A 57,671-nucleotide genomic window follows, 5' to 3' on the forward strand; every position below is an offset into this window, starting at 1 on the left:
GTCCGCCGGTGATGAGGTAGATGGACGGCGCGCCGAGCACGGCGGCCATGTCGATCACGCGGAGCAGGCCCTGCGCGGCAGTGCCGCTGTCGCGCTCAAGGTCGGGATGGAGAGCAAAGGGGTGGTTGATGCAGCCGATCCGGACAGCTCCATGCTGCACCGCCTCGCGTGCAGCATGGAACGCGTTTTCCTGCAGCAGGAGCGGGGACACGAGAGTGGCATGCCGAACCCCCAGCGCGCCGCAGAATTCGAGAAAGGCCCCGGTCTCCCGCTCCATCATGGCCACCTGGTGAAGGCTGACGCGCGGGTGCATCAGCGCTGTTCGATCTCGACGCCGTAACGCGCGCGAAACGGCGCGAATTCCGCGTTGAGCGCATCGATGTCGTAGCCGGCATCGACCAGCACCTGGGCCGAGTAATGGAACGTGCCGTGGCGGTCGCCCTTGTTCTCGGCGAGGTAACGCCGCATCGCCGCCTCGGCCGCGGGCGTGAAGGGGCGCCCGGCGAAAGCGTAGTAATCGCGAATCACGCCGATCGGATCGGCCACGAAGTCGCGGTAGCGAACGTGGTGGATGCGCGGGTCGTTCGCCAGCGGATGGGCCATGGTCTGGCCGATCGACCAGCGCACGCGTTCGAGATGGGCGCGGGCTTCCTTCACCAGATCGATCCTGCCGACAATGCCGTCCATGATGTCCGCCATCATCATCGTCGAACTGGCCGCAACCATCACCGGATCGCGGTGCAGCCACACCAGCGAGGCATCGGGATAGGTATCGAAGAAGGCTCCCAGCCGCGTGGTGTGGAAGCCCTTCAGCACCCAGTGGCGGGTGGGGCGCCGGTATTGCAACGCCTGCAGCATGGCCTTGTGGATGCGGTACTGCGCGGGCGGATCGGTGGGCAGGCCGAAGGAGAGGGTCTGCATCGGCACGCGCCACCATGCCGTGGGTGTCATCACCCGGAAGTCGAAAGCCCAGGTGCGTTCGTCCTCCGGCAGACCGTTGCCGAGCATGTCGTTGTAGGGGTGGCAATGCAGCCAGCGCGGCATTTTCGCGTTGATCTCGCGCCATTCGGCATCGGCGGCGGCGATGCGGGGATCAGGGGTTTCCACCGTCCCCGGCGGCGGCGAGGGATGCATGACCTCCCAGAACCGCAGCGCCCGCGCTCCGGGATCGGCCGCGAGCAGCGCATGCATCAGCGTCGTGCCCGAGCGGGGTTCGCCGCTGACAAACATCGGGCGCTCGATCGCTTCATCGGCCAGCGCGAAGCGCTTGCGATCCTCGAAGAAGCGCAGGCGATCGGTCAGCAGCCAGAGCACGTTCTCCGCCGCCGCCGCGCGGCCTGCCGCGTCCATGGCGACGGTGTTGATGTGCGCCGCCGCGAGGGCGAAGCGGTCCGGGAAACCGTCATCCGCCCAGTCGGAAAGGCCGGTGATTTGCTGCGCTTGTGCCAGCAATTGCTGCGCGTCGAGACCGGCCATGTCAGCCCTCCACCAGACGGGCGATTTCGTCCTCGGTCGCGCGGACCTTGGCGGCGCTGCTGGCGGAGAACTTCATGCCGCCCATCGCCCCGTATTCCATCAGCTTGTAGACACGCATCCCGGCGTCGGCGAAGCCCTTGAGCTTGCGCGCGACCTCCTTCGGCGTGCCCACGGGCAGCACGTCGCGGATCGCCTGCGGGTCCATCTCGTCGCAGAATTTCAGCATCCTCTCGCGGCTGAGGCGCACCGGATCGAAGTCCATGATGCCGCGCCAGTCCGGGCCCATCGGATGCTCGTAACCGAACTGGGCGAGGTCCCTGGCGGTCATCATCAGGATGATCGACTTCACCATCGGCGCGCGCAGCATTTCGTCGATCTCGTCGGGCTCGCCGATCAGGCACATCTGGGTAAGTGCGGGAGTGAAGTGGCTCATGTCGCGCCCGGCGGCGTCGCCCGCATCGAGGATGACCTTGAGTTTTGCCGCATAGTCTTCCGCGGTCCACGAACCCGCCGGCCACCAGCCATCCGCCTCGCGCCCGGTGATGGCGAGCATGCGCGGGCCCGCCGCGCCCAGCCAGATCGGCGGCGGCTTGCCCTCGTGGAACTCGGTGTCCATGCGCGCGTGATGCAGGTGGAAGAACTGTCCTTCGAAATCGACCGGGCCTTCCGCATGCCACAGCAGCTTGATGACCTTGATGGCCTCTTCCAGCCGCCCCACCGGCTTGTCGAAATCGAAGCCGTAAGGAACCGTGTTTTCCAGTTCCCCCGAGCCGAGACCGAGAATGAAGCGGCCTTTCGACAGGTGGCTGATGGTCAGCGCCGTCTGCGCCAGCAGCGAGGGATGGCGGCGCACGGTATCGACCACGGTGGTCGCCAGCGGGGTGTTTTTCGTCAGCACCGCCGTCGCCGCCGCCACCGCCAGTCCGTCGAGATGGCGGTGCGGGCTGGGCGATGCCTTGGCGAGATCGGTGAACTCCGGCGTCCAGATCGAATCGGGCCAGAAGCTGATCATGTGATCGGGCAGCCAGATCGAGTGATAGCGCCCCGAATCGTAGTCCTGCGCCATGTCGATGCCGAGCGGCAGGGTGGTGCGCAGGAAGGCGGCGGGCTGCACTGTGCCGGCCTTGGGTCGTAAACTCATAGACGGCACCATCGAGGTTTGCGGCCTGGTCATCGCGTGTTCCTCTCCGTGCGGCATCCGGGCGCCGCTGGCCCGTACCGCCGGGGTGATGGTTCGCTGCGGTGCATTTTTCCCGCCGTGCTTGTGGGCTAGCCCTCGGCTCCGGAAAATTCCCATTTGGGGATCACGACGATGCTGCAGGACAAGGATGCCGCGCAACTGTTGCCGCCGCTGATCGCGGGGCTGGTCGAGCAGCCGCCCTGGCAGGGGTTCCTCGAGGCGCTGCGCGCGCGGTTGGGGGCCGATTATGCCAGCCTGGTGTTCCGGCCCCTGCCGCTCGGAACGCCCGAGGCGCGGGTGATCCACCTCTATGCCGGAGCCCCCTCGCCGCCGGAGGTATCGCGCCACTACCGCGAGAACTTCTACTTGCGCGACCCGGTTCCCTACCACGCGATGGCCGAAGGACGCAGCCATGCGCTTGCCGACCTGCTGGCCGCCCCCGTGACCGCGCCGCACGGAGCCAGCTACTTTCGCGAACTGCTGGCGCCTTCGGGCATGAACCACTTGCGGATGATCCGCTGCGCCGAACCGGGCGGGGTCAGCGGCTGGATCACCGTGACCCGGCGCGAGGCGGACTTTGCCGCCGGAGCCGATCGCCTGCTGGAGGATCTCGCCCCGCACTTGCGCGCCGCGCTGGCCGCGCTGGTTGCGCTCGAGCGCGAGCGACTGACCGCCGACATCACGCGCGAAGCAGTGCGGCGCATGAACTTCGGCTGGCTGACGCTCGATGCGGCAGGCCGTGTCTGCGACGGCGATGCGATCGGCGCCGACCTGCTGGCGGCGGCAGGGCTATCCGTACAAGGCCGCGATGGCCGCCTCACCGCGCGCGACCCGCAATTGCGCCGTCAGCTCCACGCGGCGATCCGCGAACTGGCCGAGCAGCCGCAGGCCCGCCCGCGCGCGCTGGTCATCCACCGCGACCCCTGGCTCGACCTGCTGCTGGTGCCTTCGGGCGGGCGGATGGGCGCGACGCGGGCGACCCCGGCGGTGCTCTGTTACCTTCATGCCGATCACTGGTCGTCGGCGGACCGCTGCGAACAACTGGCCCAGCTCTTCGATCTCACCCGCAGCGAGGCCCGTCTCGCCCTCGCCCTCAGCCGCGGCGCGACGATCGCCGAGGCGGCCCCGGACATCGGCCTCACCGTCGAATCGGCGCGGACCTATTCGAAACGGATCTATGCAAAGACCGGCGCGCGCGGCGCGGCCGATCTCGTGCGGTTCATCCACCGCAGCGTGCTGGCGATGGCCTGATCGGGCCGATTGCGCATGACCAGGCGGCGTGAGGCCGCGAGACGGGAAGAGGGGATGGGCAGCCGCCCTCCCCTCAGGATGGACGCGGCGGTGGGAGAACAGGCCGCTGCCTGCTCAGGCCGCGCGCTGCAAGCCCGATTGATGGTCCAGCGCCAGGGCGCGAACGGCCGCCGGGCGGCTGCGGCAGCGCTCGATATAGGCATCCAGCGCATCATCCGCCGGGAAGGCACGGCGGCCGAAGCCCAGGGCGCTGCTGATCAGCAGGTCCGCCGCCGTGAAATCGTGCCCCATCACGTAAGGCCCCTGCGCCAGCACGCCGCGCAGCCTTGCCACCACCGCGTCATGATCGCGCTGCTGCCGGGGCGATCCTGCCAGGGTGCCGGACAGTCCCGCGAACAGCGCCTGCTCCAGTTCGGTCGCATACCAGCCGATCCAGCCGAGATAGGCCCCGCGGCGCGCATCGCCCGGTGCCGGGGCCAATCCCGCCAGCGGGAAGGCATCGGCCAGATAGAGAACGATCGCGACCGATTCCGGGATCAGCGCCTCGCCATGAAGGAGGACGGGCACGCGTTTGTCGGGATGCGGGTTCGCCGGATCGGGCTGGCCCTCGCCGGTCATCGGACGGAAGATCGAGACCGGCCGGATCTCGTAGGAAACCCCCAGTTCCTCCAGCAGCCAGATGATACGGGACGAGCGTGATTGCGGGGCGTGGAACAGGGTGATCATGGGACATCTCCTCGGTGGACATTTGCCCCGCAGGCCTTCGCCGCGAAGCATCGCCCTTGTACCGAGCCCCTGCTGACAGCATTCTGTCAGCAGGAGACCAGACCATGCGCCGGGCAGACAGATTGTTCCAGTTGATCCAGATCTTGCGCCGCTCGTCCCGCCCGGTGACGGCGGCCGAAATGGCACGGGAACTGGAAGTGTCCCCGCGCACCGTCTATCGCGACGTGGCCGACCTGATCGCGCAGCGGGTGCCCGTGCAGGGCGAGGCGGGCCTGGGCTACATCCTCGACGATTCCTTCGACATGCCGCCCCTGATGCTGACGCCGGACGAGATCGAGGCCGCGGTGCTCGGCGCGCAATGGGTCGCGGGACGCGGCGATCCGGTGCTGGCCAACGCGGCGCGCGACCTGATCGCCAAGATCACGCGTGTCGTGCCCGAACGGCTCCGGCCGATCATCGCCCATCCCGCCACCGGGACCCGGCCCGCCGCCGCACCGGCAGCCGCCCCCGCCGCCGATCGCATCGACCTGGCCCGCACGCGGGTCTGGATCAGGGATGGCCGCAAGATCGAGATCGCCTATCTCGACCAGCACGGGGACCGCACGGTGCGGACGGTCTGGCCGATCATCCTCGGTTTTCTCGAGGATACCCGCATGCTCGCGGCATGGTGCGAGCTGCGGCAGGACTTCCGCCATTTCCGCACCGACCGGATCCTGGCGGCCACGTTCGTCGAGGAGCGCTACGACCTGCGCCCCGCCGCGCTCCGCCAGCGCTGGCGGCGGGACATGGAAAAACGCCGTGCCCGCGAGAGTGCCGCGTGACCGCCCCCGCCAGAGCGACCCGCTATTGCCCGACCGCCGGCAGCGGCCCGGTACCGTTGAACTTGCCCGCCTGGTAATCGCGGATGGCCTCGCCGATTTCCTCGCGGGTGTTCATCACGAAGGGCCCGTGGGCAACCACCGGCTCGCCGATCGGATCGGCATGGCCGAACAGCAGCACCGCATCCTCCCCGGCGTCCTGCGGGACCGCCAGCGCGACATGGTCGCCGTCCGCCGCCATGGTGGCCAGATGCCACGCCGCCACGTCCGCGCCGCCGACTGTGGGGTGTCCGGACACGACATAGAGAAACACGCTGCGTCCTTGCGGGGCAGGCAGGTCGATCCGCGCGCCGGCCGAGAGCCGCAGGGTCGACATGAACACCCCGGTCAGCGACGGGATCGGCCCGGTCACACCCGCAAACGTGCCGGCGATGAGGTTCAGCGTGCCCTGTCCGTCCGCCACCGGGATCGCGGGAATGGCATCGGCCTGGACACCGGTGTAGCGCGGCGCCGTCATCTTGAGAGCAGCGGGCAGATTGACCCAGAGCTGGAGGATTTCCAGCCCCCCGCCCGCCTGCTTGAACGCGGGCGGCGAGACTTCGGCATGGATCAGGCCGGAGCCTGCGGTCATCCACTGCACGCCGCCCGCCTCGATCACGCTCTCGTGGCCGCCGCTGTCGTAATGGGCAAGGTTTCCCTCGAGAATGAACGTCACCGTCTCGAAACCGCGATGGGGATGCGGGCCGAACGGCAGGCCGTTGTTGCCCGGCGGATAGGTCTGCGGGCCGTGGTGGTTGAGGAACAGGAAGGGATCGACCTGATCGAGTCCCGGCCCCGGCACCGGCCTGCGGGTAACGAGGTCGGCGATATCGTCGCGCAAAGCGGGGTGGATCCCGGCGAGGGAGCGGCTGGTCATCGAGGTTCCTTGTTGGCGGCACGGGCCGTCACCCCGCGATGTCGCCTCGCAAGGCCGGGATGGCAAGTGCGTTTTTCCGGGACCTCGGTTCAGAACAGTCCGTCGTCGAAAAGGCCGTCGTCGAAAAGCCCGTCGTCGAAGAGGCCATCATCGCAAGATCCGCCGTTGCCGGATCCAGCCCCTGGGAGGGCCGTAGCACCTGCCGGCGCGGCGAGCGGCGTCATCCCCGGAAGCAGGAAACCGTCGTGGACAAGACGTTCGTCGGCCATCGTGTAGCTGCGACCGATGGCGATGAGCAGCTCGCGGAGCGCCGCCTCCTCACCCGGCGCCGCCCCGCCATCCCCGTCACCCCAAGGCGACACGCCATCCCCGTCACCGCAAGGGGCCAGTTGCATGGCCGCATCGCCGATCGTCTCGCCGATCGCGATCGCCTCGTCGAGCAGTGCCGAAGCGCGCTCGAGCATGCCGGTCACCCCGTGCGAGCGGCGGCCGATGTCGGTCATCGCCGTCTCGGTGCGGTCGGCGCAGTCGTGGATCGCCGCCAGCGAGCGGGTCAGCCCGAGGCCGCCACCGACCTCTCCCTCGGCCTGCATGCGCATGCGCACCGAGACTTCGCCCAGCATGCCTTCGGCCCGGTCGATCTCGCGGATCACCGCATCGAACTGGTCCGACTGGCTGCGGATCTCGGCAGCTATGACATTGACCGGGCGGCCGATGACTTCGACCTTGCGGCATCGCAGGCCGATGTTGATCGCCATCTGCCGCACGTCGAGGCTGAGTTCGCGGATCGTCTTCACCCGCGCGGTGACGTCGCTGACGGTAAGCGCGATGACCTCCAGCGTGGCTTCGGCCTGCGCGTCGGCGCGCTGCAGCTGGTCGACCATGCCCGCCGCATCGGCAATGCCCTGTTCCAGCCGGTGAAGGAACACCGCGCCGTCGCCGCCCTCGCCCGCGCTTGACGCCCGCAGCGCGATCAGGCCCTCGGCATCCTTGCGCAGCGCGTGGAGCGCCAGTGCCAGCGCCGCCGCATCGCGCCGGTATTCATCCGAGGCTTCCAGCGCCAGCGCCGCGAGCAGCCGCCGGACATGCTGCCGCGCGCCCGCGCCGGGCAGCGTGCCCGCGGCCTGCGCCGCCTCCAGCAACCGGGCCCCCGTCACCACGTGTTCGAGCCGCTGGCGCGCCCGGTCGCCGACCTGGATCGCGCCCAGCGCGGCGCCGAGTTCCCCCTGGATCGAGCGCGCCAGCGTGCCGGTCGCCTGCGCCAGTCGCACCAGCCCGGCCTGATGGCCGCGCAGCGCCTCGGCATCGCCGATCAGCCGGTCGGGCACTTGCGGCAGGACCTTGCGGCACTCCGCCTCGAGCAGCGCGTCGTTGTGCAGCATGCAATCCATGCTGCTGGCAAGATCCGCCAGCCTTGCCGCAAACCCCTTGGCCTCCTCCTCGCCGATCTTGAGCTTCTCGCCCATGCGGTTGGCAAAGTCGACAAAGGCCTCGGCGCCGGAAGCGGCGATCTTGACGTTCATGCCGTAGATCTGGAGCACCCTGAGCGCGCGCTGCACTTCGCTGACGCTGCGCGCCAGGTGGCGCGAGGCCTGGCGGATCGCATCGGCCTCGCCGCCGCGCCGGGCGGCCTGGGCGGAAACGCCCGAAAGCCGCTGCGCCGCCTCGGTCAGATCGTTCACCGCGCCGGCCGCCTCGCCCTGCTCGAACATGCCGGCAACGGCCTGCAGCGCGGCAACGATCCGCTCGATGGCATCGACCGCGGCGCAAAGGCACTCGCTCGTCTCGTTGAATCGCGCATCGAGATCGCGGGCGATGCCCGCCAGCCGTCCGCCCGCCTCGACCAGCTGCGGATCCCCGGCCAGTTCACGGGCGGTCTCATCGGCCGGATCATCGGGCCGATGATCTGCCCGATCATCTGCCCGATGATCTGATGGCGCGTCCTGCGGCGCTGCCGCCAGTTCGTCGTGGGGATCGTCGGCCCAATGGTCGGCCCAATGGTCGCTCCGGTCGCCGGTTCCAGCTGCCGCTGCCTCGCCGGTGCCGCCCACGGCCGAATCACCGGGCGGATCGCAGCCTGAATCCGGGGCCGAATCCGGGTGCGAATCCGGCTCCAGCTCCGGGCCTGCCCGTTCGAACGCGGCGGCGGGCATGGCCTCCATCCCTCAGCGTTCCGCCGCGTGCAGCATCTCGCGGGCGATCCCGCCCAGCGTCACCACCCGGTCCGCAGCGCCCCGCGCGATCGCCTCCTTGGGCATGCCGAAGACGATCGAGCTGGCCTCGTCCTGGGCGATCGTGCGGGCGCCTGCCTCCTTCATTTCCAGCAGGCCGCGCGCGCCGTCGTCGCCCATGCCGGTCATGATGACGCCCACCGCATTGGCGCCCGCCGAACGCGCCGCTGAGCGGAACAGCACGTCGACCGAGGGCCGATGGCGGGAGACCAGCGGCCCGTCGCGCACCGAGACGAGATAGCGCGCGCCCTGCCGCTCCAGCATGGTGTGCTTGCCCCCCGGCGCGATCAGCACATGGCCGCGCATGACGGTATCGCCATCCTCGGCCTCCTTCACGCTCACTTCGCACAGGCTGTCGAGCCTGCGGGCAAAGGCGCGGGTGAAATGCTCGGGCATGTGCTGGACGATGACGATGCCCGGGGCATTGGCGGGCAGCACCTCGAGCACTTCGCGCAGTGCCTCGGTGCCGCCGGTCGAGGCGCCGATGCAGACCACCATCTCGGTCGTGCGGCTCATCGCCCGGCCGCTGGGCGGCGGCAGCACCGCGTCGGCGGTCAGCTTGGCCTGCGGTTCGAGCGGGCGGACCGCCGGGCGGCGCCCCTGCACCCGCGCACGGGCGGCGCCCTTCACCACCTCGCGGATCATGTCGCGCGCCTCGTTGAGATGATCAGCCACCCCCATGCGCGGCTTGAGGATGACGTCGACCGCCCCCGCCTCCAGCGCCTGCATGAGCGCCTCGGAACCTTCCTCGGTGAGCGAGGAACACATCACCACCGGCACCGGGCACTGGCTCATCAGCTTGCGCAGGAAGGTGATGCCGTCCATCCGCGGCATCTCGACGTCGAGGGTGATGACGTCGGGCACCTCGCTCTGGATGCAGCGGGCGGCGGCAAAGGGATCGGCGGCGGTGGCGATCACCTCGATCCCGGGGTCCTCCTCGAGGATCGCCTTCATGGTCTGGCGCACGGTGGCGCTGTCATCGACAATCAGCACGCGGGTCTTGTGGGCGCCCATGGGTCTATTTCCTCTGGAAGACAGTGCCGCCGACCGGCTCCAGGCAATGGCGGAAACCGCTGATCGATTCCGAATGACCAAGGAACAGGTAGCCGCCCGGCTGGAGCTGGTCGCAGAGCCGGGTGACGACAGCCTCCTGGGTGGGCTTGTCGAAATAGATCAGCACGTTGCGGCAGAATATCACGTCGAACGGCTCGCCCAGCGGATAGAGCCGGTCGATCAGGTTGAGGCGGCCGAAGCCGATCTTGCGGCGCAGCTCGGCCGCGATGCGCACTTCGCCGCGCTCCGGGTCCCTGGGCTCCAGCACATAACGGCGGCGCAAATGGAGCGGCACCGGCTCCACCATCTCGCGCGGATAGACGCCCCGGATCGCGGCCGCCAGCACGTCGGTATCGAGGTCGGTCGCCACGATCCGGTAGTCCGGCCCGCCGCGCCGCTCGGAAAATTCGTCGAGCAGCATCGCCAGGGTATAAGGCTCGGCACCGATCGAGCAGGCCGCGCTCCAGCAGCGGATCGTCCGGCGCCCTTCCTCCAGATAGGCGGGCAGCACGCTGTCGACGAGGAAATCGAAATGGCGCGGCTCCCGGAAGAAGTCGGTCTTGTTGGTGGTCACCGCATTGATGAGGTGCTCCAGTTCATGCGGGCCGACGGCGGGGTCGAGGATAAAGGCGCAGTAATCCCTGAGGCTGGCATGGCCGGTGCTGCGCGCGCGGCGGCGCAGCCGGCCTTCCAGCATCGTCTGCTTGGAGGACTGCAGGTTGATCCCCGCCTCGGCATGGATGAGCGCGGCAAGCGCCTCGAACTGGGCGGGATCGATCCGGTCGGGACAGTCCGGCGGTTCGAAAAAGACGGACGCCAGCTCGCTCATGCCGCGCGGCCGAAGTCACCATCCTCGTCATCCGCCCCCCCGGACGTGAGATCGAGCGCAAAGCCGCGCACCCGCTCCTGCTGGTGGGCGACCGATCCGGGGCGGGGCTTGCGGGGGGCGGCAGTCACGCGCTTGCCGCCGTCCTTGGTGGGCACCTTGGCCGCCCCGCCGCCATGGGCCGCGCGGCGCGCCGGGGCGGCCGGCGCGGGGCTGCGCGGGGCTGCGATGCGGGCGCCGTCCTCGTCGGCAAGGCGGAAAAAGGTGATCGACTGCTGCAGTTCCTCGGCCTGCGAGGCAAGCGCCTCGGACGTCGAGGAAATCAGTTCGGAGGCGCTGGCGTTCTGCTGGGTCACCTTGTCGAGCTGCTGGATCGCCTCGTTGATCTGGGCCGCGCCGATGTCCTGCTCGCGGCAGGCGGCGCTGATCTCGCTGACCAGTTCGGCGGTGCGGCGGATGTCGGGCACCAGCTTGCCCAGCATCTCGCCCGCCTCGGCCGCCGCCTTGACGGTGTCGGAGGAGACCGCGACGATCTCCGCCGCCGCGCTCTGGCTGCGTTCGGCGAGCTTGCGCACTTCCGAGGCGACCACCGCGAAGCCCTTGCCGTGCTCGCCCGCACGCGCCGCCTCGACCGCCGCGTTGAGCGCCAGCAGGTCGGTCTGGCGGGCGATTTCCTGGACGATGGAGATCTTCTCGGCGATCGTGCGCATGGCATCGACCGCCTTGTCCACCGCCACGCCCGACAGCTCGGCATCCTTCGAGGACTGCCGCGCGATCTTCTCGGTCTGAGCGGCATTGTCGGCGTTCTGCTTGATGTTGGCGGCCATCTCTTCCATCGAGGCGGAGGCTTCCTCGGCCGAGGCGGCCTGCTCGGTGGCGCCTTCGGACAGCTGCTGCGAACTGGTCGCCATCTGGTTGCTGCCCTGCGCCACCTGCCCCGCCGCCACCCCGACATTGCCCGCAAACGTGCGCAAGTTGGCGACCAGCGCATTGATCGAGTTCTTCATGTTCTGGTGATCGCCCTGGCAGGCGATCTCGACCTGTTCGACCAGGCTGCCGGTGCTGACTTCGCCCAGCACCCGGTTGCCTTCCTCGATCGGCAGCAGGATCGCATCGAGCATGCCGTTGATGCCCGCGACCAGCGCGCCGAAATCGCCGACAAAGCGCCGGTCGTCACCGCGCTCGTCAAGCTGGCCGGCGGTCGCGGCGGCGATCAGGCGGCGGATCTCCTCGGTGATCGCCCGCAGGTTGCCGCGCAGCGTCTCGATGGTCTCGTTGATGAAGGCCTTCTTGCCGGGGAACGCCTCCAGATCGGCGTCGAAATCCCCTTCGCCGAACGCCTTCACGCAGGCCATCGCCTTTTTCTTCACCTCGATGTGGCCGGCCACCATCTTGTTGATGCCGTCCGCCACCACCCCGAAATCGCCCTTGAACCGCTCGACCGGGACAATCACGTCGATGTCGCCGCGATAGTGCTCGGCCGACATGTGGTTCATCTCGAAGATCAGCCCGGTGAGATTGTCGCGCAGCGTCTCGATCGTATCGTTGATGAACGCCTTCTTGCCCGGGAATACCTCCAGCGGGGCGGAAAAATCCCCCTCGCTGAAGGACTTCACGCAGGCCATCGCCTTCTTCTTGACGCTGATATGCCCCGCCACCATCGCGTTGATCGCCTCGGCCATGGCCGCATAGTGGCCGCCGAAGTCCTGCACCGCGATGACCACGTCGATGTCGCCGCGATCATGCTCGGCCGACATCGTGGCGATGGCCGCCGAAAGCCCCGAGACCGGCCGCGCGGCGCTGTCCAGCAGGCGATTGACGGCGGCAAGAACCTCGCGCGTGCCGCCCGCATAGGCATCGCAGTCGGCGCGCTCGGCAATCTCGCCGCGCGCCAGCGCCGCTTCGAGCCGGGCGATCTCGGCCTGGACGATCCGGGAAGAGGGAGGAGAAAACCAGCTCAGCGACATGGGGCGACCTTTCGGCTTGGGTAACGGGAAACGGGAAACGGCGACGGCTATCCGGCCGCCCTGCGCAGGGGCGGGGGAACGGCGGCAACATCCTCGGCCGTGAAGATCCGGCCGACGTCGACCATGACCACAAAACCGTCCTCGCGGCGCACCACGCCGGTGATGTAGTCGCAGTTCCAGCGCACGCCGATGTCGGGCGCCGCCTCGATGCGGGCGCGCTCGTAGCTGCTGACGTCGAGCACCCGGTCGATCACCACGCCCAGCGTCAGCAGGCGCTGCTCCAGCGGCACGTCGAGGATGAGGATGCGCGTCGCCAATGTCGGCTCCGCCTGCGCCATGCCCAGCCGCAGCCGCAAGTCGACCGTCGGCACCCCCTGCCCGCGCACGTCGGTGAGGCCGAGGAAATGGTGCGGGCCATTGGGCACGTGGCAGGGCGGGCGGTAGTCGAGGATCTCGCGCACCAGCGCCACCGGCACCGCAAAGACTTCCTTGCCGAGCCCGAACTCCACCACCTGCACTTCGGCGCCGGGCGTCGCGCCGCCCATCGCGGTCGCAGCTCCGGTCTCCGCCTCCGGCCTGGCCAGATCATCCCCGCTCATGCCGCCCGCCCGAAGTCCGCGTCCTCGGCATCGGCGGCGCCGTCGGTGAGGTTGAGTGCGAAACCGGCTACACGTTCCTGCTGGTCGGCAATCGAATTGCGCTTGGGCGTCCTGGCGACAGGGCGCGTCCGCGCCCGTGACGGCGCACTGGCCGGAGCGGACACCGCCTTGCCGCGCGCGGGGGCCGAGGCCGCGCGCGTCCGCTGGCCGCCGATCTCGAAAAAGGCGATCGCGTTCTGGAGTTCCTCGGCCTGCGAGGCCAGTTGCTCGGACGTCGAGGAAATCTCGTCGGAAGCGCTGGCGTTGAGCTGCGTCACCTTGTCGAGCTGCTGGATCGCCTCGTTGATCTGCGCCGCGCCGATGTCCTGTTCGCGGCAGGCGGCGCTGATCTCGCAGACCAGTTCGGCGGTGCGGCGAATGTCGGGCACCAGCTTGACCAGCATCTCGCCCGCCGCGGTCGCGGCCTTGAGGGTATCGCCCGAGACCGCGACGATTTCCGCCGCCGCGCTCTGGCTGCGTTCGGCGAGCTTGCGCACTTCGGAGGCGACCACCGCGAAGCCCTTGCCGTGCTCGCCCGCGCGCGCCGCCTCGACCGCCGCGTTGAGCGCCAGCAGGTCGGTCTGCCGGGCGATCTCCTGGACGATGCCGATCTTCTCGGCGATCGTGCGCATCGCCAGCACCGCGTTCTGCACCGCCTCGCCCGAAGCCTCTGCGTCCCGGGAGGACTGGCGCGCGATCTTCTCGGTCTGCGCGGCATTGTCGGCGTTCTGCTTGATGTTGGCGGCCATCTCTTCCATCGAGGCGGAAGCCTCCTCGGCCGAGGCCGCCTGCTCGGTGGCGCCCTGCGAGAGCTGCTCGGAACTTTCGGCCAGCTGGCGGCTGCCGATCGAGACGTTCTCCGCCGCCGCCGTGGTCCCGCCCACCACGCTGCGCAGCCGCTCGATCATGCTGAGCAGCGAGGTGCCCAGTTCGTCCCGCTCGGAGAGCTTCTCGTGTTCGACGGTGAGGTCGCCCTGGGCGATGCGATCGGCCACTTCGGCGGTCCTGCGCATGCTGTCGACCAGCAGGTTGATGGCGTCCTTCATGCGCTGGTGATCGCCGTGGCACGCGATCTCGATACGTTCGGCAAGATCGCCCGCGCTGAGCCGCCCCAGCACGCGGTTGCCCTCGGCGATCGGCAGCACGATGGCATCGAGCATGCCGTTGATGCCCGAGACCAGCCGCGCATAGTCGCCCACGAAACGCCCGGCATCGCCGCGCTCTTCCAGCCGTCCGGCCGTGGAAGCCGCGATCAGGCGCTGGATCTCCTCGGTGATCTCGCGCAGGTTCCCGCGCAGGGTCTCGATGGTCTCGTTGATGAAGGCCTTCTTGCCCGGGAACGCCTCCAGCGGGGCGGAGAAATCCCCCTCGCCGAACGCCTTCACGCAGGCCATCGCCTTTTTCTTCACCGCGATGTGGCCCGCCACCATGGCATTGATGCCGCCCGCCATCACCGCAAAGTCGCCCCGGAATTTCTCCACCGGCACGACCACATCGATATCGCCCCGGTCATGCTCGGCCGACATGTGGTTCATCGCCGCGATCAGCCCGACCAGATTGCCGCGCAGCGTCTCGATCGTCTCGTTGATGAAGACCTTCTTGCCGGGGAACGGCTCGAGCACCGCCTCGAAGTTGCCCTCGCCGAATTCCCTGACGCAGGCCATCGCCTTCTTCTTCACCGCGATGTGGCCCGCCACCATGGCATTGATGCCGCCCGCCATCACCGCAAAGTCGCCCCGGAACTTCTCCACCGGCACGACCACATCGATATCGCCCCGGTCATGCTCGGCCGACATGTGGTTCATCGCCGCGATCAGCCCGACCAGATTGCCGCGCAGCGTCTCGATCGTCTCGTTGATGAAGGCCTTCTTTCCCGGGAACGGCTCGAGCACCGCCTCGAAGTTGCCCTCGCCGAATTCCCTGACGCAGGCCATCGCCTTCTTCTTCACCGCGATATGGCCCGCCACCATCGTGTTCACCGCCTGCGCCATCGCCGCGAGATCGCCGTTGAAGCCGCTGACCGGGATGACCACGTCGATGTCGCCGCGGTCATGTTCGGCCGACATGCGCGTGATCCCTGTCGCCAGTTCGCCCACCGGCAGCAGCGCCGCATCGAGCAGCCGGTTGAACGCGGCGAGCACCTCGGCGGTCTGGTGCGTGTGCCCGCCGGAATCGAGCCGCCGCGACAGGTCGCCGCGCGCGAAGGCGGCTTCGAGACGGGAGACTTCATCGAGGATCGCTTCGCTGGACGGCTTCGAGAAAAGGGTCAGTGGCATGGCGTTTCCCTGTGGTGGCTGCGGTCTCTGGGGCTTCGATCGGCCTGGATTGGGGGTCCGGTTCGGGGTCCGGTTACTCAGTGCTGGAGAGTGCTCGTCGTGGCGCCGGGCATGGTGCCGGGTATGGCGCCGAAGATGTTCGCAAGGTCGGGGATGACAACAACCTCCTCGGCCAGCCGCACCAGTTCGCGCACGTACTGGCGGCGCCAGCGCATCCCCAGCACCGGCGGCTCCGAACTGCGGGAGCGTTCGAGGATCGTCACTTCGTGGACCTTGTCGGTGCGCAGGCCGATCTGCGTTGCCTCGCCGTCCAGCTCGGTCTCGATCACGACGATGCGGTTGTCGGCCGTCGCCTCCTGGATCGGCATGCCGAAAGCGACCCTGAGGTCGGCGATGGGAATGATCTTGCCGCGGAAGTTGACGACGCTGGCGACCAGCGCCGCCGCCCCCGGCACCCGCGTCTCGGGCAGCAGATCGAGGATCTCGCGGATGCTTACCGCCTCGATCGCCAGTCGCTCGTCGCCGATGTCGAAGGTCAGCACTTCCAGCTGGCCGCTGGCATCCCATTCGGTGGTGGATCGTTCGCTCATGGCCCTCACCCGGCGGCGCGCAGCCGCTCCTCCTGCTGCTGGCCCAGCGCGACCAGTTGGACGACATCGAGGATCAGCGCGACGCCGCCGTCTCCCAGGATCGTCGCGCCCGAAAAGCTGGGGATGCCCCGGTGCAGGCACGACATCGACTTGATCACCGTCTGGTGGCTGCCGATGATCTGGTCGACCACGAGGCCCACCCGCTCGCCGCCGGTGGCGATCACCACGATCTTCTGGAAGGCGTCGGGGCGGGTACCGGTATCGAACAGCTCGCGCAGCCGCAGGAACGGCACCAGCTGTTCGCGCAGCTGGATCATCGAGCGCCCGCGCGAGCGGATGTCGTCCTCGAGGCTGAGCTCGATGCATTCCTCGACCGCGGCCAGCGGGATCACGTACTTGCCCTCGCCCACCCGCACCAGCAGCCCCTCGATGATCGCCAGGGTCAGCGGGATGCGCAGCGTCATCACCGAGCCGCGCCCGGGCTGGCTGGTCACGTCGATGGTGCCGCGCAGCGCCTCGATGGTGCGCTTGACCACGTCCATGCCCACCCCGCGCCCGGAGAGGTTGGTGACCTGCGCGGCGGTGGAGAAACCGGGCTGGAAGATCAGTTGCAGCAGTTCGCCATCGGCCAGCACCTGCCCCGGCTGGATCAGCCCGTTCGCCTCCGCCTTGGCGCGCACCCGCTCGCGGTCGATGCCGCGCCCGTCGTCGGCGATGGTGATGAGCACTTCGCCGCCTGCCTGCTCGGCGGCCAGCCGCAGGCGGCCGCCGGCCGGCTTGCCGGCGGCAAGGCGCTCCTCGGGCGGTTCGAGGCCGTGGTCGCAGGAATTGCGGATGAGATGGACGATCGGATCGGCGAGGCGCTCCGACACGGTCTTGTCGATCTCGGTGCTCTCGCCGTCGGTGACCAGTTCGATCACCTTGCCCGTCTCGCGCGCGAGGTCGTGGACAAGGCGGCGGAACCGCCCGAACAGCGTGGCGATCGGCACCATGCGCAGGACCATCGTGGTATCGCGCAGTTCATTCGCCAGCCGCTCGACTTCCTCCGAGATCGAGCGCAGCGCCAGTTCGCCCGCCGGGCCGTTGATGCCGCCGCTGGCAAGCTGGGCAAGGCGGCTCTGGACAATCACCAGTTCGCCGACGCGGTCCATCAGCACGTCGAGCCGCTCGGCGGGAACACGCACGCTTTCGCCCGTCGCCCTGGGCGCCCGCGCCGGGCCCGGCTCGGCCGGTGTCTCGGCGGCGGGTGGGGGAGGCGCCGGCGCCGCAGGCCCGGCGGCAGGCCCGGCGGCAGGACTCTCCGCCGCCCCGGGCTCCGCCTCCACCGGCGCGGCGGCGGTCAGCGGTTCGAGGCGCAAGTCCATGTCGTCCATCACGAAGATGAAGACATCCTCGATCGCCTCGCGCGTCGCCGGCCCGCGCAAGGTCACCTCCCAGCCGAGATGGCACTCCTGCGCCTCCAGGACATCGAGCGGCGGGATCGCGCCGGTCCGGGCAACAACCTCGGCCTCGCCAAGATCGCGCAGTTCGTCGAGCAGGATCAGCGGGTTGGTGCCATTGGCCATGGCATCGGCGGGCAAGCGGAAAGTGATGCGCCAGCCGCCTTGCGCTTCCCCGGCCCCGGCATCGGCACCGCCGCCGTCGCTGCTGCCGGTCGCGGCATCGCGGGCTGGCGCAGGAGGCGGTACGGCGGTGTCGCCGATCGCCGCATGAAGCTGCGCGAGGATCGCCTCTCCCGCCGCCGCGATGCCCGCCCCCGATGCTTGCCCCTGCACTTCGACCAGCGCGCGCATGTGGTCCATCGCCGAGAGCGTGACGGCCACCAGCTCCTGCGTCGCCGGGGCCAGTCCCTTGCGCACGCGGTCGAAGGCGGTCTCGCAGTGGTGGGTAAAGGCCGCGAGGGCATCGAAGCCGAACATCGCCCCCGAGCCCTTGAGCGTGTGCATGCCGCGAAAGACGGTGTCGATCAGCTCGCGGCTGCCGAGGTCATGGGTGAGGTCGAGCAGCGCCTGCTCGGTGCCGTCGAGCAGGTCGGCCGCCTCGACGCGAAACGCCGCGACCGGATCCTGTCCTGCCCCCGCCCCGCTCACTGCCCCAGCACCTTGCGCACGACCCTCAGCAGGTTCTCCGGCTCGAACGGCTTGACCAGCCAGCCGGTCGCCCCGGCGGCACGGGCCTGCTGCTTGAGCCCTTCGTCGGATTCGGTGGTGAGGAAAATGATCGGCGTGCCCGCCTGGACCGGCAGCTTGCGGATCTCGCGGATCATCTCCAGCCCGTTCATGTTGGGCATGTTGAGATCGGTGATGATGAGGTCGAACTTGGCATTGCCGGCACTGGCAAGCCCCTGCACGCCGTCGCCCGCCTCCTGGACCGTGTGCCCCGCCCCGGACAGCGCGATGCGGATCGCCATGCGGATGCTGGAGGAATCGTCGACGGTGAGGATCGTGCTCATCGGCCCTGCTCCTCGCCCAGCCAGAACCCGCGGTCAGCCGGCGAAGGCGCGGTCAGGAAGCCGCCCCGGCGCAGCAATGCCTCCAGCGCTGCATTGACCGGGGCGCAAAGCGCGAAGCGGCGACCGCTGCGGGCGGCATGGACCCGCGCCGCCTCGACCAGCTGGATCAGGCTGAGATCCGCCTCGACCACGGCGGTGGCATCGAGTTCGACATCGCCATGCTCGTCGAAGGCTGCAAGCAATGACTCGCAGATCGTCTCGGCATTGCGGATGGTCGCAGATTCTCCAAGGGGAACAAGCATCTGCCCTCACCGGGAAAGGAATGGGATAGCCCTGCAATACCGATCAAGGGTGAGCATATCATTCGGCCCCGCTAGCGGGGTTTACGGGGATCACCGGCTGCGGTTTGCTGACGGATCAACTCGCCGAGGTCGACCACGGTGTAGACATGCTCGCCCCGCGAGATCGTGCGCGCCAGCAGCCCCGCCGACCCTGCGCCCTGCTTCTGCTGCAGCATCTGCACCGGCGCGCGTTCCACCGAGATCAGCTCGTCGACCTCAAAACCCATGCGGCGATCGCCGTCGGACGAGATCACCGAGAACCCGCTTCCCGCCGCCGAGCGGCCATGGCCGATCAGCCCCGCCAGCGAGACCAGCGGAATCGCGTGCCCCCGGTGGGTGATCAGCGCCTGTCGCAGCCCCTGCCCGGCCAGCGCGATGCGGCGGGCGCTGTGCGGCAGGATCTCCTCGATCTGCTCCAGCGGCAGGGCATGACGGGAACTGCCCAGCCGCACGATCAGGAACGGCCGGCTGGCCGCGTAGCCCCCGGACGCCGGTACGCCCTGCCGTGCGATACCGGCCGCTCTGGCCGCTTCGTCCGCTTCGGTTTCGCCCGCTTCCTCCAGGCCCGCGAGCGCCAGCAAGCCCGGCCATTGCCGCAAGGCCGCCGCATCGACGACCAGCCGCAGTACCCCGCCAGATTCGTGTACCCCGGCAAACAAGTCGCCATGGGCCAGCGCGCCGGGCTGGAGCGGCAGGATCTCGCTGGTGCGCAGCTGGATCATGTCGTGCACCGCATCGATGCGCAGGGCCATCAGGCGCTCTTCCGCCCCGACCCGCACGACCAGGCACGGCGCCATGCCGCAAGGCTGCGCCTGGCCCAGCCCGAACAGCCGCAAGGTATCGACCACCGGGATCCGCCGCCCCTTGTGCTGCAGCATGCCGATCCACACCGGGTCCTGCACCGCGCAAGGCAGGATCGGCCGCTCGGGCACGGTCGCGTCGATCACCTCGGCCGCGAAGGCGAAGCCGTGCTCGCCGATGCTGACCAGGAGCTGCGGCTGTCCCTTGGCGATGCCGTCCGCCGCCGCCTGCATCGAGGAGCGCGCGCTCGGCATGCCCTCCAGCGCCGCCAGCGCCGCCGCATCGACGATCACCCCGCTGCCGAGCGCGGTGACAAAGGCCGCAGGCGTTGTCACCCCCTGCCCCGAACCGACGCGGCGCAGCGGCGTGATGCTGGAGGCATCCAGCCGCACCACGCCGCAGATCTCCGAGATCACGAGGCCGAAGACATGTCCGTCATGGCGCACGATCAGGATGACCGGCGGGCTCTCCTGCGCATCCTCCGAATCCTCCGCGTCAGCCGGGCCGGCCGCATCGGCAGGAGCGGGCGGCCCGCCGCCCTCCAGCTGCAGCAGCGCCCCGAGGTCAAGCACCGGCACCACCGAACCGCGCAAGTCGAAGCCGCCGCGCAGCTCCGGGCGGGCATGGGGCCAGGCCAGCAGTTCGGGCGGATGCGGCACGACCTCGCGGATGCTCTCGATCGCGAAGGCCGCCTTGAGCCGCCCGGCGCGGATGATGCCGTAGAGCCCCGGAACCGGCGGCCCGGCCGCCGCTTCGGTCACCGCTTCGGTCACCGCCGCTCCGACCGCCGTCGCGGGGCCTGCCGCCGCCTCCCGCCGCCGCCGGGACTTGCCTGCCGCGATCGCGTAAGTCCCGGCGGCGCGTGCCTCACTGCGGGCTGGCGGCATTCGTCAGCTTCTGGATCAGCGCGACGACCTCGTTCGAGACCTCGTGCTGCGTCTTGGCCGATCCGGCGATCGCCTCGATGGCATCGGCGGTCTGGTGCACCGAGTTCTCGATATCCTCGAAGGCATCCTTGGCTTCCTTCGAGCGCTCGGTGCCCTGGACGATGCAGCTCAGCGAATCCTCGATCAGCCGGCTGATGTCGCGCGCCGCCGTGCTGGAGCGCTCGGCCAGGCGGCGGACCTCGCCGGCCACCACCGAGAAGCCGACGCCGTGCTCGCCCGCCCGCGCGGCCTCGATCTCGGCATTGAAGGCCAGCAGGTTGGTCTGCCCGGCGATCTCGCTGATCACCTTGACGATCTCGGCGATGCCCGAGGCCGATTTCTGGATCAGCTCGATGGTCTCGATCGCCCGGCCCAGCGCGGTATTGCCCGCCGTGGCATCCAGCCGCGTCTTGCCCGCAAGGCCATGGGCCAGCTCGGTGGAACTGTTGATCGCGCAGATCGACCCGGTCAGCCGCCCGACCAGCCCGTCGAGATCCTTGGCCCGCTCGGAAATCTGCCGGTGCAGCATGACCTCGTCGGTCACGTCGTGGGCGTACTTGATGATCCGCTCCGGCTCGCCGCGCAGGTTCAGCACCGGATTGTAGGTGGCCTGGATGAAGATGTCCCGGTCGTACTTGCCGACGCGGTGGAAGGTCCCCGAATGCGGCTCGCCCTTGTTGAGGATCAGCCAGAAATCGCGGTAGTCCTGACTGCGGATATAGTCCGGGGCGCAGAACATCGAATGGTGCTGGCCCTTGATCTCGCGCAGGCTGTAGCCGGTGATGCGCAGGAAGTTGTCGTTGGCGGTGATGACCTTGCCGTCGAGATCGAACTCGATCACCGCCTGCGACTTGCTGATCGCCTCGATGCGCGAGCGGAAGTCGTTGGCAAGGCACTGCTGGTCGGTCACGTCGAGCGCGTACTTGATGACCTTGATCGGCTTGCCGTTGAGATCGAATACCGGATTGTAGCTGGCGCTGATCCAGACATCCTGCCCCCGGCTGTTGATGCGCCGGTATTCGCCGGTATCGCATTCGCCGCGCGCCAGCTTCTCCCAGAACGCGGCATAGGCCTCGCTCTGGACATGGGCGGGGTCGCAGAAGATACGGTGATGACGCCCGCGCACCTGATCCAGCGAATAGCCCATGAGCGCCAGGAAGTTGGCATTGGCGTCGAGGACGTTGCCCTTGAGGTCGAACTCCACCACCGCCTGCGCCCGGTCGATCGCGCGGGTGCGCCCTTCCAGCTCGATCGTGCGCTGGTTCTGCTCGGTGACGTCGGCGGCGAACTTGACGACCTTGATCGGCCGCCCGTCGAGCCCGAAGATCGGGTTGTAGGTGGCGGTGATCCACAGTTCGCGCCCGCCATTGGCCAGCCGCTTGAACTGGCCGCTGACAAACTCCCCGGCCCGCAGCTGGCGCCACAGGCTCTGGTACTCGTCGGTCTTGGCATAGGCCTCGTCGCAGAACATGCGGTGATGCTGGCCGACGATGGCGGCGCTTTCGTATCCGAAGATCCGCAGGAAATTGTCGTTGGCCTTGAGCACCGTGCCCGTGAGATCGAACTCGATGACGGCCTGTGCCCGGTCGATCGCGGCGGCATGGCCGCGCGCTTCCTGCGCCGCCATGCGCCGTTCGGTGACGTCGAGCGCGAGCTTGAGGACCTTGACCGGATTGCCGTCCTGGTCGAGCACCGGATTGTAGCTGGCCTCGACCCAGACCTCCGAGCCGTCCTTGCGCCGCCGCCGGTATTCGCCCTGGTCCAGCTCGCCGCGCCCCAGCCGCTCCCAGAACTGGCGATAGGCCGGGCTTGCGACGTAGTCGTCGTCGCAGAACAGGCGATGGTGCTGGCCGACCAGATCCTCGGCCTGATATTGCATCAGGGCGAGGAAGTTCTCGTTGGCGGTCAGGATATTGCCCGCAAGGTCGAATTCGATGGTGGCGAAGCCGCGCCGCAGCGCCCGGCCGATCGAATCGGCGGCAGCCTTCTCGAACTCGCGCGCGGTCACGTCCTTGGCATAGACCAGCACCGAGAGCACATCGCCGCGCTCGTCGCGGGTCGGCACGTACGTCTCCTCGAGCGAGACGCGGGTCCCATCACGGTGGGCAAAGGCGCGCAGAAACGTGGTTTCATCGGCGGCCAGCACCGCGCTCCAGACCGCCTCGGGCGCCGCCTCGCCGTGATCGTGGAGGGCCGAAAACGGCTGGCCGACCAGCTCCGCCTCATCCTTGCGGACATAATCGCAGAAGCGCGGATTGGCATGGAGCAGCACGCCGTCCGGCGAGAACTGGCAGATCGCGAAAGCATGGTTGATCGCATCGAAGCGATGTTCGAGCAGCGCGGTGTTGGCGGCGACCCGGGACAAGTCGCGATCGAAGGAATGGTCGGCCATGGAGTGCTTTCGCCAGCAGGAAACCTGCGCTGGCCATAAGCGCAAGATCCCCAAGGCACTCACAATCGCCATCCTGGGGAGAATACCTGAGCGGCCCCGTCCGCCGGGGACGGACGGGGCCGGATGCGTCAGGACCGGATGCCTCAGGGCCGGTAGGGTGCCTGGTCCGGCAGGATCACGTTGTTGGCCCTGGCATAGGCATCCCAGTCCGCGGCCAGTTCGTCCCGCTTTTGGGGATACCGGTCCGAAAGATCGCGCGTCTCGCCGGGATCATGGGCAATGTCGAACAGCCGCCACTGGCCATCGCCGATGTCGGTCACCTTCCAGTCCCCCTTGCGCAAGGACCGGCTGCCGAACAGTTCGGTGCCGAGCGGCTCGTCGGCGCCGTGGACGGACCTGGCCCTGCCCTGCAACCAGGCCTTCGCGCTCCTGCCGGTGATCGGCAGCACCCTGCGGCCCTCGAAGCGCGTTCCGGCGGCGGGAATGCCCGCGTAGTCGAGCAGGGTCGGGGCGATATCGGCGACACCGACATAGGCGCCCTCGATGCGGCCGGGATGGGCCAGCCCCTTCCAGTTGACAAAAGCCACCGTGCGGGTGCCGCCTTCCGAGGCATAGGCCTTGGTCAGCCACGAGGGCGCGGTGCCCGCCTGCGCCCATTCGGGGCCGTACGTGGCATAACTGGTGCCCTTGCCGAGATTGCCCAGGCTGTTGTCGGCACCGGAGGTATAGCGGGCCAGCATCTTCGCGCCGGTGGTCCTGGCGTCGAGCGCCTCGGCGCCGTTGTCGGCCAGGAACACGATCACCGTGTTGTCGAGCTCGCCGCTTTCCCTGAGCGCCGCGATCACCCGGCCGACATTGGCATCCATGCGCGCGACCATCGCCGCATAGATCTCCATGGTGCGCGCCGCCTCGCGCTTGTCGGCGACCGAGAGGCTGTCCCAGCCGCCACGCGGCGCGCGCGGGCTGTGGGCGAGCGTGCCCTTGGGCAAGAGGCCGAGCGCTTCCTGCCGGGCCAGGCGCGCGGCGCGGATCGCCTCGAACCCGGCGTCGTAGCGACCGCGCTGGCGGGCGATATCCTCGTCCGGCGCCTGCATCGGCCAGTGCGGTGCGGTGAACGTCAGCAGCGCGAAGAACGGCTTGTCCGGGGTGTCCCGGCGGCTGCGCTGCAACTCGTCGATCAGGTTGCCGGCAAAGCTGTCCGAGGAATAGAAACCCGGCTCCAGCGCGGCCAGCACTTTGCCGTCGCGGGTATAGACCGAACCCCTGGCGGGATCGCTGGCCTGGTCGAGGCCGAAATGATTCGAGGCCCCCTGCAGCAGCGCATAACTGTACTGGAAGCCGCGCGCATGGGGGTCCTGCTCGGGCTTCAACCCGAGGTGCCACTTGCCGGAAATCAGCGTTCGGTAGCCGCCTGCGGCGAGACGCTCGGCCAGCGTGGCGACTTCGGGGCGCAAGTAGCCCTCGTAGCCTGCGTGGTCCTTCTGGTTGGGCGCGGTCAGTTCGGCCATGTTGCCAAGGCCGGCAAGATGGTTGTCGGTGCCCGAGAGCAGCATCGCGCGGGTCGGCGAGCAGGTCGGCGCGGTGTGGAAACCGGTGAGCCGCAGACCGCCGAGCGCCAGCCGGTCCAGATTGGGCGTGGCGATCTCGCCGCCGAAGGCACCGAGGTCCGACCAGCCGAGATCGTCCGCCACGATCACCAGGAAGTTGGGACGCGCCGCTGCCGGTACTGCTGCCGGTACCGCTGCCGGTACCGCTGCCGAAAGCGGGGGCGAAAGCGGGGCCGTTTGCGCGGCGGCGGGCATGGCCGCCCCGGCCAGCAGTGGTGCCGCCAGCGCGCTCGCCCCGAGGAAGCGGCGGGAAAGACGTCGAGAAAGCATCGGGATTTCCTTGGGGAATTCGAAAAAGCCCGCGCCGCACGGAAAGTGCGGCGCGGGAAGTGGACGGCCTCAGCAGAGATCGGGTCGATCAGGCCGGTTCGTAGACAGTTGCCTTCTCCTTGCGGGTGGTGCGGCTGCGGCGGCCGTCGATGGCCACCGGCACTTCACCGGCGATGGTGGCGCGGCGCAGGGTGCGGCGCTGGAGGCCGAAGTCGGCGACGGCGCGGTGCTGGGTCGCCTGGTTGTCCCAGAACGCCACGTCTCCCGGCTGCCAGCGCCATCGCACGACGTTCTCGGGCCGGGTGATGTGCTCCTGCAGGATCGCGAAGATCCGCGCCGAATCCGCCTGATTGAGCCCGACGATCCGCTTCACGAAGTGGCCCAGCAGCAGGCTGCGCTGCCCCGAGACCGGGTGGACACGCACCAGCGGATGCTCGGTCTCGTAGACGGTCGAGGCAAAGACGCTCTTGTGCTCCTTCACGCGCTCTTCGATGCCTTTGCCGGCCTTGGGCGTATTGGCGAGGATCTGGGCATAGTCGTAGTCGTTCGAGTGGACCGCCCAGAGGCCGTTGACCAGCTGGCGCAGGCTTTCCGGCAGGCCTTCGTAGGCGGTCTCGCCATTGGCCCAGACGGTATCGCCGCCCGCTTCGGGAATGGTGATCGCGCGCAGGATCGATCCGGCCGGATAGGCATCGGTGAAAGTCACGTCGGTATGCCAGCTGGAGGCGGCGTAGCCTTCCTTGCTGTCGAGTTCGAGCAGGTAGCGCGAGCCTTGCGCCACCGGCACCGTCGGATGGGCGACCGGCGCGCCGAACAGCGAGGCAAAGGCTTCGTGGCGCTCGTCGTCCAGCTCGTGCTGGCCGCGGAAGAACACCACCTTGTGGCGGACCAGCGCGTCCTTGATCTGTTGCACGGTCTCGCCGTCAAGATCGCCCGAGAGCGTCAGGCCCCGGATTTCGGCGCCGATGGTGCCGGTGATCGGCACGATGTCGAGCGGGGAATGGGGGTCCCTGGCATTGGCGTAAGTGGCAATCGAAGTCATGGCATTTACTCCTTCGTCGTGGATTCCGGGGCCGGAATTCCGGCAATCATTCGGCCGGGACCAGCGCGGCGGCGTGGACCTCGTCGCCGTTCTCGATCTGGCGGCGGATGCGGGCATGGCGCGCGGCATCGAGCGGGAAGCGCCAGACCAGCGAGGCGGCCACGGTATGGGCCAGCGCCGGGCCGAGCGCGAAGACCAGCAGCAGCGCATTCAGGGCTGCGGGCGGGTTGCTCGCGGCCTTGGGATCGAAGCCGAAGGCCGCCACCAGCGGCAGCGCGATGCCCAGCGCCAGCGCCCCGCCCAGCTTCATCGAGACACTGAACACCGAGTAGTAGAGGCCGACACGGTCCTCGCCGGTTTCGGCGCGGTGAAGGTCGGCGATGTCCGCCACCATCGAGCGCAGCATCAGGTTGCCCGAGCCTTGCGACAGGCCCTGCAGCGCGGCGAGCAGCAGCATCAGGCCGAAGCGGTCGGGGGTGAGCAGCACCAGGCCGAAGTTGATCGCCGCCTGCACCAGTTCCGCCGCCACCGCCGCACGGCTCTTGCCGAGGGTGAGGCCGATGCGCTGCCAGATCGGTCCGGCCAGCACGCCGAAGGCATATTGGAACAGGAAGATGCCGGCCGCCCATTCCGGGCGCTGGAAATAGAAGGTGACGATGAACAGCATCAGCGAAGTGCGGATGCCCTGCCCGGTCAGCACCGCGGCATCGGCGGCCAGCACCCGCAGCAGCAGGCGGTTGCCGAAGACCGCCCCCAGCGTGCGCTTGAGGTGGAACGGCTCGCCATTGTCGGGCGCGGTGCGATCGGGCAGCGCGGTGAGCGTGAGCAGCAGGCCGGGAATGCCGGTCAGCACCACCAGCACGCCGAACAGGGTCAGGCGCAGCGGACCGTCGCTGGGGCGCAGCTGGTCGGCCAGTGCGGGCAGCAGCAGGGTCAGCACCAGCGCGCTGGCCGAAAGCAGGGTGAACTGCGAGGCGATGCGGGTGCGCTCGTTGTAGTTGCCGCTGATCTCGCCCGACCAGGCCAGCAGCGCGGTCTGCGCGGCCGAGGCGCCGCAGTAATAGAGCAGCACGCCCACCGCGACCCAGCCGAGCCCGACGCCCGCCGGCGGGAAGAACAGCATGCTGGCGCCGATCAGGAACAGCACCCCGCCCCCCGCGATCCATGGGCGGCGGCGGCCGAAACGGCTGCCGGTGCGGTCGCTCAGCGTGCCGATCACCGGGTCGAGCAGCGAATTGACGACTTGCCCGATCAGGTAGACGAGCCCGAGACCGGCCAGCGGGATGCCGTAGTCGCGGGCAAGGATCGCGGGCACGAAGGCAATGACCGGCTGGGCGGCGGCATAGATCGGGATCGACAGCGCGGTGAAGCGCAGCAGGCGCAGCGTTTCGATCCCGGCAGGCGGTTCGGCCCGCTCGCGGCGCTGGGCGAAGGCGCGGTAATGCATGCTTGGGGTCCTTCCAGGGGGGCCTTCCGGGGCTCGAAAGCGCGGAACAGGGCAGCGGAAAAGCCGGCGGAAAAGCGGGCGGAAAAGCGGACGTCAGCCATCGTCCACCGCAGCGGCGCGGTGACGGCCGGCCGCCGGCACGGAGGTCCGGGCGGGGAAGTCCGGGCAGGGAGGTCCGGGCGCGATGGCCACGAGGGCCGGTGCCGGACGATACCGGCGGACCGGTCAGGTGCCGGTCGGAATGGTCTGGATCATGTGCATCGTTTCACCTCATCACCAAGAGAGGGGAACACGAGACTTGGCGTTGTCGCCCGAGCATCGCGCGCTTTAGCGGTTGGTAACGCGGAGCAAGCTGCTTCCCGATCAAATGCCGCGGACCCGGTTGGCAGGATCATGCGCGGTCGGCCAGGTCATCCCGAGCCGCGCCCTGCCTTGTCTACCTATTAAGTTGAGAAACGAAGGTCAAGCGCAAGCTTTTCTGTTGCGGCCGATGGACAAACTTGCACGCCGCATGCGTTCCGGCTGCGTCTGCGCCCTCACATCGCCAGCGCGGCGGAGAGGAACACCGTGGTCGGCGCCTGCGGCGTGTACTGGTCCATCGTGCGGTACCGCAGCGGATTGCCGAAAGCGAAGACGTTGCCCTTGTCGCCCAGCAGGTTCTGCGCGGTGAGCGCCAGTTGCCAGGGGCCATGCGCAAGGTGCAGCTCGAAACTGCTCTCGACATAGTCGCCCATGTGGCGGTCGAGATCGGGATCGAAACTCATCCGCGCCGGTCCGACGTAACGCGCCGAAAGCCGCGCCCAGAGGCCGAGCGCGCCCAGCGTGAAATCGCGCCGCAGCGCCGCGCGCACGGTATATTCGGGCACGACCGGCAGGCGGCTGTCCTCCAGCTTGTAGCCGAGCGCGTTGCGGGTGAGATGGGCATCGGTGAAATTGCCGCCCAGTTCCGCCCGCCAGCGCGGCCCCAGCGGCAGGACCAGACTGCCCTCGACACCGAAGATGCGGGCATCACCGGCATTGGTCGTGGTGATGAGGCCGTTGTCTTCCAGCACGTCGCTCTGCACCCCGTCCCAGCGCGAATACCAGGTGCCGATGTCGATCTGGCCGCCGCCCGCCAGTTGCTCGCGCCAGCCCGCCTCCAATGAGGCAAGTTCGTCGCCCTTGAGCGACGCGGCGGTGCCGTCGGCGCCGATCTTGGTCCCGCCCTGGCGGAAGGCCGAACCGTAGCGCAGATAGAGCAGCCGCCCGTCCCGCGGCTTCCAGATCAGCGCCAGACTGGGCGTGGCGCCGGACTTGTCCTGCTCACGCGTGACCATGCCGCTGTCGAGCTTGCGCTGCTCGCGGGCCGAGGCGACGAACAGGCGCGCCCCGCCATCGAGCGACAGCGTGCCGGTGAGCGGCAGGGTCAGGTCGAAGTAGGCGGCGGTATCGTGGCTGTCGCGGTGGTCGCGGTCGACCACCAGCGTCTCGCCGCCCGCGCCCTGCAAGCTGGCGGCGAATGCCTGGCGGGCATCGAGGTGCGACAGCCCGCCCAGCCATTCGAGGCTGCCGATCCGGCCGCGCAGGCGCAGTTCGCTGTCCCAGGTACGATAGTTGGTGCGATTGAACAGGAACATCGGATCGGCCAGCCCGAAGCTGCCTGCACCGATCGTCGCGTCCAGCCGGTCGTCCACGCCCTGCCAGGTCATCGCGCTGGCCAGCGTGACCTCCGTCTGGCCGATCGTGCCGGTCAGCCGTCCGGCAACGTGGGAGAGGTCGTTGTCGTGCGGCTCGGCCAGCTGGGCGGCGCGGCGGTAGCTGTGGCGGGCATAGACGTAACGGCTGTCGCGCGAATCGATCCACTGGCCGAGCCCGGTCAGGTCGAGCCGCCAGCCGCCGACCGGCTCCACCCCGAGCGTGCCGCGCAAGCCGACGACGCGGGTGGAATTGGCATCCTCGCGCGCGCCGGTATCGACCCAGCCCGGCTCCGCGGCGCCGTAGCCGACCAGCCGCAGCGCGGCAGTGTCCGGCAGCAGCGGCAGGTTGGCCACCACCGAGCCGGAATAGCCCATCTCCCCGTGGGTGGCGGCGCTGCCGCCGCCGGTCACCGAAAGGCTGGTCCCGGCAAGATCGGCCCGGTGCGAGACCATGCGGTAGATGCCGCCCAGCGCGCCGGTGCCGTACAGCGAGCCCTGCGGCCCCTTGAGCACTTCCACCCGCTCGATGTCGACCAGCCGCAAGTCGGGATCGGGAGCGGCATACGTCAGGCGCGCCTCGTCGAGCACGACGGCCACGGTCGACTGGCTCTCGCCGCCAAAGGCGCTGTCGGCCACGCCGCGCAGGAACATGCGGTTGCGCCCCGGCCCCAGCGCGGTCAGCGCCAGCCCTTCGACCTGCCCCGCCACCGCCATGCTGGAGCGGCGCGGATCGTCATGGCCGAGCCCCTCGCCCGCCAGCACCGAAACCGCGGCGGGGACTTGCGACAGCGCAAACGGCTGCTTGGTGGCGGTGACCACGATCGGCGCCGCGCCCACCGTTGTCGGCACCACCACATGCGCCGGGGAGGAGGCCGGAGGGGAGGAGGTGGGGGAGGAGGTGGGGGAGGAGGTGGGGGAGGAGGTGGGGGAGGAGGTGGGGGCGGAAGCCGCGCCGGATGGCGATCCCGCCCCCGGCGCACGCTCGATCCGCCAGGCCGTCGCGCCCACTTGCCGCGCCCGGTAGCCGCTGCCCGCCAGCAGCCGCGCCAGCGCCTCGCCCACCGCGATGTCGGCATGGATCGCGCGGGTCTTCAGCGGCGGCAGCGGGCCATCGGTGCCGATCGAGACGCGGGCCTCGCGCGCAAGCTCGGTGATCGCATCGGGCAGCCGCGCCGCGGAAATGTCGAGGCGTGCAGAAGGAGTTTCGCGGCCCGCTTCATGGCCAGCCTCCCGGGCAAGGGCCTCAGGGCTGCTCCAGACGCCAAGCGCCAGCGTGGCCGCCGAGGCGCAGCCCCATGAGCTGGACCAGATCGCGCAGCGCCGCATCCCCATTATCGACAATCAGGGTCCCCGAAAAACGCCTCTCCCGCAAGGCGGGCGGGACATCCACCATGACCCCGGCATAACGATGCAAATCGCCCGCGACCAGTGCCAGCGGCGCGTTGTCATAAGTCAGGCGGCCGTCTTTCCACGATCCGACGTCGCCGGAACGGACCGGCCCGACAACCGCGGTGCGGGCACCGCGATCGTAGGCGAGTCCGCTGCCGGCGGAAAGCTGCAGCGGCCCGTCCATCGCCTCGGCGCGCACGTCCACCTTGCCCTCGACCACCGCCACGCGCACCGCATCGTCGCCGGCCTGGACGTCGAACCGGGTACCGATATCGCTGATCGCCAGATCCCCGGCAGTGATCTCCAGCGTGCGACCGGGATCGTGGCGGATGTCGAACAGCGCACCGCCCGACAGCGCGATGTGCTCCTGCCCGCGCCCTGCCACGGTGAGCCGGCTGCGCGGGGCCAGCAGCACCGTCGAACCATCGGCCAGCGTGACCTGCCGCGAGGCGGCATCGGTGGCATAGACCTGCGCGGGATCCGCCCCGAACGGGCCCATAAACCGGGGCACCGCCAGAACCGCGACCAGCGATGCGGCAATGGCAAGCCCGGCCCAGCGCCAGCCACGCCCGCCCTGCCCGCCCTGCCAGCGCCGCATTGCCGCAGGCCGGGGCACGTCCCGGGCGGCGGCGGGCGCTGCTTCAAACGGGGTCTCGGGCGGGGCCCAGAGCCCGGCGCGGTGTTCGGCGACCAGACGGTCGGCAAGGGCGATCTCGTCGAGCGCGCGGCGATGGCGCGGATCGGCCTCGAGCCAGCGTGTGAAGCCGTCCCAGTCCATGGCCTCGGCCATGGCGTCGTCCTCGCTCGCCAGATGCCAGCGCGCGGCCTGCGACAGGATGGCGTCGGGCAGCGGTTCGTCCGCCTGCGGAGGTTCGGTGTCCTGGTTCATTGTCCCTGTTCCATCTGCGGCTCCGTGCCGCTTCTTGCCCCCTGCCCCGAAGACGCCGCCGGCTCGGACGATCCGCAGCCGGTCAAGGCCGAGCGCAGCCGCTTCATCGCCAGCGCCAGATGCTTTTCCACGCCGCTGCGGCTGATTCCCATGACCCGCGCGATCTCGCTCTGGCCAAGGCCCTCGAACCGGTAGAGCCTGAGGGCCCGCCCCGCCCCTTCGGGCAACGCGGCGATCGCCCGGTGCAGGACCTCGGCTTCCTCGCGGCGCGCCAGCACCTCGTCGGCTGCCTCGCCGGGATCGCGCCGGTCTTCCACCGCCACCGCGACCCCGCCGTTTTCGGCCTCCAGCCAGACCCGCTCGCGGCGCATCGCCCGCTGGCGTCCGCGCACCTGGTCCAGCACGAGATTGTTGGCCATGCGGAACAAGTAGGCGCGCGGCGCGGCGATCGGCCCGCCCGCCTGCGCGCCGACCTTGAGCCAGAGTTCCTGGAGGAGATCCTGCGCCTCGTCCGCCGAACCGCAGCGCGCGGCCAGGAACTGCAACAGCGCGCGCCGGTTCGCTTCCAGCACTTGCGCCAGCCCCGAGCTGCCGGTGTCTTGCGGGTCCGGCGCCGGCGCGGCCGGCCCCTGAGGCGACGATGTCATTCCCGTCTCCGCCTGGACCACGATCAGCACCGGCGGGCAGCGACGAGGGCCGCGCGCCGACACCTCAGCACCCCTTCATGCACGGGGATCCGTGCCGCTGTAAACCCTGAGGCAAAACCCGGGGCAAACCTCGGTGCAATCCCCGGTCCGGTCCTCGCGCCGCCATGGGCGAGCGTGCATTCATCGTGTCCAGCTCCTCGTTCGAGGAGAAGACGCCGCAAGACGCGGCTATCCGCAGCCGCGCCCGCGATTTTTCCGATCCCGCCTCATTCCCTGGCACTCGACATCGAATAGGGCCGCGCCGATCGTGCGGTGCCCCAAGCACGGTTGGGGCTGGCCTGCATGGTGAAGCGCAGTTCACCGCCCGCGCGGATCTCGGCATCGCGGATGAAGGTGCGCTCCAGCGGCGTACCGTTCAGCATGACCGATCCGACATAACGATTGGCGTCCGACAGCCCCTCGGCGACCACGGTGAAACGCTTGCCATCCGGCAGGTTCAGCACCGCGCGGCGGACAAAGGGACGGCCGATCACGTATTCGTTGGAGGCAGGCGCGACGGGATAGAAACCGAGCGCGGTGAACACCAGCCAGGCCGACATCTGGCCGAGGTCGTCATTGCCGGCAAGCCCGTCGGGCGCGGGCTTGTACTGGCTCTCGACGATCTGGGCGAGCCGCTCCTGCGTGCGCCAGGGCGCCCCGGCATACGTGTAGAGATAGGCGACGTGATGGCTCGGCTCGTTGCCGTGGATGTACTGGCCGATCAGCCCGGCGATGTCCTCGGCATGGCTGTAGTCGAGCTTCGCGTTGTCATAGCCAAACATCGCGTCGAGCTTGGCGACAGCCCGGGCGTCGCCGCCCAGCACGCGGAACAGCGCCGCCTGATCCTGCGGCACGAACCACGAATATTGCCAGGCATTGCCCTCGGTATAGTCCGATCCGTAGTTGATCGCGGTGGGATCGAACGGGGTGCGGAACGCGCCGCTGGAAAGCCGCGCCCGCAGCCAGCCGGTCTTGCTGTCAAAGCTGTTGCGCCAGTTTCCGGCGCGCCTTTCGAAACGCTCGGCAATCTCGCGGCGCCCCATGGCGCGGGCCATGCGGGCGATGGTCCAGTCGTCAAAGGCATATTCGGCCGTTTTCGACGCCGCCTCCGGCTCCTTGTCGATCGGCACGTAGCCATGCGCGATATAGTCACCGAGGCCGCCGTAGGCCGCATGGTCGGCGCTTGCCACCATCGCCGCAAGCGCCGCCTCGGCATCGAAGCCGCGCATCCCCTTCAGATAGGCGTCCGCGATCACCGGCACCGCGTGATAACCGATCATCGTCCAGGTTTCCCGGCCCGCGAACTGCCAGACCGGCAGGATGCCGTCGGGGCTGTGCTGCTGGCTGGCGACCAGCGAATTGACGACATCGGCGGTCACCTGCGGCGGCTGCACCAGCGTCAGCAGCGGATGCTCGGCCCGGAAGGTATCCCAGAGCGAGAAGGTGGAGCGGAACGTGAAGCCCTGCGCCTGATGGACCTGATCGTCCGGCCCGCGATAGCGCCCGTCGGCATCGCCCCAGACGCTCGGCGCCAGCAGCGCGTGGTAGAGCGCGGTATAGACATTGCGGCGCATCGGCTCGGGCGCGTCGATCTCGACGGCGGAAAGCGCCTGCCGCCATGCCGCCTCGGTCCGGGCGCGGATCGCATCGAACGTGCCGGGTTCGGCATCGAGATTGGCCAGAGCCGCATTCTCGTCGACCCCCGACAGCGCGACTTTCACTTCCAGCGGCGCATCCAGCACCCCGAAGTCGAGCCGGGCTTCGAGCGCCTTGCCCAGCTTCTCCGCCCGCGCATCGGTGCCGCGACCGGGGCCCTGGAAACCCTTGTAGGGAATGCTGGGGTCCCGGTCGATCAGGGCATGCCCCGTCAGCGGCGCGGAAAAGCGCATGGCGAAGAACAGCTTGCGCCCGGGCGCCCAGCCGCGCGTCTCGCGAAAGCCGGTCAGCGTGCCGTCGGCGCGCAAGTGCAGGCCGGACCACAGGATCTTGCCCGGATAGTCGTAGAGCGAGGTGCGCAGGTCGAGCAGCAGGTGCGCCGCCTGCCCCGCCGGGAAACGATAGCGATGGACCCCCACGCGCGTGCCCGCCGTCAGTTCGGCGGCGATGCCGCGGCCTGCCCCCGTGCCCATGAGCGTGACCGCGTAATAGCCCGGCCGCGCCGTCTCGCTGGCATGGTCGAAGCGCGAACGATAGCCCGAGCCCGCTTGCGCCGGATCGCCGGGATCGAGCTTCACCGCATCGCCCGCCTGCGGCATGACAAGGATATCGCCGAGGTCCGAATGGCCCGCGCCCGAGAAATGGGTATGGCTGAAGCCCTGGATCGTCGGGTCTTCGTAGCGATAGCCCGCCGCGTGGCCGTAGCACGTGCGGATCTCGCAGGTCACGTCGGTATCGGGCGAAAGCTGGACCATGCCGAACGGCGCGGTGGCGCCGGGGAACGTGTGCCCCTCGCCGCCGGTGCCGATCATCGGATCGACCGCGGCAACCGGGTCAAGGCCCGGACCCGCAGGTGCTTGCGCGGCCGCGCAGGTGGACAGCAGCAGGGCGGGCAGGATCAGGCGTCGCATCGGCGAACTATGACAGGCTTTTCAGGGGCCTGTCCACGCCGCTCAATCCTGGCTGACCAGCCGGTAACCCACCCCCGGCTCGTTGCGCAGCAGGCTGGGGCTGGCGGGATCGTCCTCCAGCTTGCGGCGGATCCCGCGCGCGGCCACGCGCAAGTATTCGACATCGCTCTCGTGCCCCGCCCCCCAGACCGTGCGCAGCAGCTGGGCATGGGTGATGACCCGCCCGGCATTGCGCGCCAGTTCGGCGAGGAAGCCATATTCCTTGGGCGTGAGGTGGACTTCCGCGCCGCCCTTGCGCACCAGCCGCGCGGCAAGGTCGATCTCGACGTCGCCGCGCCGGACCGGGCGCTCGGCGGCCTCGGCGGGGATACGATGGCGCAGTGCGGTGCGGATGCGGGCCAGCACTTCCTCGCTGTCGAAGGGCTTGGCCACGTAGTCGTCGGCGCCCAGGTCCAGCGCGGCCACTTTCTGGTCGGTCGCCTCGCGCGCGGACACGACCAGGATCGCCGCCTGTCCGCGCATCAGCGGGATCAGTTCCAGCCCGTCGCGGTCCGGCAGGCCAAGGTCGAGCAGCACGACCTCGGGCTTGTCGATCGCCATGGCGTTCAAGGCCTCGCGCGCGGTGCCCGCCTCGACCACGGCATAACCGGCGCGGGAGAGGCCGGCATGGAACAGGCGGCGGATGGCGGGCTCGTCATCGACGACGAGGATGGTGATGGGCTGTGTCATGCTTCGGGCCATTCCCTGAGATGGGCCTTGTCGAACCGGATGGTGAAACGCGCACCCGGCCCGTCATCGCGGTTGGCGGCGGATACGGTGAGGCCCATGGCGGCCGCGAACCCCTTGACGATGGCAAGGCCGAGCCCGGTGCCGCCCTTGCGGTCCGACCCCTCGATCCGCGCGAACGTCTCGAAAATCCGCTCCTCCTCGCCCGCCGGGATGCCGGGGCCGCGGTCGCTGACGGTGAGGTCCAGCCCCCCGGCGACACGCATCGCGGCAATGGCGATGGGGGCATCGGGATCGCCGTACTTGGCGGCGTTCTCGATCAGGTTGGTCAGGCACTGGTGGAACAGGTTGGGATCGACCAGGACCATCGGCGCATCGGCACAGATCGCGGTCTCGACCGCATGGCCCGCCAGCAGCGCGCGCAACTGATGCAGCGCCTCGCCGACCGCCTCGTCGAGATCGACCGGCTCGACCTTGCCGTGCAGCGCCCCCGCCTCGATCCGCGCCATGTCGAGCAGGTTGGTGACGAAGCGGTGCAGCCGCTCGGCCTCGCCCCGCGCGGCGGCGATGGGCGCGGCCTGCTGCGGCTCGCGCGCCTCGATGGCGGCCAGCGTGCCCATGATCGTGGTGAGCGGGGTGCGCAGGTCGTGGCTGACCGAGGAGAGCAGCGCATGGCGCAGCCGGTCCCGCTCGCGCGCCTGCGAGAGGTCCGCCATCTGCCCTTCCAGCGCCATGCGCTCCATCGCCAGCCCCGCCTGGTCGAGCAGGCTGAGCAGCAGCGGCAACTGGTCGGGCCGTACCGCGCTGCGCGCATCGCTGCGGGCAAGGCCGAAGACGCCCATCACCGCGCCGCGTGCCGCCAGCGGGTGGAACAGCCACTCGGAGGCGGTGAGCGTGTCCGATCCCTGTCCGGCCGGGGTATTGTTGTCGAAAGCCCAGTTGGCGGCGGCAAGGTCGAGCGTCTCCAGCCGCGCCGGACGCGGCCAGCTCCAGCGGCGCGAGAGGCCCTCCTCGCCCGGCACCAGCAGCACGGCATGGCCGTCGAACAGCCGCCCCACTTCGCCGCAGAGCACATGGGCCAGTTCGTCGATCGTGCTGATCCCGGTAAGCTGGCGCGCGAACCCTGCGAGCGCGCTGTTCTGCGCGGCGCTCGCCTGCGCCTGCAGCGCATGTTCGCGCACCCGCGCGGCGAGCTGGCTGGAGACGATGGCTACGGTGAGCAGCACCAGCACGGTGATGAAATTGCGCGGGTCCTCGATCGTCAGCGTATGCGTGGGCGGCAGGAAAAAGAAATTGTAGGCGAGCGAGGAGGCCAGCCCCGCCGCGACGCCGGTGCGCAGGCCGTAGCGCGTCGCCGCGACCATGACCGGCAGCAGGTAGAGCAGCCCGAGATCGGTGATGTTCCCGCTCGACAGGATCAGCGTGCCCAGCAGCGTGACCGCCGCCGTCAGCCCCAGCGAGACGAGATAACCGACCGGCGATCCCCACTGCCCCGCCGGTCTGCGCGCTGCCACGCGTCCCTCCACCGGCGCGGTCGGCAGGACCTGGATCGACAGCCCGGGCATCTCGCGCACCAGCCGGTCGACGATCGAGCCGTGGCGCAGCTCGAACCAGCGCGAGCGGGCCGACTTGCCGACCAGCAGCTGGGTGGCGCGGGCCTGCGCGGTGAAGCTCTTGAGCCCGTCCAGCACGGTTTCGGCCGGCACGCTCGCCACTTGCCCGCCAAGCTGGGTGGCAAGGTGCAGGGCATCGGCGAGCTGCGCATTCTCGGCATCGGTGAAGCCCGCCGCGCGCGGGGTCTCGATATGCACCGCCGTCCACGGCGCCCGCAGGGCATCGGCCAGCCGCTTGGCCGCGCGCACCAGTTCGAGCGCGCCCGGCTGCTCGCTCACCGCCACCACCAGCCGGTCGCCCGCCCCCCACACCCCCTCGATGGCATGGGCGCGCACATAGTCGAGCATCTGCGCGTCCACCGTCTGCGCCGCGAAACGCAGCGCCAGTTCGCGCAAGGCCGAAAGGTTCGACTTGGAGAAGAAATTGCCGAGCGCCCGGGTCGCCTCGTCGGGCACGTAGACCTTGCCCTGCCGCAGCCGCTCGATCAGTTCGTCGGGCGGAATGTCGACAACCTCGATCTCGGCATCGCCCAGCACCTTGTCGGGCAGCGTCTCGCGCACGCGGACCTTGGTGAAGGAGGCGACGACGTCGTTGAGGCTCTCGATATGCTGGATGTTGAGCGTGGACCAGACGTCGATCCCCGCCTCCAGCAGTTCCTCGACATCCTGCCAGCGCTTGTCGTGGCGGCTGCCGGGCGCATTGGTGTGGGCGAGTTCGTCGACCAGCACCAGTGCCGGGCGGCGGGCCAGCACCGCGTCGATGTCCATCTCGTCGAGCACGTGGCCCTGGTAGGCGACCGGCACCCGCGCGACCGTCTCCAGCCCGCGCAGCCGCGCCGCCGTCTCGCCGCGGCCATGGGTCTCGACCACGCCGACCACCACGTCCACCCCGGCTTCGCGCCGCGCCAGCCCCTCTCCCAGCATCTCGTATGTCTTGCCCACGCCCGGGGCCGCCCCAAGGAAAACCTTGAGGCGGCCCCGGTGCTCGCGCGCGGCGGCGCGCAGCAGTGCTTCGGGATCGGGACGCGGGTCGTTCACGGCTGCGCTTGTGCGCTGCCGGCCGCCATGCTGTCGAGAGCGAGATTGAGTTCCAGCACATTGACCCGCGGCTCCCCCAGGAAACCCAGCATGGGACGCGCGACGTGCTGCTCCACCAGTGTCTTCACCCGCGCCGCTTCCAGTCCGCGCGCACGGGCGACCCGTCCGGCCTGGAAAAGAGCCGCCTCGGGGCTCACGTCAGGGTCGAGCCCCGAGGCGGAAGTGGTCACCAGGTCGGAAGGAACTCGGGAACCTGGGATTCTGGGAAGGGCGGAGACGTCGGCCTTCACGCGGTCGGCCAGCGCCTGGCTGGTGGGGCCGAGGTTGGAGCCGGACGAGGCCATCGCGTCGTAGCCCCCCTGGGCAGCGGCGCCCGCGGCCGAGGGGCGGCCGTGGAAGTAGCGGTCCTCGGTGAATCTCTGGCCGATCAGGGCCGAGCCGACGACATGGCCATCGCGCTCGATCAGGCTGCCGCCGGCCTGACGGGGGAACAGCGTCTGCGCGAGGCCGGTCAGCGCCAGGGGATAGGCCAGCCCCAGCAGCAGGGCAAAGAGCAGCGTCATGGCCAGGGCCGGGCGCAGCGAGGTGGAAATGTCCTTGAGCATGGGAAATCGATCCTCAGACGAGGTGGAGCCCGGTGACCGCAAGGTCGATGAGCTTGATGCCGACGAACGGGGCGATCAGGCCGCCGAGGCCGTAGACCGCAAGGTTGCGGGCGAGCAGCGGACCGGCCGCCATCGGCCGGTAGGTGACGCCCCGCAGCGCCAGCGGCACCAGCGCGGGAATGATCAGCGCGTTGAACACGATGGCCGAGAGGATCGCGCTTTCGGGCGAGGCCAGCCCCATCACGTTGAGCACGCCGAGCCCGGGGTAGAGCGCCACGAACATGGCCGGGATGATCGCGAAGTACTTGGCGACGTCGTTGGCGACCGAGAAGGTGGTCAGCGCCCCGCGCGTCATCAGGAGCTGCTTGCCGAGGCCGACGATCTCGATCAGCTTGGTCGGGTCGCTGTCGAGATCGACCATGTTGCCCGCCTCGCGCGCGGCCTGGGTGCCGGTGTTCATCGCCACGCCGACATCGGCCTGCGCCAGGGCGGGCGCATCGTTGGTGCCGTCGCCGCACATGGCGACAAGCCTGCCGCCCTGCTGTTCGCGGCGGATCAGCGCCAGCTTGTCCTCGGGGGTCGCCTCGGCGAGGAAATCGTCGACCCCGGCCTCGGCGGCGATGGCGGCGGCGGTCAGCGGGTTGTCGCCGGTGATCATCACCGTGCGGATGCCCATGCGGCGCAGCTGGGCGAAACGGTCGCGCACCCCCGCCTTGACCACGTCCTTGAGCGCGACGATGCCGAGCAGCCGCCCGTCGCGGGCGACCGCCAGCGGGGTCTGGCCGCAGCGCGCGATCTCCTCGGAAATGCGGCGCAGCTCGGCCGCCTGCGGCGCCGCTGCCGCCTGCGGATTGGCGCGCAGGATCGCATCGACCGCCCCCTTCTGGACCAGCCCGGCCGCGCTCCGCACGCCCGAAATGCGGGTCTGCGCGGTGAACGGGATGACCTCGGCGCCGGCCGGCAGGCCTTCGAGGCCGAGCCCGTGCACCTCACGCGCCAGCACCACGACCGAACGGCCCTCGGGCGTCTCGTCGGCGAGGCTGGCGAGCAGCGCCGCCTCGGCCAGCATCCGCGCATCGACACCGGCGACCGGGCGGAACTCGGCGGCCTGGCGGTCGCCCACGGTGATCGTGCCGGTCTTGTCGAGCAGCAGCACGTCGATGTCGCCCGCCGCTTCCACCGCGCGGCCGGACTTGGCCAGCACGTTGAAGCGCACCAGGCGGTCCATGCCGGCGATGCCGATCGCCGAGAGCAGCGCGGCGATGGTGGTCGGGATCAGGGTGATCAGCAGCACCGCCAGCACCGCCACCGGGATCGCCCCGCCGGCAAAGCGGGCAAAGGCGGGAATCGTGGCGACCGCGATCAGGAACACGATGGTCAGGCCGACCAGCAGGATGGTGAGCGCGATCTCGTTGGGGGTCTTCTGCCGCTCGGCCCCTTCGACCAGCGCGATCATGCGGTCGAGAAAGCCCTGCCCCGGCTCCTGGGTGACCCGCACGCGGATCTCGTCGGAAATGACGCGGGTGCCGGCGGTTACGGCGCTGCGGTCGCCGCCCGCCTCGCGGATCACCGGCGCGCTCTCGCCGGTGATCGCGGCCTCGTTGACCGAGGCGACACCGGCGATCACCTCGCCGTCCGCCGGGATGAGGTCGCCGCTGCGCACCACGACTTCGGCGCCCTTGCGCAATTGCGAGGCGGGAACCACGCGCCCGTCGGGGAGGCGCGCGGTGAGCTCCGACTTGGCGGCGCGCAGCGAGGCGGCCTGCGCCCGCCCGCGCCCTTCGGCCAGCGCCTCGGCGAACGTGCCGAACAGCACGGTCAGCCAGAGCCAGACGATCAGCTGGAGCTGGAAACCCAGCGGCAGCGGCTCGCGGCCGGCGACCAGCAGGACGCTCAGCAGCAGCGCGACCACGGCGGTGGTGAACAGCACGGGGTTCTTCACCAGCGCGCGCGGGGTCAGCTTGCGGAAGGCATCGCCGATCGCGGGCACCACGAGGCGGGCCGAGAACAGGGAACTTGGTGTCGTCATGACAGGCGCTTTCAGAACAGCTGGCCCGAGATCATCGCGAGATGATCGGCGATGGGCCCGAGCGCGAGGCTCGGCAGGAAGGTGAGACCGCCCAGGACCAGGATCACCGCGATCAGCAGGCCGATCCACAAGGGGCCGGTGGTCGGGAACGACCCGGCGGTCTCCGGCGTGTGCTTCTTGGCGGCAAGGCTCCCGGCGATGGCCAGCACCGGCACGATCACGAAGAACCGGCCGATCCACATCGCCGCCGCGAGCAGGCCGTTGTAGAACGGCGTCCCTGCGGTGAGCCCGGCAAAGGCCGAACCGTTGTTGCCGGTGCCCGAGGCAAAGGCGTAGAGGATCTCGCTGAAGCCGTGCGGGCCCTTGTTGAGCGGCCCGGCGAGCCCGTCCGGCAGCACCGCCGAGAGCGCGGTGAGGCCAAGAATGCACAGCGGCAGCACCGCGACCGCCAGCACCGCCAGCTTCACTTCGCGCGCCTCGATCTTCTTGCCCAGATATTCGGGCGTGCGCCCGACCATCAGCCCCGCCACGAAGACCGCCAGCAGCGCAAACAGCAGGAAGCCGTAGATCCCGGCGCCGACGCCGCCGACCACCACTTCGCCCAGCTGCATGTTGACCAGCGGCACCATGCCGCCCAGCGCCGTGAAGCTGTCGTGCATGGCGTTGACCGCGCCGCACGAGGCAGCCGTCGTCACCACCGAGAACAAGGCGCTGGCGGCGATCCCGAAGCGGACTTCCTTGCCCTCCATGTTGCCGCCCGCGACGCCGAGGTGATGCAGCACCGGATTGCCCGCGGCCTCCTGCCAGTAGGTGACCGTGGTGCCGACCAGGAACATCGCCAGCATCGCCGCCAGGATCGCCCAGCCCTGCCGGGTGTTGCCCACCGCCTTGCCGAAGCACCAGGTGAGGCCGGCGCCGAGCGCGAAGATCGAGAGCATCTGCACGAGGTTGGTCAGCGCGCCCGGGTTCTCGAAGGGATGCGCGGAATTGGCGTTGAAGAAACCGCCGCCGTTGGTGCCCAGCATCTTGATCGCCTCCTGCGAGGCGACCGGGCCCAGCGCGATCGACTGGCGCAGGCCTTCCAGCGAGGTGGTGTCGGCCATGGCCGCAAGCGTCTGCGGCACTCCGCTGGCGACCAGGAACAGCGCATAGACGAGGCAGGCGGGCAGCAGCAGGTAGAGCGTGACGCGGGTGCAGTCGGCCCAGAAGTTGCCCACCGTGCGCGCCTCGCGCCGGGCAAAGCCGCGGAACAGCGCGAAGGCGACGGCGATGCCGGTGGCGGCGGAGAGGAAGTTGTGGATGGTCAGCCCCAGCATCTGGCTGAGATTGCTCATCGCCGCTTCGCCCGAATACCATTGCCAGTTGGTATTGGTGGCAAAGCTCACCGCCGTGTTCAGCGCCCCGTCGGCGCCGATCCCGGCAAGGCCGCGCGGGTTCAGCGGCAGCACCGCCTGCAGGCGCAGCACCGCATAAGTGAACAGCAGCAGCGCGAGGTTGAACACCAGCATGTGCAGCGCATAGCGGCGCCAGCCCTGCTCGGCGCCGGGATCGATCCCGGCGAGGCGATAGAAGCCGGTCTCGACGGGGCCCAGCACGCGGTGCAGCGGCGTGCGCCGCCCCTCGTAGAGCGCAAAGAGCCAGGCCCCCATCGGCCGGGCGAGCGCCAGGACAAGCGCGGTGAAAACGAGGATCAGGGTCCAGCCCTGAAAAGTCATTCCGGTGGTCATCGGCAGCCCTTCAGAACCGCTCGGGCCGCAGCAGCGCGGCAACGAGGTAGATCAGCAGGAAGAGCGCGGTGAGCCCGGCGAGCAGCAGCGGGAATGTCATGGTGATGCGATCCTCAGGCCTTCTCGCATAGGCGAGCGAAGCCCAGCGTCAGGAGGAACAGGCCCGCCAGCACGGCAAGCCAGAACAGGTCGGTCATTGTCTTTGGTCCGTTGGAATGAGGGTCGGAAATGGCGTCAGAAATGGCGTCAGAAGTGGCGTCAGAAATGGCCGGGCAGCGAAATCTGGCGAAACAGCCCCGCCCCCCAGAAGCTGAGCGACAGCCCGAGGCTGAGCAGCCCCACAAACAGCGCGCAAAGGCCGAGATCGACCGGCGTGGGATCGTGCAGCGCCGGGGTGATCGCCAGCCGATGCTCGGCCAGGATCACCCGTGCGGCGAGGATCAGGCTCAGCAGGCCGGCGGTGCGCAGCACCACTTCGGCCGGCCACCAGCGCTTGCCGCCGCGCAGCGCGGCGAGGCGTTGCCGCCAGGAAATTCGGGCCATCACACAGGCCTCCCGTCAATGGATAACGGGGGCGAGATGGGCCTTCAGGCCATTAAGGTTCCACGGGGAATTGTGCCGGCGGCATAAAGAAAGCATAAAGTCTGTGGCGCCTTCGCGCGCGCGAGACTAGGCGCCCGATCCATGAGCGAATCTTCCGGGCATCACGCCCCCAATGAAAGCCTCGCGGCGCTGTCGATCGGCGCCATCGGCGTCGTGTTCGGCGATATCGGCACCTCGCCGCTCTATGCCCTGAAGGAAAGCTTCATCGGCCATCACCCGCTGGTGGTGGACCGGCTGCACATCTTCGGGGTGATCTCGCTGATGTTCTGGACGATGATGCTGATCGTCACCGTCAAGTACGTCTTCATCATCCTCAGGGCCGACAACAACGGCGAAGGCGGCAGCCTGGCGCTGCTGGCACTGATCGGGCGCAAGCTGGGCAAGAGCCGCTGGACACCGCTGATCGCCATGCTGGGAGTCGTGGCCACCGCGCTGTTCTATGGCGATGCGATCATCACCCCCGCGGTCTCGGTGCTCTCCGCCGTCGAGGGCCTGACCGTGGTGAACGAGGATTTCGCGCAGTTCGTGCTGCCGATCGCGGTGGTCATCCTGATCGGGCTGTTCTCGATCCAGTCGCACGGCACCGCGACGATGGGCAAGCTGTTCGGCCCGATCATGATCGTCTACTTCCTGGTGCTGGCAGGGCTCGGCCTGCATTCGATCGTGCAGGCCCCCGAAGTGATCGCGGCGCTGAGCCCGCACCATGCGCTGGAATTCTTCCTGGTGAACCCGAAGCTCGCCTTCCTGGCGCTGGGCTCGGTGGTGCTGGCCGTCACCGGGGCCGAGGCGCTCTATGCCGACATGGGCCATTTCGGGCGCAAGGCGATCTCGATCTCGTGGCTCTACGTCGCCTTCCCGTGCCTGCTGCTGAACTACCTCGGGCAGGCCTCGCTGGTGCTGCGCCATCCCGATGCGATCCAGAACCCGTTCTTTTTCATGGCGCCGGACTGGGCCCGCCTGCCGCTGGTCGCGCTGGCGACGATGGCGACGATCATCGCCAGCCAGGCGGTGATCTCGGGCGCCTTCTCGGTCTCGCAGCAGGCAGTGCAGCTGGGCTTCCTGCCGCGCCTCAAGATCCTCCACACGAGCGCCAAGGCGGCCGGGCAGATCTACGTGCCGCTGGTCAACTGGGGCCTGCTGGTCATGGTCGTGCTGCTGGTGTTCGGCTTCCGCAGTTCGGGCAACCTGGCCGCGGCCTACGGCATCGCCGTCACCGGCACGATGCTGATCACCGCCTGCATGCTCGGCGTGCTGACGTTCGCGGTGTGGAAGTGGCACCCGCTGGTGGCAGGCAGCGTCACGGCGGGCTTCCTGTTCATCGACGCGCTCTATTTCTTCTCGAACGTCACCAAGATCCCCGACGGCGGCTGGTTCCCGCTGCTGGTGGCCGCGGTGGTGTTCACCCTGCTGACGACCTGGGCGACCGGCCGCCAGCTGATGCGCGAGCGCCTGCAGGAAGATTCGATTCCCTTCGCCACCTTCATCCGCTCGGTCGGCGAGCGGGTGCGGCGGGTGAGCGGCACCTCGGTGTTCCTCGCCTCCAACGTGGAGGGGGTGCCGCCGGGGCTGCTGCACAACCTCAAGCACAACCACATCCTGCATGATCGCGTGGTGATCCTGACCGTCTCCGGCCAGGGCGTGCCGCATGTCGCGCCGGAAAACCGCGCGCTGGTCGAGGATCTCGGCCAGGGCTTCTACCGCGTGACCTTGCGCTACGGCTTCATGGACGAGATCGACATCCCCGCCGCGCTGGCCGTGGAAGACGGTGCCGGCGGCCCGTTCAAGGCGATGGACACCAGCTACTTCCTCTCGCGCCAGACGCTGATCCCCTCCAGCCGCCCGGGCATGGCGCTGTGGCGCGAGAAGCTCTTCGCGATCATGGTGCGCAATGCCGAAAGCGCAATGGAGTTCTTCAAGCTGCCCACCAACCGGGTGATCGAACTGGGCAGCCAGCTGGAGATCTAGCGGAGGGACTGGGGCGCTCCCGACAAAACTCTCCGTCGCCCCCGCGAAGGCGGGGGCCCCGCTTTCTTGGGCGACCTCTCGCCCCGCACGACAGAAGAAGCGGGATCCCCGCCTTCGCGGGGATGACGCGACAAGGGGGCGGGGCGCTCAGTCCGGAACCGGCCCTGAACCCGCGCCGGTTTCGCGAATGGCAGCGGCAATCCCGGCGCGGTCCTCATCGGAAAGCACGAGGTTCGCCCCCGCCACCCAGCCATCGACCTGCGCCGGGCTGCGCGCGCCGACGATCGCCCCGGTCACGCCGGGCACCGCCAGGACCCACGCCACCGCGACCGCCGCCGGCGAGACGCCGTGCCGCGCGGCCACCGGCTTCATCGCCGCGGCCACGGCAAGGTTGCGCGTCAGGGCTTCGCCGGTGAAATCGTCATGGCGCGAACGCCAGTCGTCCGCCGCCAGCCCTGCCACCCGCGCGGCCGAAAAGGCCCCGGACAAGAGGCCCGACTGCATCGGGCTATAGACGATCACCCCGGTATCATGCGCCAGACACCACGGCAGCTCGCGGGCGATGGCCGCGCGTTTCAGGGCCGAGAGCGGCGGTTGCAGCGTATCGACATGGCCCATGGCCGCCGCCGCTTCGAGTTGATCCGCATCGTGGTTGGACAGCCCCACCGCCCGCACCTTGCCCGCTGCTTTGAGATCGAGCAGCGCGCCCCAGTATTCCTCGAGCGCGGTGCCGTCCTCCGCCGGCCAGTGCATCTGCAGCAGGTCGATCCGCTCCACCCGCAGGCGGCGCAGCGAGGCCTCGCACTCGTCCATGATCGATTGCCGCCGCCCGACACGCCGTTTCGACTGGCGGTCGGCCGGATCCCAGACCTGCCCGCACTTGGTAAAGACGTAAGGTCGCTCGGCCTCCGGCATCTCGGCGAGCGCCCGGGCAACAACCTCCTCCGAATGGCCGAGGCCGTAGATCGCCGCCGTGTCGATCCAGTTCACCCCGCGCGCCACCGCGTGGCGGATGGCGCGCACCGAATCGGCATCGTCCTGCGTGCCCCAGCCGACCGCCCAGTCCGCCCCGCCGATCGCCCAGGCGCCGAAGCCGACGCGGCTGATCTCCATGCCCGTCGTGCCCAGCGGGCGGGTCACGGGCGGCGTATCGAGTGTGGTCGCAGTCATGGGCGCATCCTTGCGAGAGGGGGCGGAGGAGAGCGAAAGGGGGCGGGTCGCCCCGGTTGTGCCCCCATGGCAGCTGCGGCGCGAGCGGTCTTGTCGCTGGCAGCGCCGATGGCTTGACGCGGAGCGCCCGAAACGCCCATCCGGCCCCGCCATGTCCGCGCCCGAACGGCCCATGCGCTGCCGTGCACAAGACCGGGCCGCGACCGCGCCGGGTTGTTCTGCCGAAAAACGGCGGATTTGCGTGATCGCCGCGTTGTGCCGCCCGATGTTCTGGGTAACAGCGGTCAACTACTTATTCGCAACTGCACAAGACCGGACTGTCATCGAACCGCCAAGTTCCCCTTCAAGCGGCCAACCCAGCAACAAGCATGAGCCGCAAGACCCGGGAATCGATCTTACGACCTGTTCGGGGAGCTGACATGAGAACCAAGTCCACTTTCGCCTATGCCCTGGCCACGGGCATATCGCTTCTTGCCTTCACTTCCGCCACCGCGCACGCGGCCGATGCCGAACCCGCTGCGGCCCCCGCCGCGGCTGACGGCCAGTCCGGCCTCACCGACATCGTGGTGACGGCAGAGCGCCGCGACGTCAGCCTCCAGCAGGCCCCGCTGTCGGTCAGCGCGATCACCAACGATACGCTGAAGGCCGGCAACATCACCGACATCACCGGGCTCAACGGCACCGTTCCCGGCCTCGTCATCGCCAAGAGCGGCGGCGGCGAGCGGGTCATCTCGATCCGCGGCATCGGTTCGGAAACGCCGGAGAACACCAATACCCAGCCGGGCGTCTCCTACCACATCGACGGCGTCTACATCTTCAACTCGATCGCCGCGAGCGCGGCCTTCATCGACGTGGCGCAAGTCGAGGTGCTGCGCGGGCCGCAGGGCACGCTGTTCGGTCAGGGATCGACCGGCGGCACCATCAACGTCGTCTCGATCGAGCCGAGCACCGATGCGCTCAAGGGCAATGTCAGCGCCGGGATCGGCAACTACAACTACATGGAAGGTTCGGGCGCGCTCAACGTGCCGCTGACCGACACCCTCGCGGTGCGCGGCGCCTTCCAGTACACCAAGCATGACGGCTACGCCCACGCCACCGCGGTGACCGGGGTCAAGAGCTACGACCTCGACGACCAGGACGAGACCGGCTGGCGCCTGGGTGCCAAGTGGCAGCCGCTGTCGAACCTCTCGGTCACGCTGAACACGATCCAGTTCAATTCGAACACCAACGGCCCGGCGCAGAAGAACATCCTCGACCCCAACCCCGATGCCCGCGAACTGACGCAGGACTATCCGGGCCGCTCGAAGGTCAAGACCCAGCTCTATACCGGCGTGGTCAAGTGGGACACGTCGTTCGCCACGATCAAGTCGATCACCGGCTACCAGAAGCTCCATTCCGAGCAGGCCTGGGATGCCGACGGCCTCGACGCCGCCACCTTCTTTGCCCAGACCTACAACCCGGTCAGCTACACCGGCGTCAGCTACGACCACGTGCCGCTGTGGCAGGCCGATACCAAGAGCTGGAGCCAGGAGCTGAACCTCACCTCGAACGGCAACGGTCCGTTCCAGTGGGTGCTCGGCGGCGTCTACCTGCATTCGAAGAACAGCCAGTACATCAACGAGTACCGCGCGGCCGATCTCGACAATATCCTCAGCCCCGCGCTGCCCGAAGACACCGCCTGGAACGACCCGCTGGTCGGCAACCTGACTTACGCCGAACTGTCTGAAATCAAGCGTGAACTCTACGCCTTCTTCGCCCAGGGCACTTATGCGCTGACCGACAGCCTGAAGCTGACCGCCGGCGTGCGCTACAACCACGACAAGTCCTCGGGCATGTACGATTCGATGTCCGGCGGCGCCTCCAGCCAGACTTCGGGCGCCTATCTCCAGCCCAGTTCGACCGGCTCGCGCAGCGACCACGCCTGGACCGGCAAGGTGGCGCTGGACTACCAGTTCACGCCCAGCAACATGCTTTATGCCAGCTGGACGCGCGGCTTCAAGCCGGGCGGCATCAACTCGGCCTCGGCATCGGGCGGCAGCTATTCGATCCTGCCCAGCTACAAGCAGGAAACCGTCGATTCCTTCGAGATCGGCTCCAAGAACCGCTTCCTGGACGATACCCTGCAGCTCAACGCCTCGGCCTTCCTCTACAACTACAAGAACATGCAGTTCCTCGAGGAAGACCCGATCCTCTACGGCGAGGGCATCAGCAACGCGCCCAAGGCGCGGGTCTACGGCCTCGAACTCGAAAGCAGCTACGCGCCCACCACGCATCTGCGCTTCGACGCCTCGCTGTCATGGCTGGAGGGCGAGTTCACCTCGCACTACCTGGCGCTCGACCCGACCAACGCCACCAATGCCCAGAACGCGGCGGGTTATCCCGACTACCTGTTCTGGACCAACTTCTACAACGCCGTGCTGGCCCGCGATGCCGCCCGCGAGGACATCAAGGGCAACCGCATTCCCAAGCTGCCGCGCTGGCAGGGCAATATCGCCGCCACCTGGAACGGCGAAGTCGGCCCGGGCAAGCTGACCGCCCGCGCCCAGCTGATCTATCGCGGCCAGTACCAGTACCGCCTGTTCAACGAAGGCGCGGTGGACACCACCCCCTCGTACACCCAGGTCAACACGATGCTGAAGTACGAGCCGGAAGGCACCAACACCGACGTGACCCTGCGCGTGATCAACCTGTTCGACAAGAACGGCATCAACTCGCGCTTCTCGGACCCTTACGGTTCGGCGCAGGTCATGGACACCTACATCCCGCCGCGTCAGGTGATCCTCTCGGTCGGGTACAAGTTCTAAAGCGTTTTCTAATCAGGTGGAATCACCTGATGACTCGGAAAACGCGTAAGATGAAAATCTTAGAGAAGTTGATCCGATGCAATCGGATCGGAAACTGCTCTAAGCGGAACCCATCGGGTCATACCGTCGGTTTTAAGGGGAACGCGCCGGTCGCAAGACCGGCGCGTTCTGCTGTTCGGGAAGCGGGGCATGACAGAAGAAGCGGGATCCCCGCCTTCGCGGGGATGACGGGACATAGGGCAAAACTCACCCACCACCCCCCGCTCATCCTGAGCCTGTCTACGGATGGGAGCCCAGGCGCCGCCCCCAGATGGCTGGTCCGCGGGCTTCGACCCGCTCGGCCCGAGCGGGTCTTGAGAGAGCCTTCGCAAAAGCCGCCCTTGCGCCACCCATAGCCCAAGTCGCTTGCCCCCGCGGCGCGATCAACTATTGAGTCGCGCACCATCAAGAGTGTGCAGGTGCAGCATGTCAGCCTGCAAGGCACGATGGTCCGGCGATTCCGCGTGGACCATGATGCCCGCAGGAGTTGCCATGTCGTCCGGACTGTCCATGCCCACAAGCATAGCGCGCAGCGCCCTGGTCATGTTCGCGGCCTCGCTCGGCTTCTTTTTCGTGACCGCCACGACCTTCACCTCGCTCGGCTACGTGCTTTACACGATGGTGGCCGAACTCGGCTGGTCGAAGGCCGCCGCCGGCCTCAGCTTCTCGCTGCTGGGCCTCGCCTGCGGCCTCGCCAGCCCGCTGCCGCCACTGCTGATGAAGGCGATCGGCACGCGGATGACGGTCTTCGCGGGCTGTCTGGTGCTGGCCACCGGCTTCCTGATCGCCTCGCAGATCCATCATCTGGAACTGTTCTTCGTGGCGACGACGCTGATGGGCGTGGGCTTCTCGCTCGTCGCCCCCTCGCCCGCCGTCTACCTGCTGGCGACGTGGTTCCCGCGCACCTCCTCGCGGATGATCGGCTTCTACTTCATGGCCGGCGCGGCGGGCGGCATTGCCGGGCCGCTGATCGTCGGCACCATCGTCGGCCTGACCGGCAACTGGCGCCTGCACTGGATGGTCATGGCCGCCAGCGCGCTGGTGCTGGGCGTGATCTCGCTGGTGTGCATCCGCGACGCGGTGAAAGTGGAGAGCGTCGATCAGGTCAAGGGTGCGGGCCACGAAAGCGACGGCCCCGCCGCCAGCGTCTGGACCGTCAGGCAGGCGCTGATGACGCCCAGCTTCGTGATCCTCGCGCTGGCCATGACCGTGGTGCAGACCGTGGTCACCACCACCCATTCGATCCTTGTCGCGCATATCGCCAATCTCGGCCAGGGCGCGGCGCCGGGCGCCATCGCGATGAGCCTGCTGGCCTTTGCGGGCACCGGCGCCAAGGGCGTGACCGGCACCTTGTGCGAACGCGTCGATCCGCGCCGCATCTTCATCGCCGGCCTTGCCGTGCAGGCACTGGCGATGGCGCTGCTGTGGACCGCCAGCCACGTGCTGGTCGCCACCGGCGCCGCCGCGCTGTTCGGCATGGGCTGGGGCATGGCCTGGCTCTCCGCGCATATCCTGCTGCTGCGCTACTTCGGCGCCGGGATTGCCGGGGACATGACCGCGATGGCCACCACCGTCACCACGCTCGCCGTATTTGGCCCGATCGGCGCCGGCCGCATCGCCGACGTCACCGGCGGCTACGGCCCCGCCCTGCTCGTCTTCGCCCTGATGCTGGCGGGCGCGACGGCGATGTCGGTGCTGTTCCTGCGCGCCCCCGCCGCGCCGCCGGTCCGCGCCGGGGAACCGGAAGCGCTCGAAGGCCCCGAACTGGTTCCCGCCGAATAAGAAGTTCGTTTGAAAATCCGCGACACGCGGATTTTGGCGGCACCGGCCCGCTCCCCCACCCGACCTCCCGACAGGGTACACTTCATGAGAGGTCGGGTGGGGGAGTGGGCCGGTGTCGCCACGAAAATGCCCATCGGGCATTTTCAAACGAACGCCTTGCCAAAAGTCCCTGCGCCCAGCGCCAAGAGCCGGCCGCCCCGACTCGCTAGGGTCCTCCTGTAACGAGGGATTGCCGCAAGGCGATCCGCAGTTTGCCCCGCTACGGGCACGACACGGGAAGCCAGCAATGACCATTCTCACCGACACGTTCATCGACAGTCTGGAAAGCTCCACGCTCGGCACGCTGGAAGCCGAGACGCTGCCGGCCGAATGCTATGTCGACGAGGATTTCTACCGCTTCGAGAAAGCCGCGCTGTTCGAGCACGAATGGCTCTGCGTCGGCCGCGCCGAATGGCTGGAGAACCCGGGCGACTTCTTCACCGTCACCCGCGCCGACGAGCCGATGGTGATCTGCAAGACGCGCGACGGCTCGATCAAGGCGCTGTCCTCGGTCTGCCAGCACCGCGCGATGCTGGTCGCCGAGGGCCACGGCAATACCCGCGCCTTCGTGTGCCCCTATCACCACTGGACCTACGACCTCGACGGCACCCTGGTCGGCGCCCCGGCGATGAACAGGACCTGCAATTTCGACAAGAAGGCCGCCAGCCTGCCCGAAATCCGGCACGAGATCTGGCACGGCTTCATCTTCGTCAACTTCGATGCCGATGCCGCCCCGCTGACCCCGCGCCTGGCCGGGATCGAAGAGGTCGTCGCCAACTACGAATTCGAAAACCTGCGCGGCCCCCGTCCCGAGGAACCCACCGTGTTCCCGTGGAACTGGAAGGTCATGCTGGAAAACAACAATGACGGCTACCACGCCAGCCGCCTCCACGCAGGCCCGCTGCACGACTTCATCCCGAGCGGGCTGGCAAGCTTCCCCGATGTCCCGGCGGATTCGGCGGCCTATTACCGGCTCAACGGCACGCTGCACAGGAACGCCGCCTTCAACGCCACGCAGAAGGCGGTCTTCCCGGTCTTCCCCAAGCTGACCGAGGAAGAGCAGAACCGCCTGCTCTTCGTGAACCTGCCGCCCAGCCTCTCGCTGGTGGTGCTGAACGATACCGTGCTCTACCTCATCATGGACCCGCGCGGGGCCCAGAGCCATGCCCTCACCATCGGCACGCTGATGGTGCCCGAGGCGATAGACGATCCGCTCTACGAGTTGAAGATGAAGATGAACGACAGCGCGGTCGAGGAGATCGTGGGTCAGGATTTCCACGTCGACGAACTGGTGCAACTGGGCCTGCGCTCCAAGTTCGCCCCGCGCGGTCGCTATTCCTGGCAGGAGGGGGCGCAGCGGCTGCTCAACGTCTGGCTGGTCGAACGCTACCGCGCCGAGTGGGATCGCCGTCGCGGTCCGCAAAGACCTTTGGCCGCTCCGGTCACGCGCCTCCACGCCTGATTTCACAAGTTTACCGTCACCCATTCCCGACGGCTGCGGCGTCCGACCTAGGTCGGGCGCCGCCTTTTTGTTTGGTGCGCCATTCGCATCCGCGAATGGCTTGCGGCCGAGTCCTTTGTCCGGGCTCACGCCCGGATGCGGCACCGGCCCACTCCCCCACCCGACCACCCACGAGTGTATCCTGATGGGTGGTCGGGTGGGGGAGTGGGCCGGTGCCGCGGAAAGGTCAGCGTAAATTTTCGTTTAGGGGTCGTTCTGGTGCGCTTAGGTGCATTTGTGCAAGGACGCTGGAAATCAAGGATTCGTGCGCCTCGTGCCGCGCATGCAAACTCCCTGCAGCTAGGCCTTGGACACACACCAAGGGAGCCTTCCGCAATGACCAACACGCTCATCTTCGTCGATTTCGCGACCGACGATCCCGCCAGGGCCGGCGAATTCTACGCCGAAGTCTTCGGCTGGGAGAACGATGCGCGCCCGCACGGGATCTACCACCGCATGGTTCCCGGCGGCTTCTTCCAGAACAAGGACGGGACCGACAGCCAGATCGGCAACCTCCACCTCGGCGTGTTCGACGCGAACAACGCGCGGCCCCATCCCAGCCCCGAAGGCGTCGAACCGCGCACGCTGGCGACCGAAGGCCGCAAGGCCCGTATCTGGGTACTCGTGTCGGATGACGACAGCCACGAACGCATCCTCTCCACCGCCGAGAAACTGGGCGGCAAGGTGCTGTGGCGCGACCACTACTGGGCCGAGTTCAACGGCTACAACCACGCCTTCGCCGACCCCTGGGGCAACGAGATCATCCTCTGGGGCAAGGCTGGCGAAAATCCCGAGATTCCGGCGGATTACACGAAGGAATAAGCCGAATTTCCGGGACCGCGGAACACAAGGCGCCCCGGAAACGGCAAACGTATCACCACCGAACCTCGTCGTCCCCGCGCAGGCGGGGACCCCGCTTTTCTTGGCACCGTAGCAAATGGCAGCGGGGCCCCCGCCTGCGCGGGGGCGACGGAGTGTTTTGAGGCAGGCGGAGCGCCCCCTTCCAACAAGTTCTTGTGCGCTTGCTCGCAAGACCATCCGCCCCCGCTCTCCCTAGCCTTGGGTCTCAGAGCAACGGAGCAATACGCGAATGAGCCGTCTTCCGATCGTCTTCTACGGTCACGGCAGCCCGATGGTGGCGCTGGAAAAGAGCGACGTGACCAGAAGCTGGAACGCGATCGCCGGCCGCATCGGCAAGCCGCGCGCGATCCTGTGCATCTCCGCCCACTGGCAGACGCGCGGCACCGCCGTCACCGCCATGGCCCAGCCGCGCACGATCCACGACTTCGGCGCCTTCCCGCAGGCCCTGTTCGACGTGCAGTACCCCGCCCCCGGCGCCCCCGACCTCGCCGAGCGCGTGCGCGAACTGCTGGAACCGATGCCGGTGAAGCTGGACGCCAACTGGGGGCTCGACCACGGCACCTGGTCGGTGCTCGTCCACGCCTATCCCGAGGCCGACGTGCCGGTAATCCAGCTTGGCATGGATCTCGCCAAGAGCCCCGCCGAACACTGGCTGGTCGGCCGCATGCTGCGCCCGCTGCGCGATGAGGGCGTGCTGATCATGGGCACCGGCAACATCGTCCATAACCTGCCGGCGATGGACTGGGCCAACCCGCTCGCCGCGCCCTACCCGTGGGCCGAGCAGTTCAATAGCGCCATGTGCAAGGCCATTGCCGAGGACGATCCCAAGGTCGTGATCGATTACGAGGCGCTGGGCGATGCCGCGCGGCTTTCGGTACCGAGCGAGGACCATTTCCTGCCGCTGCTCTACGTGCTGGGCGCGCGCCATGAGGGCGAACCGGCCGAGTTCGCGCCCCACTTCATCCAGCACAAGTCGCTCAGCATGACGAGCGTGCTCATCGGCGCCGAATAAGCGCCGTTTTCCCAGATTTCCCTGCGTAACAGGAGTTTCGATGGCACTGATCAGCCTTAAGCCCGCGCTTGAAAAGGACCCCGTCCAACCCGGCGCGCTGCACCACTTGAGGGCCACGCCCGAGACGGTGCACTGGGGCTATTTCTCGCCCGAGATCAAGCCGGCGCTCACCGTGAAGAGCGGCGACCTGATCATGGCGCAGGCGGTCACCCATCATGCGGGCGACGATCCGGACCTGATGTTCGACGACGAGATCCGCCGCATCTTCACCGAGATCGATCCGGCCACCCGCGCGCCGGGCTGCCACATCATGACCGGGCCGATCTACGTCGAGGGCGCCGAGCCCGGCGACATGCTGGAAGTGCGCTATTTCCAGATGAAGCCGCGCTTCAACTATGGCTCCAACCTCGCGGCCAACTGGGGCCATCTCTACGAGGAATTCGGCCAGACCGAGCGGGTGACGATCTACAAGCTCGATCCCACCGCCAACACCGCCGCCGCGCTCTATGCCTATGACGTGGAGGAAAAGTACCTCGTTCCCGGCCGCATCACCCACTGCCCGGAATGCGACCGCTCCACCGCGCTGCCCGGCATCACCATCCCCGCGCGCCCGCATCTCGGCACCGCCGGGGTGGCGCCCGCCGTCAACGATCCGGTGAGCACGATCCCCCCCGGCCTTCACGGCGGCAATATCGACAACTGGCGCATCGGCGCCGGGGCGACGATGTATTATCCCGTGCAGGTCAAGGGCGGCCTGTTCTCGATCGGCGATCCCCACGTTTCGCAGGGTGATGGCGAGATCAGCGGCACCGCGATCGAGGCCTCGCTCGACGTGCTGTTCCAGATCGTGCTGCGCAAGGACTTCTCGTTCCCCTCGCCGCTGCTGGAAACGCCCGATTGCTGGATCGTCCATGGCTTCGGCGAGAATTTGGACGTCGCCATGAAGTCCGCATCGATGGACATGCTGCACCTGCTGACCGAGCATCAGGGCCTGTCGCGCAACGACGGCTATTCGCTGATGAGCGTCGCCGCCGACTTCGGCGTGACGCAAGTGGTGGACGGCACGCAGGGCATCCATTGCCGGATCGAGCGCCGCATCTTCCCGCACAAGGGCAGCGTGGCCGATCCGGTCGCGAAAGACTGAACAGGACGTTCGTGCCGGGCGGACCCGTCCGGCACGAGCCATAGGAAGCGTTACACTGGAGCCGCCGGAAATGGGCTATGAACTGATCGACGTGCGCCCGATGACCAAGCGCATCGGCGCGGAAATCTTCGGGGTGGACCTCACCAGGCCGCTGGGCAATCAGGCCTTTGCCGAGATTCACGACGCGCTGATGAAGCACCAGGTGGTGTTCTTCCGCGACCAGCCCATGGACCATGACGCGCACAAGGCCCTTGGCCGCGCCTTCGGACAACTGGCGATCCACTCGGGCGTGGCAGGCCTGCCCGATCATCCCGAAGTCGTCGCCATCCATGCCGATGAGAACTCGAAGTTTGTCGCGGGCGAGAACTGGCATTCGGACCTTTCCGCCGATGCCGAGCCGCCGATGGGATCGATCCTGACGCTGCACACCCTGCCCGAAGACGGCGGCGACACGCTGTTTGCCAGCATGTACGCGGCTTACGACGCGCTTTCGCCGGCGATGAAGGCCTTCCTCGATCCGCTGACCGCCGTTCACGACGCCAATCCCGTCTACAAGGCTATCTTCCCGGATTCGACCAGGACCTATCCCTGCAATTCGCACCCGGTGATCCGCACCCATCCGGTGACGGGACGCAAGCTGCTGTTCGTGAACTCGTCCTACACGACAAAAATCAACGAACTGTCCGGCCCCGAAAGCAAGGCCGTGCTCGACTTCCTGTTCGAGCATGTGAAGGACGCAAACTTCCAGGTTCGCTTCCGCTGGGAAAAGCACTCGGTGGCATTCTGGGACAACCGCTGCACCCAGCACTTCGCGGTCTGGGATTACTTCCCCGAAGTGCGGTCCGGTTTCCGGGTCACGGTTGCGGGCGATAAGCCATTTTAACGAAATCCGCCCTACTGTTTGCCGCCACGGTGCTTGCCCTCACGAGCCCGGCGGTGGCAACCGCGCCTGTGCCGCCCCCCAGCAAGGCGGCACAGGCGCTCCAGTCCGAACTGGACGCCATGGTCGCGGCGGGCGAACTGCCGCAGGCGCTGGTGCTGATCGAACAGCACGGCAAACCGCTGATCCGCCTCAAGACCGGCTATGCCGACGTGGAAAGCCGCAAGCCGATCGCCGAGGAAGCGATCTTCCGGCTCTATTCGATGTCGAAGCCGATCACTTCGGTGGGCGTGCTGATGCTCATGGAGCAGGGCAAGCTTTCGCTTTCCGATCCCATCGGCAAGTATCTGCCCGAAATGGCGGACCTCAGCGTCTGGGACGGCAGCGCCGCCGATCCCGCCGTCACCGTTGCCGCCGCGCGTCCGGTCACTATCGAGGATCTGCTGCTTCACCGCTCCGGCCTTACGTACGAATTCATGGGCGATACCCCGGTGCAGCGGTGGTACCGCGAAAACGGCGTCGCCCGCGCCACTGCCGTCGCCAGTACCAGGCCGCAGATCGCCCCTGCCGCCACGCTGGACCAGCTTGTCGAACGGCTGGGCAAGGCCCCGCTGCTGCACCAGCCGGGCGCGCGTTTCAGCTACGGTTTCTCGACCACGGTACTGGGCGCCGTGATCGAACGGGTCTCGGGCGAGAGCCTCGATACGTTCCTCAAGACCCGCATCCTCGATCCGCTGGAGATGAAGGACACGACCTTTGTCGTCAGCGACGCACAGGCCCCGCGCCTCGTCACCGGCTATGTCGCGACGGCAGAAGGGCTGAAGGCGGTGGACCGCCCGGAAACCTCCGAATACCGCGATCCCCGGCGCCTGCGTGACGGTGGCGGCGCGCTGGCGGGGACGCTGGAGGACTATCGCCACTTCGCGGAAATGCTGGCGGGTCGCGGCGCGTGGCACGGCCGCCGGTTGCTGAGGGCCGAGACCGTCGATGCCATGTATAGGCCCCGCTTGCGCACCGGCGGCGGCGATCATCTCGATGCACCGTTCGGCTATGGCCTTGCCGTGGGCGATGCCGGCACCGAGGCGCGCGGCGGGCTGCCGGTGGGGGCGGGAAGCTGGTCGGGATCGGCCAATACCTACTTCTTCGCGGACCCGACACACGGCCTTGTCGCCATCCTGATGACCAACGAACTGACCCCCGGCACCTTCGAGGCACGCACCTGGAAACTGCGCGAGGCGCTCGACCGGGCGGCATTGGCCGTGGCCGCACGCTAAACCCCTTCGCGAATGCAAAAAACGTCCTTGGCGCGCCCTCCATCGATCCGATAGAGCCGTGCGATGACCCGATTCCGCACCGCACGCGCCGCGCCGCTCGTCGCCGCCCTTCTCGTTTCCGCCTGCGCCGCCCCGCAGGCCCACCATCAGGCGGCAGCGCCCGCCGCGCAGGCCCCGATCGAGATCGGCGTGATCGCCATCAACGACTTCCACGGCGCCCTTGAACCGCCGAAGCAGACGGTGGACGCGCCCGACGGCAAGGGCAACGAAATCTCGGTTCCCGCAGGCGGCGCGGCGTGGCTGGCCTCGGCGGTGGATGCGCTGAAAGCCGAGCATCCCGAAAACGTGGTGGTGGCCGCAGGTGACCTCACCAGCGCCTCGCAGCTCGCCTCCTCGCTCTATCTCGACGAGCCTTCGGTGGGCGTG

Annotated in this window: 44 protein-coding genes (2 of these 44 only partly in view); 12 read left to right on the forward strand and 32 right to left on the reverse strand. The window is 68.5% G+C overall.

Translation table 11 applies throughout. The annotated features are described in order from the left end of the window. The 3 genes in view from DM450_RS14830 to DM450_RS14840 are tightly spaced (at most 1 nt apart) and all read right to left on the reverse strand, a layout consistent with a single transcriptional unit that may run on beyond the window. Nucleotides 1-313, reverse strand: partial view of a sugar phosphate isomerase/epimerase family protein gene (locus tag DM450_RS14830; protein WP_142636021.1) — the 5' portion only. Its footprint begins 497 nt before the window's first position; the window shows 313 of its 810 coding nt (coding positions 1-313); it begins with the start codon at nt 311-313; its stop codon lies beyond the left edge, outside the window. Further along, the gene (locus tag DM450_RS14835; RefSeq protein WP_142636023.1) at nt 313-1,476 is read right to left on the reverse strand and encodes a sulfotransferase; all 1,164 of its coding nucleotides are present in this window, start codon (nt 1,474-1,476) and stop codon (nt 313-315) included. The genes DM450_RS14830 and DM450_RS14835 overlap by 1 nt, the downstream gene beginning before the upstream one ends. A 1-nt stretch (nt 1,477) precedes the next feature. Further along, nucleotides 1,478-2,617: an LLM class flavin-dependent oxidoreductase gene (locus DM450_RS14840; protein WP_142636025.1), complete on the reverse strand. Its 1,140-nt coding sequence runs from the start codon at nt 2,615-2,617 to the stop codon at nt 1,478-1,480. A gap of 171 nt (nt 2,618-2,788) precedes the next feature. On the opposite strand from DM450_RS14840, the gene DM450_RS14845 reads away from it, so the two are divergent. Beyond that, nucleotides 2,789-3,907 carry a helix-turn-helix transcriptional regulator gene (locus DM450_RS14845; protein WP_142636027.1) on the forward strand — a complete coding sequence of 373 codons (1,119 nt, stop codon included), beginning with the start codon at nt 2,789-2,791 and terminating at the stop codon, nt 3,905-3,907. A 114-nt stretch (nt 3,908-4,021) separates the two neighbouring features. Here the strand turns inward: DM450_RS14845 and DM450_RS14850 are convergent, their stop codons facing one another. Continuing rightward, on the reverse strand, nt 4,022-4,633 hold the full coding sequence (locus DM450_RS14850; RefSeq protein WP_142636029.1) for a glutathione S-transferase family protein: 612 nt from the start codon (nt 4,631-4,633) through the stop codon (nt 4,022-4,024). Nucleotides 4,634-4,737: 104 nt separating this feature from the next. Here DM450_RS14850 and DM450_RS14855 point away from each other — a divergent pair, with 104 nt between their 5' ends. Next, entirely contained in the window at nt 4,738-5,454 is a 717-nt protein-coding gene (locus DM450_RS14855; RefSeq protein WP_142636031.1) for a helix-turn-helix transcriptional regulator, read from the forward strand. A gap of 22 nt (nt 5,455-5,476) precedes the next feature. Here DM450_RS14855 and DM450_RS14860 read toward each other — a convergent pair whose 3' ends face one another. From DM450_RS14860 to DM450_RS14990, 27 genes are all read right to left on the reverse strand, one after another. After that, a complete protein-coding gene (locus DM450_RS14860; protein WP_142636033.1) occupies nt 5,477-6,367 on the reverse strand; it encodes a pirin family protein in 891 nt (296 codons plus the stop codon). A gap of 89 nt (nt 6,368-6,456) precedes the next feature. Further along, nucleotides 6,457-8,520, reverse strand: a complete 2,064-nt coding sequence (locus DM450_RS14865) for a hypothetical protein (protein ID WP_142636035.1) — start codon at nt 8,518-8,520, stop codon at nt 6,457-6,459. Between the two features lie 12 nt (nt 8,521-8,532). Continuing rightward, nucleotides 8,533-9,612, reverse strand: coding sequence for a chemotaxis response regulator protein-glutamate methylesterase (locus tag DM450_RS14870; RefSeq protein ID WP_142636037.1), 1,080 nt, complete (start codon nt 9,610-9,612; stop codon nt 8,533-8,535). A 4-nt stretch (nt 9,613-9,616) separates the two neighbouring features. Further along, nucleotides 9,617-10,480: a protein-glutamate O-methyltransferase CheR gene (locus tag DM450_RS14875; protein ID WP_142636039.1), complete on the reverse strand. Its 864-nt coding sequence runs from the start codon at nt 10,478-10,480 to the stop codon at nt 9,617-9,619. Then, complete coding sequence (locus DM450_RS14880) at nt 10,477-12,444, reverse strand: methyl-accepting chemotaxis protein (protein WP_142636041.1); 1,968 nt, start codon at nt 12,442-12,444, stop codon at nt 10,477-10,479. Before DM450_RS14880 ends, DM450_RS14875 begins: the two co-directional genes overlap by 4 nt. Before the next feature lie 47 nt (nt 12,445-12,491). Beyond that, nucleotides 12,492-12,989 carry a chemotaxis protein CheW gene (locus DM450_RS14885; protein ID WP_142637959.1) on the reverse strand — a complete coding sequence of 166 codons (498 nt, stop codon included), beginning with the start codon at nt 12,987-12,989 and terminating at the stop codon, nt 12,492-12,494. A gap of 50 nt (nt 12,990-13,039) precedes the next feature. Further along, the gene (locus DM450_RS14890; RefSeq protein WP_185928624.1) at nt 13,040-15,358 is read right to left on the reverse strand and encodes a methyl-accepting chemotaxis protein; all 2,319 of its coding nucleotides are present in this window, start codon (nt 15,356-15,358) and stop codon (nt 13,040-13,042) included. A 77-nt stretch (nt 15,359-15,435) separates the two neighbouring features. After that, a complete protein-coding gene (locus tag DM450_RS14895) occupies nt 15,436-15,948 on the reverse strand; it encodes a chemotaxis protein CheW (protein WP_142636043.1) in 513 nt (170 codons plus the stop codon). 5 nt (nt 15,949-15,953) lie between these two features. After that, a complete protein-coding gene (locus DM450_RS14900) occupies nt 15,954-18,038 on the reverse strand; it encodes a chemotaxis protein CheA (protein ID WP_142636045.1) in 2,085 nt (694 codons plus the stop codon). Next, the gene (locus DM450_RS14905) at nt 18,035-18,400 is read right to left on the reverse strand and encodes a response regulator (RefSeq protein WP_142636047.1); all 366 of its coding nucleotides are present in this window, start codon (nt 18,398-18,400) and stop codon (nt 18,035-18,037) included. Before DM450_RS14905 ends, DM450_RS14900 begins: the two co-directional genes overlap by 4 nt. Next, nucleotides 18,397-18,702, reverse strand: coding sequence for an STAS domain-containing protein (locus DM450_RS14910; RefSeq protein ID WP_142636049.1), 306 nt, complete (start codon nt 18,700-18,702; stop codon nt 18,397-18,399). Before DM450_RS14910 ends, DM450_RS14905 begins: the two co-directional genes overlap by 4 nt. 71 nt (nt 18,703-18,773) lie before the next feature. After that, the gene (locus DM450_RS14915) at nt 18,774-20,429 is read right to left on the reverse strand and encodes a chemotaxis protein CheW (RefSeq protein ID WP_142636051.1); all 1,656 of its coding nucleotides are present in this window, start codon (nt 20,427-20,429) and stop codon (nt 18,774-18,776) included. Next, nucleotides 20,410-22,860: a PAS domain-containing methyl-accepting chemotaxis protein gene (locus DM450_RS14920; protein ID WP_185928625.1), complete on the reverse strand. Its 2,451-nt coding sequence runs from the start codon at nt 22,858-22,860 to the stop codon at nt 20,410-20,412. The genes DM450_RS14915 and DM450_RS14920 overlap by 20 nt, the downstream gene beginning before the upstream one ends. 143 nt (nt 22,861-23,003) lie before the next feature. Then, the gene (locus tag DM450_RS14925) at nt 23,004-24,662 is read right to left on the reverse strand and encodes an arylsulfatase (RefSeq protein WP_142637963.1); all 1,659 of its coding nucleotides are present in this window, start codon (nt 24,660-24,662) and stop codon (nt 23,004-23,006) included. 163 nt (nt 24,663-24,825) lie between these two features. Then, nucleotides 24,826-25,779, reverse strand: a complete 954-nt coding sequence (locus DM450_RS14930; RefSeq protein WP_142636055.1) for a TauD/TfdA dioxygenase family protein — start codon at nt 25,777-25,779, stop codon at nt 24,826-24,828. A gap of 46 nt (nt 25,780-25,825) precedes the next feature. After that, nucleotides 25,826-27,226 (reverse strand): MFS transporter, encoded by a 1,401-nt coding sequence (locus DM450_RS14935; RefSeq protein ID WP_142636057.1) that lies wholly within the window; start codon nt 27,224-27,226, stop codon nt 25,826-25,828. A 536-nt stretch (nt 27,227-27,762) separates the two neighbouring features. Further along, nucleotides 27,763-30,234 carry a TonB-dependent receptor gene (locus DM450_RS14940; RefSeq protein ID WP_260609895.1) on the reverse strand — a complete coding sequence of 824 codons (2,472 nt, stop codon included), beginning with the start codon at nt 30,232-30,234 and terminating at the stop codon, nt 27,763-27,765. Further along, on the reverse strand, nt 30,146-31,180 hold the full coding sequence (locus DM450_RS26250) for a FecR family protein (RefSeq protein ID WP_260609896.1): 1,035 nt from the start codon (nt 31,178-31,180) through the stop codon (nt 30,146-30,148). The genes DM450_RS14940 and DM450_RS26250 overlap by 89 nt, the downstream gene beginning before the upstream one ends. Further along, the gene (locus DM450_RS14950; RefSeq protein ID WP_142636059.1) at nt 31,177-31,827 is read right to left on the reverse strand and encodes an RNA polymerase sigma factor; all 651 of its coding nucleotides are present in this window, start codon (nt 31,825-31,827) and stop codon (nt 31,177-31,179) included. The genes DM450_RS26250 and DM450_RS14950 overlap by 4 nt, the downstream gene beginning before the upstream one ends. Before the next feature lie 266 nt (nt 31,828-32,093). After that, entirely contained in the window at nt 32,094-34,433 is a 2,340-nt protein-coding gene (locus DM450_RS14955) for a GH92 family glycosyl hydrolase (protein WP_142636061.1), read from the reverse strand. Between the two features lie 42 nt (nt 34,434-34,475). Next, nucleotides 34,476-35,162, reverse strand: a complete 687-nt coding sequence (locus DM450_RS14960) for a response regulator (protein ID WP_142636063.1) — start codon at nt 35,160-35,162, stop codon at nt 34,476-34,478. After that, on the reverse strand, nt 35,159-37,810 hold the full coding sequence (locus tag DM450_RS14965; RefSeq protein WP_142636065.1) for a sensor histidine kinase KdpD: 2,652 nt from the start codon (nt 37,808-37,810) through the stop codon (nt 35,159-35,161). The genes DM450_RS14960 and DM450_RS14965 overlap by 4 nt, the downstream gene beginning before the upstream one ends. After that, nucleotides 37,807-38,415 (reverse strand): potassium-transporting ATPase subunit KdpC, encoded by a 609-nt coding sequence (kdpC, locus tag DM450_RS14970; protein ID WP_142636067.1) that lies wholly within the window; start codon nt 38,413-38,415, stop codon nt 37,807-37,809. The genes DM450_RS14965 and kdpC overlap by 4 nt, the downstream gene beginning before the upstream one ends. Nucleotides 38,416-38,428: 13 nt before the next feature. Continuing rightward, the gene (kdpB, locus tag DM450_RS14975; RefSeq protein WP_142636069.1) at nt 38,429-40,444 is read right to left on the reverse strand and encodes a potassium-transporting ATPase subunit KdpB; all 2,016 of its coding nucleotides are present in this window, start codon (nt 40,442-40,444) and stop codon (nt 38,429-38,431) included. Nucleotides 40,445-40,455: 11 nt separating this feature from the next. Further along, a complete protein-coding gene (kdpA, locus tag DM450_RS14980; protein WP_142637969.1) occupies nt 40,456-42,159 on the reverse strand; it encodes a potassium-transporting ATPase subunit KdpA in 1,704 nt (567 codons plus the stop codon). Between the two features lie 22 nt (nt 42,160-42,181). Beyond that, nucleotides 42,182-42,271, reverse strand: a complete 90-nt coding sequence (gene kdpF, locus DM450_RS14985; RefSeq protein ID WP_142636071.1) for a K(+)-transporting ATPase subunit F — start codon at nt 42,269-42,271, stop codon at nt 42,182-42,184. Between the two features lie 158 nt (nt 42,272-42,429). Continuing rightward, nucleotides 42,430-42,714 carry a hypothetical protein gene (locus tag DM450_RS14990; protein WP_142636073.1) on the reverse strand — a complete coding sequence of 95 codons (285 nt, stop codon included), beginning with the start codon at nt 42,712-42,714 and terminating at the stop codon, nt 42,430-42,432. 141 nt (nt 42,715-42,855) lie between these two features. Between DM450_RS14990 and DM450_RS14995 the strand changes: the two genes are divergently transcribed. Further along, nucleotides 42,856-44,739 (forward strand): potassium transporter Kup, encoded by a 1,884-nt coding sequence (locus tag DM450_RS14995; RefSeq protein WP_142636075.1) that lies wholly within the window; start codon nt 42,856-42,858, stop codon nt 44,737-44,739. Between the two features lie 147 nt (nt 44,740-44,886). On the opposite strand, the gene DM450_RS15000 is transcribed toward DM450_RS14995, so the two are convergent. Then, complete coding sequence (locus tag DM450_RS15000) at nt 44,887-45,909, reverse strand: aldo/keto reductase (protein ID WP_260609897.1); 1,023 nt, start codon at nt 45,907-45,909, stop codon at nt 44,887-44,889. A gap of 419 nt (nt 45,910-46,328) precedes the next feature. Here DM450_RS15000 and DM450_RS15005 point away from each other — a divergent pair, with 419 nt between their 5' ends. The 9 genes from DM450_RS15005 to DM450_RS15045 all read left to right on the forward strand — a co-directional run. Beyond that, nucleotides 46,329-48,713 carry a TonB-dependent receptor gene (locus DM450_RS15005; protein WP_142636077.1) on the forward strand — a complete coding sequence of 795 codons (2,385 nt, stop codon included), beginning with the start codon at nt 46,329-46,331 and terminating at the stop codon, nt 48,711-48,713. 531 nt (nt 48,714-49,244) lie between these two features. Next, a complete protein-coding gene (locus DM450_RS15010) occupies nt 49,245-50,534 on the forward strand; it encodes a CynX/NimT family MFS transporter (RefSeq protein WP_260609898.1) in 1,290 nt (429 codons plus the stop codon). A gap of 286 nt (nt 50,535-50,820) precedes the next feature. After that, complete coding sequence (locus DM450_RS15015) at nt 50,821-52,035, forward strand: aromatic ring-hydroxylating oxygenase subunit alpha (RefSeq protein ID WP_142636079.1); 1,215 nt, start codon at nt 50,821-50,823, stop codon at nt 52,033-52,035. A 375-nt stretch (nt 52,036-52,410) separates the two neighbouring features. Further along, nucleotides 52,411-52,896 carry a VOC family protein gene (locus DM450_RS15020; RefSeq protein ID WP_142636081.1) on the forward strand — a complete coding sequence of 162 codons (486 nt, stop codon included), beginning with the start codon at nt 52,411-52,413 and terminating at the stop codon, nt 52,894-52,896. Between the two features lie 268 nt (nt 52,897-53,164). Beyond that, on the forward strand, nt 53,165-53,947 hold the full coding sequence (gene ygiD, locus DM450_RS15025; RefSeq protein ID WP_142636083.1) for a 4,5-DOPA dioxygenase extradiol: 783 nt from the start codon (nt 53,165-53,167) through the stop codon (nt 53,945-53,947). A gap of 40 nt (nt 53,948-53,987) precedes the next feature. Further along, complete coding sequence (locus DM450_RS15030; RefSeq protein WP_142636085.1) at nt 53,988-55,091, forward strand: acetamidase/formamidase family protein; 1,104 nt, start codon at nt 53,988-53,990, stop codon at nt 55,089-55,091. A gap of 70 nt (nt 55,092-55,161) precedes the next feature. Then, the gene (locus DM450_RS15035; protein WP_142636087.1) at nt 55,162-55,974 is read left to right on the forward strand and encodes a TauD/TfdA family dioxygenase; all 813 of its coding nucleotides are present in this window, start codon (nt 55,162-55,164) and stop codon (nt 55,972-55,974) included. A 53-nt stretch (nt 55,975-56,027) separates the two neighbouring features. Further along, the gene (locus DM450_RS15040; RefSeq protein ID WP_142636090.1) at nt 56,028-57,245 is read left to right on the forward strand and encodes a serine hydrolase domain-containing protein; all 1,218 of its coding nucleotides are present in this window, start codon (nt 56,028-56,030) and stop codon (nt 57,243-57,245) included. A 63-nt stretch (nt 57,246-57,308) separates the two neighbouring features. Next, nucleotides 57,309-57,671, forward strand: the start of a protein-coding gene (locus DM450_RS15045) for a bifunctional metallophosphatase/5'-nucleotidase (RefSeq protein WP_142636092.1). 1,404 nt of this gene lie beyond the right edge of the window; only the first 363 of its 1,767 coding nucleotides appear in the window; its start codon is at nt 57,309-57,311; the stop codon falls past the right edge of the window.

It is taken from the genome of Sphingomonas sp. IC081 (genome assembly GCF_006874585.1).
Taxonomy (GTDB): Bacteria; Pseudomonadota; Alphaproteobacteria; order Sphingomonadales; family Sphingomonadaceae; genus Novosphingobium.

Bases quoted from the DNA above. Each gene is read 5' to 3' on its own strand.
- DM450_RS14890 (WP_185928624.1), bottom strand. From the start codon at position 15,358: ATGCCACTGACCCTTTTCTCGAAGCCGTCCAGCGAAGCGATCCTCGAT.
- DM450_RS15035 (WP_142636087.1), top strand. From the start codon at position 55,162: ATGGGCTATGAACTGATCGACGTGCGCCCGATGACCAAGCGCATCGGC.
- DM450_RS26250 (WP_260609896.1), bottom strand. From the start codon at position 31,180: ATGAACCAGGACACCGAACCTCCGCAGGCGGACGAACCGCTGCCCGAC.
- DM450_RS14950 (WP_142636059.1), bottom strand. From the start codon at position 31,827: ATGACATCGTCGCCTCAGGGGCCGGCCGCGCCGGCGCCGGACCCGCAA.
- DM450_RS14910 (WP_142636049.1), bottom strand. From the start codon at position 18,702: ATGCTTGTTCCCCTTGGAGAATCTGCGACCATCCGCAATGCCGAGACG.
- DM450_RS14915 (WP_142636051.1), bottom strand. From the start codon at position 20,429: ATGCCGCCAGCCCGCAGTGAGGCACGCGCCGCCGGGACTTACGCGATC.
- DM450_RS14850 (WP_142636029.1), bottom strand. From the start codon at position 4,633: ATGATCACCCTGTTCCACGCCCCGCAATCACGCTCGTCCCGTATCATC.
- DM450_RS14955 (WP_142636061.1), bottom strand. From the start codon at position 34,433: ATGCGACGCCTGATCCTGCCCGCCCTGCTGCTGTCCACCTGCGCGGCC.
- DM450_RS14860 (WP_142636033.1), bottom strand. From the start codon at position 6,367: ATGACCAGCCGCTCCCTCGCCGGGATCCACCCCGCTTTGCGCGACGAT.
- DM450_RS14835 (WP_142636023.1), bottom strand. From the start codon at position 1,476: ATGGCCGGTCTCGACGCGCAGCAATTGCTGGCACAAGCGCAGCAAATC.
- DM450_RS14920 (WP_185928625.1), bottom strand. From the start codon at position 22,860: ATGGCCGACCATTCCTTCGATCGCGACTTGTCCCGGGTCGCCGCCAAC.
- DM450_RS14875 (WP_142636039.1), bottom strand. From the start codon at position 10,480: ATGAGCGAGCTGGCGTCCGTCTTTTTCGAACCGCCGGACTGTCCCGAC.
- DM450_RS14960 (WP_142636063.1), bottom strand. From the start codon at position 35,162: ATGACACAGCCCATCACCATCCTCGTCGTCGATGACGAGCCCGCCATC.
- DM450_RS14880 (WP_142636041.1), bottom strand. From the start codon at position 12,444: ATGTCGCTGAGCTGGTTTTCTCCTCCCTCTTCCCGGATCGTCCAGGCC.
- DM450_RS14870 (WP_142636037.1), bottom strand. From the start codon at position 9,612: ATGGGCGCCCACAAGACCCGCGTGCTGATTGTCGATGACAGCGCCACC.
- DM450_RS14990 (WP_142636073.1), bottom strand. From the start codon at position 42,714: ATGGCCCGAATTTCCTGGCGGCAACGCCTCGCCGCGCTGCGCGGCGGC.
- DM450_RS14885 (WP_142637959.1), bottom strand. From the start codon at position 12,989: ATGGGCGGCGCGACGCCCGGCGCCGAAGTGCAGGTGGTGGAGTTCGGG.
- DM450_RS15020 (WP_142636081.1), top strand. From the start codon at position 52,411: ATGACCAACACGCTCATCTTCGTCGATTTCGCGACCGACGATCCCGCC.
- DM450_RS14855 (WP_142636031.1), top strand. From the start codon at position 4,738: ATGCGCCGGGCAGACAGATTGTTCCAGTTGATCCAGATCTTGCGCCGC.
- ygiD (WP_142636083.1), top strand. From the start codon at position 53,165: ATGAGCCGTCTTCCGATCGTCTTCTACGGTCACGGCAGCCCGATGGTG.
- DM450_RS14865 (WP_142636035.1), bottom strand. From the start codon at position 8,520: ATGCCCGCCGCCGCGTTCGAACGGGCAGGCCCGGAGCTGGAGCCGGAT.
- DM450_RS14895 (WP_142636043.1), bottom strand. From the start codon at position 15,948: ATGAGCGAACGATCCACCACCGAATGGGATGCCAGCGGCCAGCTGGAA.
- kdpF (WP_142636071.1), bottom strand. From the start codon at position 42,271: ATGACATTCCCGCTGCTGCTCGCCGGGCTCACCGCGCTCTTCCTGCTG.
- DM450_RS14995 (WP_142636075.1), top strand. From the start codon at position 42,856: ATGAGCGAATCTTCCGGGCATCACGCCCCCAATGAAAGCCTCGCGGCG.
- DM450_RS15005 (WP_142636077.1), top strand. From the start codon at position 46,329: ATGAGAACCAAGTCCACTTTCGCCTATGCCCTGGCCACGGGCATATCG.
- kdpB (WP_142636069.1), bottom strand. From the start codon at position 40,444: ATGACGACACCAAGTTCCCTGTTCTCGGCCCGCCTCGTGGTGCCCGCG.
- DM450_RS15000 (WP_260609897.1), bottom strand. From the start codon at position 45,909: ATGACTGCGACCACACTCGATACGCCGCCCGTGACCCGCCCGCTGGGC.
- DM450_RS14845 (WP_142636027.1), top strand. From the start codon at position 2,789: ATGCTGCAGGACAAGGATGCCGCGCAACTGTTGCCGCCGCTGATCGCG.
- kdpA (WP_142637969.1), bottom strand. From the start codon at position 42,159: ATGACTTTTCAGGGCTGGACCCTGATCCTCGTTTTCACCGCGCTTGTC.
- DM450_RS14905 (WP_142636047.1), bottom strand. From the start codon at position 18,400: ATGAGCACGATCCTCACCGTCGACGATTCCTCCAGCATCCGCATGGCG.
- DM450_RS15010 (WP_260609898.1), top strand. From the start codon at position 49,245: ATGTCGTCCGGACTGTCCATGCCCACAAGCATAGCGCGCAGCGCCCTG.
- DM450_RS14935 (WP_142636057.1), bottom strand. From the start codon at position 27,226: ATGCATTACCGCGCCTTCGCCCAGCGCCGCGAGCGGGCCGAACCGCCT.
- DM450_RS14925 (WP_142637963.1), bottom strand. From the start codon at position 24,662: ATGCCCGCCGCCGCGCAAACGGCCCCGCTTTCGCCCCCGCTTTCGGCA.
- DM450_RS15030 (WP_142636085.1), top strand. From the start codon at position 53,988: ATGGCACTGATCAGCCTTAAGCCCGCGCTTGAAAAGGACCCCGTCCAA.
- DM450_RS14940 (WP_260609895.1), bottom strand. From the start codon at position 30,234: ATGGGGATGCGGCGCTGCGCGATCTGGTCCAGCTCATGGGGCTGCGCC.
- DM450_RS15015 (WP_142636079.1), top strand. From the start codon at position 50,821: ATGACCATTCTCACCGACACGTTCATCGACAGTCTGGAAAGCTCCACG.
- DM450_RS14930 (WP_142636055.1), bottom strand. From the start codon at position 25,779: ATGACTTCGATTGCCACTTACGCCAATGCCAGGGACCCCCATTCCCCG.
- DM450_RS14840 (WP_142636025.1), bottom strand. From the start codon at position 2,617: ATGAGTTTACGACCCAAGGCCGGCACAGTGCAGCCCGCCGCCTTCCTG.
- kdpC (WP_142636067.1), bottom strand. From the start codon at position 38,415: ATGCTCAAGGACATTTCCACCTCGCTGCGCCCGGCCCTGGCCATGACG.